The organism is Pseudomonas juntendi (genome assembly GCF_009932375.1).
Classification (GTDB): Bacteria; Pseudomonadota; Gammaproteobacteria; order Pseudomonadales; family Pseudomonadaceae; genus Aquipseudomonas; species Aquipseudomonas juntendi.
In genome coordinates this window covers 1-55,202 of the sequence record NZ_BLJG01000006.1, presented here as the reverse complement: position 1 = coordinate 55,202, position 55,202 = coordinate 1, and the positions used below count along the sequence as shown (strand labels likewise).

General features: G+C 64.3%; 53 protein-coding genes. 25 read left to right on the top strand and 28 right to left on the bottom strand.

Translation table 11 applies throughout. The features are described 5' to 3' along the window. Positions 1–85: 85 nt before the first annotated feature. Positions 86–1,732: a Na+/H+ antiporter gene (locus GYA94_RS01350; RefSeq protein WP_054890073.1), complete on the bottom strand. Its 1,647-nt coding sequence runs from the start codon at positions 1,730–1,732 to the stop codon at positions 86–88. A 248-nt stretch (positions 1,733–1,980) separates the two neighbouring features. On the opposite strand from GYA94_RS01350, the gene GYA94_RS01345 reads away from it, so the two are divergent. From GYA94_RS01345 to GYA94_RS01320, 6 genes are all read left to right on the top strand, one after another. After that, on the top strand, positions 1,981–2,259 hold the full coding sequence (locus tag GYA94_RS01345) for a type II toxin-antitoxin system RelE/ParE family toxin (RefSeq protein ID WP_029885077.1): 279 nt from the start codon (positions 1,981–1,983) through the stop codon (positions 2,257–2,259). Between the two features lie 8 nt (positions 2,260–2,267). Continuing rightward, positions 2,268–2,567, top strand: coding sequence for a type II toxin-antitoxin system antitoxin GraA (gene graA / locus GYA94_RS01340; RefSeq protein WP_029885078.1), 300 nt, complete (start codon positions 2,268–2,270; stop codon positions 2,565–2,567). Positions 2,568–2,692: 125 nt separating this feature from the next. Further along, positions 2,693–3,040, top strand: a complete 348-nt coding sequence (locus GYA94_RS01335) for an ArsC family reductase (RefSeq protein WP_054881204.1) — start codon at positions 2,693–2,695, stop codon at positions 3,038–3,040. A 31-nt stretch (positions 3,041–3,071) separates the two neighbouring features. Further along, positions 3,072–4,106 (top strand): 2,3,4,5-tetrahydropyridine-2,6-dicarboxylate N-succinyltransferase, encoded by a 1,035-nt coding sequence (gene dapD / locus GYA94_RS01330; RefSeq protein WP_009686960.1) that lies wholly within the window; start codon positions 3,072–3,074, stop codon positions 4,104–4,106. Between the two features lie 81 nt (positions 4,107–4,187). Then, complete coding sequence (locus GYA94_RS01325) at positions 4,188–5,393, top strand: cysteine desulfurase (protein WP_161891669.1); 1,206 nt, start codon at positions 4,188–4,190, stop codon at positions 5,391–5,393. Then, positions 5,390–5,800: a SufE family protein gene (locus tag GYA94_RS01320; protein ID WP_161891668.1), complete on the top strand. Its 411-nt coding sequence runs from the start codon at positions 5,390–5,392 to the stop codon at positions 5,798–5,800. Before GYA94_RS01325 ends, GYA94_RS01320 begins: the two co-directional genes overlap by 4 nt. 71 nt (positions 5,801–5,871) lie before the next feature. Here the strand turns inward: GYA94_RS01320 and tcdA are convergent, their stop codons facing one another. Beyond that, entirely contained in the window at positions 5,872–6,681 is an 810-nt protein-coding gene (gene tcdA / locus GYA94_RS01315; RefSeq protein WP_161891667.1) for a tRNA cyclic N6-threonylcarbamoyladenosine(37) synthase TcdA, read from the bottom strand. Positions 6,682–6,800: 119 nt separating this feature from the next. Between tcdA and GYA94_RS01310 the strand changes: the two genes are divergently transcribed. The 4 genes from GYA94_RS01310 (at position 6,801) to GYA94_RS01295 (ending at position 11,845) form a co-directional block, all read left to right on the top strand. Then, positions 6,801–9,392 (top strand): glycosyltransferase, encoded by a 2,592-nt coding sequence (locus tag GYA94_RS01310; protein WP_110678251.1) that lies wholly within the window; start codon positions 6,801–6,803, stop codon positions 9,390–9,392. A gap of 94 nt (positions 9,393–9,486) precedes the next feature. Next, positions 9,487–10,638 carry a succinyl-diaminopimelate desuccinylase gene (gene dapE, locus GYA94_RS01305; protein WP_161891666.1) on the top strand — a complete coding sequence of 384 codons (1,152 nt, stop codon included), beginning with the start codon at positions 9,487–9,489 and terminating at the stop codon, positions 10,636–10,638. After that, positions 10,638–11,450 (top strand): putative RNA methyltransferase, encoded by an 813-nt coding sequence (locus tag GYA94_RS01300; RefSeq protein ID WP_054890077.1) that lies wholly within the window; start codon positions 10,638–10,640, stop codon positions 11,448–11,450. The genes dapE and GYA94_RS01300 overlap by 1 nt, the downstream gene beginning before the upstream one ends. A 17-nt stretch (positions 11,451–11,467) precedes the next feature. Next, entirely contained in the window at positions 11,468–11,845 is a 378-nt protein-coding gene (locus GYA94_RS01295) for a hypothetical protein (protein WP_009686969.1), read from the top strand. Positions 11,846–11,935: 90 nt separating this feature from the next. On the opposite strand, the gene GYA94_RS01290 is transcribed toward GYA94_RS01295, so the two are convergent. Then, entirely contained in the window at positions 11,936–12,145 is a 210-nt protein-coding gene (locus GYA94_RS01290) for a cold-shock protein (RefSeq protein WP_003252255.1), read from the bottom strand. 233 nt (positions 12,146–12,378) lie between these two features. On the opposite strand from GYA94_RS01290, the gene plsB reads away from it, so the two are divergent. From plsB to GYA94_RS01265, 5 genes are all read left to right on the top strand, one after another. Continuing rightward, positions 12,379–14,865, top strand: a complete 2,487-nt coding sequence (gene plsB, locus GYA94_RS01285) for a glycerol-3-phosphate 1-O-acyltransferase PlsB (RefSeq protein ID WP_161891665.1) — start codon at positions 12,379–12,381, stop codon at positions 14,863–14,865. 72 nt (positions 14,866–14,937) lie between these two features. Next, positions 14,938–15,297, top strand: a complete 360-nt coding sequence (locus tag GYA94_RS01280; protein WP_161891664.1) for a YbaY family lipoprotein — start codon at positions 14,938–14,940, stop codon at positions 15,295–15,297. Between the two features lie 66 nt (positions 15,298–15,363). Continuing rightward, on the top strand, positions 15,364–15,762 hold the full coding sequence (locus GYA94_RS01275) for a YbaY family lipoprotein (RefSeq protein WP_110678243.1): 399 nt from the start codon (positions 15,364–15,366) through the stop codon (positions 15,760–15,762). A gap of 33 nt (positions 15,763–15,795) precedes the next feature. Then, on the top strand, positions 15,796–16,482 hold the full coding sequence (locus GYA94_RS01270) for a DUF4197 domain-containing protein (protein ID WP_110678241.1): 687 nt from the start codon (positions 15,796–15,798) through the stop codon (positions 16,480–16,482). A gap of 143 nt (positions 16,483–16,625) precedes the next feature. Further along, positions 16,626–17,027: a hypothetical protein gene (locus GYA94_RS01265; protein ID WP_144187659.1), complete on the top strand. Its 402-nt coding sequence runs from the start codon at positions 16,626–16,628 to the stop codon at positions 17,025–17,027. Between the two features lie 57 nt (positions 17,028–17,084). Here the strand turns inward: GYA94_RS01265 and GYA94_RS01260 are convergent, their stop codons facing one another. Next, entirely contained in the window at positions 17,085–20,141 is a 3,057-nt protein-coding gene (locus GYA94_RS01260; RefSeq protein WP_161891663.1) for an efflux RND transporter permease subunit, read from the bottom strand. A gap of 6 nt (positions 20,142–20,147) precedes the next feature. Next, on the bottom strand, positions 20,148–21,248 hold the full coding sequence (locus GYA94_RS01255) for an efflux RND transporter periplasmic adaptor subunit (protein ID WP_161891662.1): 1,101 nt from the start codon (positions 21,246–21,248) through the stop codon (positions 20,148–20,150). A gap of 164 nt (positions 21,249–21,412) precedes the next feature. On the opposite strand from GYA94_RS01255, the gene GYA94_RS01250 reads away from it, so the two are divergent. Beyond that, the gene (locus GYA94_RS01250; RefSeq protein ID WP_110678288.1) at positions 21,413–22,054 is read left to right on the top strand and encodes a TetR/AcrR family transcriptional regulator; all 642 of its coding nucleotides are present in this window, start codon (positions 21,413–21,415) and stop codon (positions 22,052–22,054) included. A 174-nt stretch (positions 22,055–22,228) separates the two neighbouring features. Here GYA94_RS01250 and GYA94_RS01245 read toward each other — a convergent pair whose 3' ends face one another. Further along, entirely contained in the window at positions 22,229–23,005 is a 777-nt protein-coding gene (locus GYA94_RS01245; protein WP_161891661.1) for a class I SAM-dependent methyltransferase, read from the bottom strand. Positions 23,006–23,108: 103 nt separating this feature from the next. On the opposite strand from GYA94_RS01245, the gene GYA94_RS01240 reads away from it, so the two are divergent. Next, the gene (locus GYA94_RS01240; RefSeq protein ID WP_161891660.1) at positions 23,109–23,729 is read left to right on the top strand and encodes an energy transducer TonB; all 621 of its coding nucleotides are present in this window, start codon (positions 23,109–23,111) and stop codon (positions 23,727–23,729) included. A gap of 2 nt (positions 23,730–23,731) precedes the next feature. Here the strand turns inward: GYA94_RS01240 and GYA94_RS01235 are convergent, their stop codons facing one another. The 7 genes from GYA94_RS01235 to ppc form a co-directional block, all read right to left on the bottom strand. Then, positions 23,732–24,418: an extensin-like domain-containing protein gene (locus tag GYA94_RS01235; protein ID WP_161891659.1), complete on the bottom strand. Its 687-nt coding sequence runs from the start codon at positions 24,416–24,418 to the stop codon at positions 23,732–23,734. Then, positions 24,418–25,248 carry an isocitrate lyase/PEP mutase family protein gene (locus GYA94_RS01230; RefSeq protein ID WP_009686984.1) on the bottom strand — a complete coding sequence of 277 codons (831 nt, stop codon included), beginning with the start codon at positions 25,246–25,248 and terminating at the stop codon, positions 24,418–24,420. The genes GYA94_RS01235 and GYA94_RS01230 overlap by 1 nt, the downstream gene beginning before the upstream one ends. Positions 25,249–25,276: 28 nt before the next feature. After that, positions 25,277–26,146, bottom strand: coding sequence for a DUF72 domain-containing protein (locus GYA94_RS01225; RefSeq protein ID WP_161891658.1), 870 nt, complete (start codon positions 26,144–26,146; stop codon positions 25,277–25,279). A 3-nt stretch (positions 26,147–26,149) separates the two neighbouring features. Next, a complete protein-coding gene (locus GYA94_RS01220) occupies positions 26,150–26,437 on the bottom strand; it encodes a hypothetical protein (protein WP_054912872.1) in 288 nt (95 codons plus the stop codon). Positions 26,438–26,568: 131 nt separating this feature from the next. After that, positions 26,569–27,243, bottom strand: a complete 675-nt coding sequence (gene tsaB / locus GYA94_RS01215) for a tRNA (adenosine(37)-N6)-threonylcarbamoyltransferase complex dimerization subunit type 1 TsaB (RefSeq protein ID WP_161891657.1) — start codon at positions 27,241–27,243, stop codon at positions 26,569–26,571. A gap of 230 nt (positions 27,244–27,473) precedes the next feature. Continuing rightward, positions 27,474–28,124 (bottom strand): adenylate kinase, encoded by a 651-nt coding sequence (adk, locus tag GYA94_RS01210; RefSeq protein WP_110678221.1) that lies wholly within the window; start codon positions 28,122–28,124, stop codon positions 27,474–27,476. A 257-nt stretch (positions 28,125–28,381) separates the two neighbouring features. Then, positions 28,382–31,009 carry a phosphoenolpyruvate carboxylase gene (gene ppc / locus GYA94_RS01205; RefSeq protein WP_054890345.1) on the bottom strand — a complete coding sequence of 876 codons (2,628 nt, stop codon included), beginning with the start codon at positions 31,007–31,009 and terminating at the stop codon, positions 28,382–28,384. Positions 31,010–31,273: 264 nt separating this feature from the next. Here ppc and GYA94_RS01200 point away from each other — a divergent pair, with 264 nt between their 5' ends. From GYA94_RS01200 to lptF, 3 genes are all read left to right on the top strand, one after another. Continuing rightward, on the top strand, positions 31,274–31,621 hold the full coding sequence (locus tag GYA94_RS01200; RefSeq protein ID WP_009686990.1) for a hypothetical protein: 348 nt from the start codon (positions 31,274–31,276) through the stop codon (positions 31,619–31,621). 305 nt (positions 31,622–31,926) lie between these two features. After that, positions 31,927–32,340, top strand: a complete 414-nt coding sequence (locus GYA94_RS01195) for a DUF4398 domain-containing protein (protein WP_009686991.1) — start codon at positions 31,927–31,929, stop codon at positions 32,338–32,340. A gap of 50 nt (positions 32,341–32,390) precedes the next feature. Then, positions 32,391–33,182 (top strand): lipotoxin F family OmpA-related lipoprotein LptF, encoded by a 792-nt coding sequence (gene lptF / locus GYA94_RS01190; protein ID WP_161891656.1) that lies wholly within the window; start codon positions 32,391–32,393, stop codon positions 33,180–33,182. Positions 33,183–33,246: 64 nt separating this feature from the next. On the opposite strand, the gene GYA94_RS01185 is transcribed toward lptF, so the two are convergent. From GYA94_RS01185 to GYA94_RS01115, 15 genes are all read right to left on the bottom strand, one after another. Further along, positions 33,247–33,573, bottom strand: a complete 327-nt coding sequence (locus GYA94_RS01185; RefSeq protein WP_009686993.1) for a PA3694 family proteiin — start codon at positions 33,571–33,573, stop codon at positions 33,247–33,249. Then, positions 33,570–34,493: an alpha/beta hydrolase gene (locus GYA94_RS01180; protein ID WP_161891655.1), complete on the bottom strand. Its 924-nt coding sequence runs from the start codon at positions 34,491–34,493 to the stop codon at positions 33,570–33,572. The genes GYA94_RS01185 and GYA94_RS01180 overlap by 4 nt, the downstream gene beginning before the upstream one ends. After that, the gene (locus GYA94_RS01175) at positions 34,465–35,784 is read right to left on the bottom strand and encodes a flavohemoglobin expression-modulating QEGLA motif protein (protein ID WP_154211460.1); all 1,320 of its coding nucleotides are present in this window, start codon (positions 35,782–35,784) and stop codon (positions 34,465–34,467) included. Before GYA94_RS01175 ends, GYA94_RS01180 begins: the two co-directional genes overlap by 29 nt. Positions 35,785–35,877: 93 nt before the next feature. Next, positions 35,878–36,426: a hypothetical protein gene (locus GYA94_RS01170; protein WP_029888050.1), complete on the bottom strand. Its 549-nt coding sequence runs from the start codon at positions 36,424–36,426 to the stop codon at positions 35,878–35,880. A gap of 28 nt (positions 36,427–36,454) precedes the next feature. After that, complete coding sequence (locus tag GYA94_RS01165) at positions 36,455–37,171, bottom strand: TetR/AcrR family transcriptional regulator (protein WP_009686997.1); 717 nt, start codon at positions 37,169–37,171, stop codon at positions 36,455–36,457. A gap of 150 nt (positions 37,172–37,321) precedes the next feature. Beyond that, complete coding sequence (gene lysS, locus GYA94_RS01160) at positions 37,322–38,824, bottom strand: lysine--tRNA ligase (protein ID WP_009686998.1); 1,503 nt, start codon at positions 38,822–38,824, stop codon at positions 37,322–37,324. A gap of 92 nt (positions 38,825–38,916) precedes the next feature. Further along, a protein-coding gene (prfB, locus tag GYA94_RS01155; protein ID WP_110678858.1) for a peptide chain release factor 2 occupies positions 38,917–40,012 on the bottom strand; the annotation gives its coding sequence in 2 pieces (ribosomal slippage) (positions 38,917–39,939 and positions 39,941–40,012; 1,095 coding nt in all). 128 nt (positions 40,013–40,140) lie between these two features. Continuing rightward, positions 40,141–41,145, bottom strand: a complete 1,005-nt coding sequence (gene wspR / locus GYA94_RS01150; protein ID WP_054890349.1) for a Wsp signal transduction system regulator diguanylate cyclase WspR — start codon at positions 41,143–41,145, stop codon at positions 40,141–40,143. Positions 41,146–41,196: 51 nt separating this feature from the next. Beyond that, a complete protein-coding gene (locus GYA94_RS01145; RefSeq protein ID WP_110678860.1) occupies positions 41,197–42,210 on the bottom strand; it encodes a chemotaxis response regulator protein-glutamate methylesterase in 1,014 nt (337 codons plus the stop codon). Continuing rightward, positions 42,207–44,525, bottom strand: coding sequence for a hybrid sensor histidine kinase/response regulator (locus GYA94_RS01140; protein ID WP_161891654.1), 2,319 nt, complete (start codon positions 44,523–44,525; stop codon positions 42,207–42,209). The genes GYA94_RS01145 and GYA94_RS01140 overlap by 4 nt, the downstream gene beginning before the upstream one ends. Next, positions 44,522–45,187: a chemotaxis protein CheW gene (locus GYA94_RS01135; RefSeq protein WP_054890352.1), complete on the bottom strand. Its 666-nt coding sequence runs from the start codon at positions 45,185–45,187 to the stop codon at positions 44,522–44,524. Before GYA94_RS01135 ends, GYA94_RS01140 begins: the two co-directional genes overlap by 4 nt. Further along, the gene (locus GYA94_RS01130; protein WP_110678864.1) at positions 45,184–46,458 is read right to left on the bottom strand and encodes a CheR family methyltransferase; all 1,275 of its coding nucleotides are present in this window, start codon (positions 46,456–46,458) and stop codon (positions 45,184–45,186) included. The genes GYA94_RS01135 and GYA94_RS01130 overlap by 4 nt, the downstream gene beginning before the upstream one ends. After that, entirely contained in the window at positions 46,455–46,961 is a 507-nt protein-coding gene (locus tag GYA94_RS01125; RefSeq protein ID WP_161891653.1) for a chemotaxis protein CheW, read from the bottom strand. Before GYA94_RS01125 ends, GYA94_RS01130 begins: the two co-directional genes overlap by 4 nt. A 5-nt stretch (positions 46,962–46,966) precedes the next feature. Then, positions 46,967–48,589, bottom strand: a complete 1,623-nt coding sequence (locus tag GYA94_RS01120; protein ID WP_161891652.1) for a methyl-accepting chemotaxis protein — start codon at positions 48,587–48,589, stop codon at positions 46,967–46,969. A 272-nt stretch (positions 48,590–48,861) separates the two neighbouring features. Further along, positions 48,862–49,545: a tellurite resistance TerB family protein gene (locus GYA94_RS01115; RefSeq protein WP_054890355.1), complete on the bottom strand. Its 684-nt coding sequence runs from the start codon at positions 49,543–49,545 to the stop codon at positions 48,862–48,864. Positions 49,546–49,702: 157 nt separating this feature from the next. Here GYA94_RS01115 and ydcS point away from each other — a divergent pair, with 157 nt between their 5' ends. From ydcS to GYA94_RS01090, 5 genes are all read left to right on the top strand, one after another. Beyond that, positions 49,703–50,854, top strand: a complete 1,152-nt coding sequence (ydcS, locus tag GYA94_RS01110) for a putative ABC transporter substrate-binding protein YdcS (RefSeq protein ID WP_161891651.1) — start codon at positions 49,703–49,705, stop codon at positions 50,852–50,854. 102 nt (positions 50,855–50,956) lie between these two features. Further along, positions 50,957–51,994, top strand: a complete 1,038-nt coding sequence (locus GYA94_RS01105) for an ABC transporter ATP-binding protein (protein WP_161891650.1) — start codon at positions 50,957–50,959, stop codon at positions 51,992–51,994. Beyond that, positions 51,991–52,902, top strand: a complete 912-nt coding sequence (locus tag GYA94_RS01100; protein WP_054913505.1) for an ABC transporter permease — start codon at positions 51,991–51,993, stop codon at positions 52,900–52,902. Before GYA94_RS01105 ends, GYA94_RS01100 begins: the two co-directional genes overlap by 4 nt. Then, positions 52,892–53,698 (top strand): ABC transporter permease, encoded by an 807-nt coding sequence (locus GYA94_RS01095; RefSeq protein WP_161891649.1) that lies wholly within the window; start codon positions 52,892–52,894, stop codon positions 53,696–53,698. The genes GYA94_RS01100 and GYA94_RS01095 overlap by 11 nt, the downstream gene beginning before the upstream one ends. A gap of 17 nt (positions 53,699–53,715) precedes the next feature. After that, positions 53,716–55,140, top strand: a complete 1,425-nt coding sequence (locus GYA94_RS01090; protein WP_161891648.1) for a gamma-aminobutyraldehyde dehydrogenase — start codon at positions 53,716–53,718, stop codon at positions 55,138–55,140. Positions 55,141–55,202: the final 62 nt, after the last annotated feature.

The window sequence follows — 55,202 nt, the reverse complement described above, 5'->3', positions numbered from 1 at the left end:
GCGCAGGCTTTTCAAATTTGCAGTACGACCGTTGCTCCTACCGGGGTAGGTGAGAGACCTGTTGCTGCAAGGCAGCGCCAGCGCTTTATTTGACCTGCCCCAGGTTCGCCTCACTCATGTCCAGCTCGCCCAGCACCTGCCGCACCACCTCATCGCCCACCTCGTGCTGACGATGCAGGTTGTACAGCTCCAGCCGCTGCGCCCTTAGCGCCCGCAGGCGCAAGCGGCGCTCCAGCAAATCCATCTGCTCGGCCAGTGCCTTGGCTTCGGCCGTGTCGTTATAACTGTCCAGCTCATCCCGGTACTCCGCCATCAGGCGCGCCTTCAGTTCCGTGGCCATGGTTGCCTGGTCTGCATCCTGCGGCGCATTGCTGTCGATCACTTCCTCCGCCTCCAAGGCATGGATCGCCGCTTCTGCCGTGCGCCGCCAGGCTTCCTGCACCTCCTGTTGCAAGCGCTCGTCGGCGCTTTTGGTCACCCCGCGCAGCAACAGCGGCAAGGCGATACAGGCGCTGACCAGCGATAGCAGGATCACCCCTGCCGCGATGAAAATCAGCAGGTCCCGTTCCGGGAACGCCTTGCCTGCCCCCATCAGCAATGGCACCGACATCACACCCGCCAGGGTCACTGCACCCCGCACGCCGCCGAAGGTCAGCAGCCAGCAGGAGCGCGCCGTAGGCACCAGCACCAGCGCCGGCTTACCGCGCCAGCGGCGCAGCACGCCGATCGCGCGCCAGATACTCTGCACCCAGATGAAACGCAGCAGGATCAGCGCGGCAAAAATCGCCAGCACATCCAGGCAGCGGTAGGCCAGGGTCGGCCACACGGTGGTTTCGTGGCTGACCACAGCCTTGATGATGTCCGGTAACTGCAGGCCCAGTAGCAGGAAAATCAGGCCATTGAAGGCGAACTCCAGCAGCGACCAGACGCTGCGGTTGAGCAGGCGGGTGCTGGTCTGGCGTGGCAGCAGGTCGAGCCAGCTCTGCATCATGCCAGCGGCCACTGCCGACAAAATGCCCGACACGCCCAGCCGCTCGGCCAGTACATAAGCCGCGAACGGCAACAGCAGCATGAACACGACATGGGTCGCAGGGTCGTCCCAGCCCCGGGTGATCATCCACATGCGCAGGCGGCCGATCAGCCAGCTCAGGGCCACGCCCACTGCCAGGCCCCCCAGTGCTACCAGCACGAAGCTGAAGCTGGCGTCGGCCAGCGAGAAGGCCCCGGTGATTGCCGCCGCCAGGGCGAACTTGAAGGTCACCAAGCCAGAGGCGTCGTTCATCAGCGCCTCGCCCTGCAGCATATGCATCAGCGGGGTGGGCAGGCGGTCCTGGGTAATGGCCGATACGGCAACGGCGTCGGTCGGCGACAACACGGCGGCCAAGGCGAAGGCAACCGGCAGCGGGATGCTGGGCATCAGCCAGTGAATGAAGTAACCGGCCCCGACCACAGTGAACAGCACCAGCCCTACCGCCAGCGCCACCACCGGCCCTCGAAGGCGCCACAGTTCGCGCTTGGGAATCCGCCAGCCATCGGCGAACAGCAGTGGCGGCAGGAACAGAAACAGGAACAGCTCGGGGTCCAGCGCCACATGCAGGCCCAGGGTCGGCCACGCCAGCAAGGCGCCAGCGGCGATCTGCACCAGCGGCAAGGGCAGCGGAATCAGGCGACCGACCAGTTTCGACAGGCTGACCAAGGTCAACAGGATGAGGACGGTGTAGGCGGACTGCATCCGGTAAGGCTTCCTTTGTGAACCAGAAACGACAACAGGGCGAAACATCGCCATTGAAACAATATGTTAGCGGCGATCGGCGAACCAGGGCCGCTGCACGATAGTCGCAGGTGGCGGATGAATATGTAACATGATGATACCCAGCAATCATGGCCGGCGTTACCCGAGCAACGTGCAGCGAAGCCCTTGAACTACCGCGATGAGATCGTATAATCAAGCGTAACGAATAACGTTATGCATTCAATCTCATGATTCAAAGCTTTAGCTGTGCCGACACGGAAGCACTATTTGTTACTGGAAAAACGCGACGTTGGTCAGATATCAAATCAGTCGCGGAGCGCAAACTGGCCATGCTCGATGCCGCAACAGAGCTGCGAGACCTGCGATCGCCACCTGGCAACCGCCTTGAGGCGTTGAGCGGCAACCGTGCCGGTCAGCACAGCATTCGCGTCAATGACCAATGGCGCTTGTGCTTCACCTGGACCGACAACGGGCCGGCCAACGTTGAAATTATCGATTACCACTGAGGTGCATCATGCTCAAGAACGGTATGCGTCCAATCCATCCCGGTGAAGTCCTGCGTGAGGACTTCCAGAAAGAAATGGGCTTCAGTGCTGCGGCATTGGCCAGGGCGCTGGGCGTCGCCACTCCAACCGTCAACAATATCCTGCGCGAACGGGGCGGTGTTTCCGCCGATATGGCGCTGCGTCTGTCCATTTGCCTGGATACTACCCCCGAGTTCTGGCTCAACCTGCAGACCGCCTTCGATCTGCGCACCGCCGAACAGCGACACGGTGAAGAGATCATCGGGGCGGTACAGCGCCTGGTCGCCTGAACACGCCTTGATCAATAGACATGGACGTCTCAGGCGTGGCGCCGCGAGGTTGCTTCCCGCATAATCCCGCGACTGAAATCGAAAAACGGAGAGGTTGGGGCAACCTGTGATCCCCAATGCACACAATGACCTACACGCTCTACGGCATCAAAGCCTGCGACACCATGAAAAAAGCGCGTACCTGGCTAGAAGACCAGTCCATCGCCTACGAATTCCACGACTACAAGACCCAAGGCATCGACCGTGACAGCCTGAACCGCTGGTGCGACGAACACGGTTGGGAAGTCATCCTCAACCGTGCCGGCACCACGTTCCGCAAGCTGGACGACGCCAGCAAGGCAGACCTCGACCAGGCCAAGGCCGTCGAGCTGATGCTGGCCCAGCCGTCGATGATCAAGCGCCCGGTGCTCGACCTTGGCGCGCGCACGTTGGTCGGCTTCAAGCCTGACCTGTACGCCGCAGCCTTCGCCTGAGCCCCTACCCTATTTCGCACGAGGTAATCACATGTCCAATACCCTGTTCAGCCTGGCCTTCGGTGTCGGCTCCCAGAACCGCCAGGGCGCCTGGCTGGAAGTGTTCTACGCACAACCCCTGCTCAACCCAAGCGCCGAACTGGTCGCCGCAGTCGCGCCTGTTCTTGGTTACCAGGGTGGCAACCAGGCCATCGCCTTCAGCAACGCCCAGGCCGCCCAACTGGCCGAAGCGGTGAAAGGCGTGGATGCCGCCCAGGCCGCGCTGCTGACCCGCCTGGCCGAAAGCCACAAGCCGCTGGTCGCCACCCTGCTGGCCGAAGACGCTGCGCTGGCTTCGACCCCAGAGGCGTACCTCAAGCTGCACCTGCTGTCGCACCGCCTGGTCAAGCCACACGGCGTAAGCCTGGCCGGCATCTTCCCGCTGCTGCCGAACGTGGCCTGGACCAACCAGGGCGCGGTCGACCTGAGCGAACTGGCCGAACTGCAACTCGAGGCACGCCTCAAAGGCGAGTTGCTGGAAGTGTTCTCGGTGGACAAGTTCCCGAAAATGACCGACTACGTGGTCCCGGCCGGCGTGCGTATCGCCGACACCGCCCGTGTGCGCCTGGGCGCCTACATTGGCGAAGGCACCACCATCATGCACGAAGGCTTCGTCAACTTTAACGCTGGCACCGAAGGCCCGGGCATGATCGAAGGCCGGGTTTCCGCTGGCGTATTCGTCGGCAAGGGCTCGGACCTGGGCGGCGGATGCTCGACCATGGGCACCCTGTCCGGTGGCGGCAACATCGTCATCAAGGTCGGCGAAGGCTGCCTGATCGGCGCCAACGCCGGTATCGGTATCCCGCTGGGTGACCGCAACACCGTCGAAGCGGGCCTGTACATCACTGCCGGCACCAAGGTGAACCTGCTGGACGAGAACAACGAACTGGTCAAGGTGGTCAAGGCGCGTGACCTGGCAGGCCAGACCGACCTGCTGTTCCGCCGCAACTCGCTGAACGGCGCAGTGGAATGCAAGACCCACAAGTCGGCCATCGAGCTGAACGAAGCATTGCACGCCCACAACTGAGAACCTTGCACGGTTTGAGGTGTTAACATCGGGTCTGGCGCCAACACGCCAGACCCGTTTTTCATTCCAGGCCCCGCGATCATGTTCCAGCCCTCCCCCTGGCGTGCCGATTTCCCCGCCATCGACGCCCTGCAACGGCAGCACCAGACCTACCTGGACAGCGCCGCCACCACCCAGAAGCCGCAAGCCTTGCTGGATGCCCTGGGCCATTACTACGCCCATGGCGCGGCCAACGTGCACCGCGCCCAGCACTTGCCCGGTGCACTGGCGACCCAGGCCTTTGAAACCAGCCGCAACAAGGTGGCCGCCTGGCTCAACGCCGCCGATCCCCGGCAAATCGTGTTTACCCATGGCGCCACTTCGGCGTTGAACCTGCTGGCCTATGGCCTGGAGCACCGCTTCGAGGCGGGCGACGAAATTGCCGTCAGCGCGCTGGAGCACCATGCCAACCTGCTGCCCTGGCAGCAACTGGCGCAGCGGCACGACCTGCGCCTGGTGGTACTGCCGCTGGACATTCACGGCCACATCGACCTGGACCAGGCCCTGCAGTTGGTAGGCCCACGCACCCGGGTACTGGCCGTCAGCCAGTTGTCCAACGTGCTGGGCACCTGGCAGCCCTTGCCTGCCCTGCTGGCCCATGCCCGTGCGCAAGGTGCGGTGACCGTGGTCGACGGCGCCCAAGGCGTGGTCCATGGGCGTCATGATGTGCAGCAGCTGGGCTGCGACTTCTATGTGTTTTCCAGCCACAAGCTGTATGGCCCGGACGGTGTCGGCGTGCTCTACGGCCGCAGCCAGGCCTTCGAGCTGCTGCGCCATTGGCAGTTTGGCGGTGAGATGGTGCAGCTCGCCGACTACCATAGCGCCAGCTTCCGCCCGGCGCCGTTGGGTTTCGAGGCGGGCACCCCGCCCATTGCCGGGGTGATCGGCCTGGGCGCGACCCTTGCCTACCTGGCCAGCCTCGATAGCCACGCGGTCGCCGCCCACGAAACCAGCCTGCATCAGCAACTGCTGCGCGGCCTGGCCGACCGCGAGGGTATCCGGGTGCTGGGCACGCCACAGGCGGCGCTGGCCAGCTTCGTCATCGAGGGCGTGCACAATGCCGATATCGCCCACCTGCTCACCGAGCAGGGCATTGCCGTGCGTGCCGGGCACCACTGCGCCATGCCGCTGCTGAAGGGGCTGGGCCTGGAGGGTGCGATCCGTGTGTCGTTGGGCTTGTACAACGACAGCAGCGACCTGCAGCGCTTCTTCGACGCGCTGGACCAAGGCCTGGAGTTGTTGCGATGAGCCTGCCGGAACAGGCGCTACAGGCGCTGGCCGCGTTCGAACAGGGCAAGGGCTGGGAACAGCGTGCTCGCTTGCTGATGCAATGGGGCGACCGGCTGGAGCCGCTGGCTGCCAGCGAAAAAACCGAGGCCAACCGGGTGCACGGTTGCGAAAGCCTGGTGTGGCTGGTGGCCGAGCAGGCCGATGGCGCATGGCGGTTCAAGGCCGCTAGCGATGCCCGTTTGTTGCGCGGGCTGCTGGCATTGTTGCTGGTGCGGGTGCAGGGTTTGACCAGCGGTGAACTGCTGGCGCTCGACCTGCGGGGGTGGTTCAGCCAGCTGGGGCTGGAGCGCCAACTGTCGCCGTCGCGCAGCAACGGGCTGCATGCGGTGTTGCAGCGCATGGCAGAGCTGGTGGTCAAACGTTAACTGGGGTGGGGGCCAACATCGTTGGGGGCGCTGCGCGCCCCATCGCGACACGAGGCCGCTCCTACAGGGATTTACACGGGCTTGACCCGCTCCGATGGCCGTCGCGCACCGGCCACCAGTTTCTCTATCGCCTTGCTCGCTGCCACCATGCCAAAGGTGGCGGTCACCATCATCACCGCGCCAAAGCCGCCGGCACAATCCAGCCGCACGCCTTCGCCAACGAAGCTTTTCTGCAGGCACACGCTGCCATCGCCTTTGGGGTAACGCAGCTGCTCACTGGAAAACACACATGGCACGCCATAGTTGCGGCTGACATTGCGCGAAAAGTTGTAGTCACGCCGCAACGTGGAGCGGACCCGCGAGGCCAGCGGATCGTTGAAGGTCTTGTTGAGGTCGGCGATCTGGATCTGCGTGGGGTCGATCTGCCCGCCGGCCCCCCCGGTGGTGACGATGGCGATCTTGCGCCGGCGGCACCAGGCGATCAGCGCGGCCTTGGCCATGACGCTGTCGATGCAGTCGATCACGCAGTCCAGGTGTTCGGTGATGTACTCGACCATGGTGTCGCGGGTGACGAAATCGGCGACTGCATGCACCGTGCAGGCCGGGTTGATCGCCCGCAGGCGCTCGGCCATGACCTCGACCTTGGGGCGCCCCACCTGCCCTTCCAGGGCGTGGGCCTGGCGGTTGGTGTTGCTGACGCAGACATCGTCCAGGTCGAACAGGGTGATTTCGCCCACGCCACTGCGCGCCAGCGCTTCGGCCACCCACGAACCCACCCCGCCAGTCCCGACTATCGCCACATGGGCCTGGCCCAGGCGTTGCAGGCCTTGGTCGCCGTACAGCCGGGCAACGCCGGCGAAGCGTGGATCTTCTGTACTCATGTTCATACCCCAAAAAACCGGCGCGCATTATATGCCAGCGAGCCCAAGGCCTGCACCGTTAGGAAATGGACTACTAACCCTGCTTTAATGTCCTATCACTTCGACAGAAATGGACGACAATGTCTTCACGTAAATTCGGCCTGAACCTGGTTGTGGTGCTGGCCATCGCTGCGTTGTTCACCGGCTTCTGGGCGCTGATCAATCGCCCGGTTTCCGCGCCCGCCTGGCCAGAACAAATCTCTGGCTTCTCGTATTCGCCGTTCCGCCTGGGTGAAAGCCCGCAAAAGGGCCAGTACCCCAGTGACGAAGAAATGCGTCAGGACCTGGAGCAACTGAGCAAACTGACCGACAGCATCCGCATCTACACCGTGGAAGGCACCCAGGCAGACATCCCACGGCTGGCCGAGGAGTTCGGCCTGCGGGTGACACTGGGCATCTGGATCAGCCCCGACCTCGAACGCAACGAGCGGGAAATTGCCACCGCCATCGAGTTGGCCAATACCTCGCGCAGCGTGGTGCGCGTAGTGGTGGGTAACGAGGCGCTGTTCCGCGAAGAAGTGACACCGGAAAACCTCATCAAGTACCTGGACAGGGTACGTGCCGCGGTCAAGGTCCCGGTAACCACCAGTGAGCAATGGCATATCTGGAAGGAACACCCGGAGCTGGCCAGGCACGTCGACCTGATTGCCGCGCACATCCTGCCCTATTGGGAATTCGTGCCGATGAAAGACTCGGTGGAGTTCGTGCTCGACCGTGCCCGCGAGCTGAAGCAGCAGTTCCCGCGCAAGCCGCTGCTGCTGTCGGAGGTCGGCTGGCCGAGCAATGGCCGCATGCGCGGGGGTGCCGATGCCACCCAGGCCGATCAGGCCATCTACCTGCGCACCTTGGTCAACACGCTCAACCGCCGTGGCTACAACTACTTTGTCATCGAAGCCTATGACCAGCCCTGGAAGGCCAGTGACGAAGGCTCGGTAGGCGCTTACTGGGGCGTTTACAACGCCGAGCGCCAGCAGAAGTTCAATTTCGAGGGGCCCGTGGTGGCGATTCCGCAGTGGCGCGCCCTGGCGGTCGCGTCGGTGGTGCTGGCCATGATCGCGCTGATGGTGCTGTTCATCGACGGCTCGGCCTTGCGCCAACGCGGCCGGACCTTCCTGACGTTCATCACCTTCCTGTGCGGGTCGGTGCTGGTGTGGATCGCCTACGACTACAGCCAGCAATACAGCACCTGGTTCAGCCTGACCGTCGGCGTGTTGCTGGCGCTCGGCGCATTGGGGGTGTTCATCGTGCTGCTCACCGAGGCGCATGAACTGGCCGAGGCGGTGTGGATCCACAAGCGCCGCCGCGAGTTTCTGCCAGTACAGGCCGACAGCGCCTACCGGCCCAAGGTGTCGGTGCATGTACCGTGCTACAACGAGCCGCCAGAAATGGTCAAGCAGACCCTCGACGCCCTGGCCGCGCTGGACTACCCCGATTATGAAGTGCTGGTGATCGACAACAACACCAAGGACCCGGCCGTGTGGGAACCGCTCAAGGCCCATTGCGAGAAACTGGGCGAACGGTTCAAGTTCTTCCACGTCGCACCCTTGGCTGGCTTCAAGGGCGGCGCGCTGAACTACCTGATCCCGCACACCGCGCCAGACGCCGAAGTGATCGCGGTGATCGACTCGGACTACTGCGTCGACCGCAACTGGCTCAAGCACATGGTGCCGCACTTCGCCGACCCGAAAATTGCCGTGGTGCAGTCGCCGCAGGACTACCGCGACCAACACGAAAGTGCATTCAAGAAGCTGTGTTACAGCGAATACAAGGGCTTCTTCCACATCGGCATGGTCACCCGCAACGACCGTGACGCGATCATCCAGCATGGCACCATGACCATGACCCGGCGCAGCGTGCTGCAAGAACTGGGCTGGGCCGAGTGGTGTATCTGCGAGGACGCCGAACTGGGCCTGCGCGTGTTCGAGAGAGGCCTGTCGGCGGCTTACGCCCACAACAGTTATGGCCAGGGCTTGATGCCCGACACGTTCATCGATTTCAAGAAACAGCGCTTCCGCTGGGCATACGGTGCCATCCAGATCATCAAGCACCACGCCGGCGCCCTGCTGCGCGGCACGGGTAGCCAGCTGACGCGCGGCCAGCGCTACCACTTTCTGGCCGGCTGGCTGCCCTGGATCGCCGATGGCATGAACATTTTCTTCACCATCGGCGCGCTGCTGTGGTCGGCCGCGATGATCATCGTGCCGCACCGGGTCGACCCGCCACTGATGATTTTCGCCATCCCGCCGCTGGCGCTGTTCTTCTTCAAGGTCGGCAAGATCCTGTTCCTCTACCGGCGTGCGGTGGGGGTGAACATGAAGGATGCCTTCGCGGCGGCGCTGGCAGGGCTGGCGCTGTCGCATACCATCGCCAAAGCGGTGCTGTACGGGTTCTTCACCAGCAGCATGCCGTTCATCCGCACGCCAAAGCATGCCGACAGCCATGGCTTGCTGGTGGCGATTGCCGAGGCGCGCGAGGAACTGTTCATCATGCTGCTGTTGTGGGGCGCAGCGCTGGGTATCTACCTGGTGCAGGGGCTGCCGAGTTCGGACATGCGCTTCTGGATGGCCATGCTGCTGGTGCAGTCGTTGCCGTACGTGGCGGCACTGGTGATGGCGCTGCTGTCGTCGCTGCCCAAGCCTGCGCACAAGGCTGCCGAGGCGCAGCAGGCTTGAGATGTTGGGGGCGCTTGGCGCCCCTTTCGCGACTGGTTTGCTATAAGATAACGCCCCTCAGATTTCCCCGCCTTGCCTTGCCCCGGAGTTCCCCATGACGGCCCCTGCCGAGCTCTCGCCTACCCTTCAACTGGCCTGCGACCTGATCCGTCGCCCCTCCGTCACCCCCGTCGACGCCGATTGCCAGGCGCAAATGATGAACCGCCTCGGCGCCGTGGGCTTCCAGCTCGAGCCGATGCGCATCGAAGACGTCGACAATTTCTGGGCGACCCATGGCCAGCAGGAAGGCCCGGTACTGTGCTTCGCCGGCCACACCGACGTGGTGCCCACCGGCCCCGTGCAGCAATGGCAACATGAACCGTTCGATGCGCTGATCGACGCCGACGGCATGCTCTGCGGCCGCGGCGCAGCCGACATGAAAGGCAGCCTGGCCTGCATGGTGGTTGCCAGCGAACGCTTCGTGCAGGATTACCCCGACCACCGCGGCAAGGTCGCCTTCCTGATCACCAGCGACGAGGAAGGCCCGGCCCACCACGGCACCAAGGCTGTGGTCGAACGCCTCAAAGCACGTAACCAGCGCCTGGACTGGTGCATCGTCGGCGAACCGTCCAGCACCACCCTGCTGGGTGACGTGGTCAAGAACGGCCGCCGTGGCTCGCTGGGCGCCAAGCTGACCGTGCGCGGCAAACAGGGCCATGTGGCCTACCCGCACCTGGCGCGCAACCCCATTCACCTGGCCGCACCGGCCCTGGCGGAGCTGGCAGCCGAGCACTGGGACGAAGGCAATGCATTCTTCCCGCCGACCAGCTTCCAGATCTCCAACCTCAACTCCGGCACCGGTGCCACCAACGTGGTTCCGGGCGAGCTGACTGCGCTGTTCAATTTCCGGTTCTCCACCGAGTCCACCGTCGAAGGCCTGCAGGCGCGGGTGTCGGCGATCCTCGACAAGCACGAACTGGACTGGTCGATCGACTGGGCGCTGTCAGGCCTGCCGTTCCTCACCGAGCCGGGCGAGCTGCTGGGTGCCGTTTCGGCCAGCATCAAAAGTGTCACCGGCCGCGACACCCAACCATCGACCAGCGGCGGCACGTCCGATGGCCGCTTCATCGCCACCCTGGGCACCCAGGTGGTCGAGCTGGGCCCGGTCAACGCCACCATCCACCAGGTGGATGAGCGGATTCTGGCCAGCGACCTCGACCTGCTGACCGAAATCTACTACCAGACCCTGGTCCGGTTGCTCGCCTGATGCTTGCCTGCCCCCTTTGCCAGGCGCCGCTGGCGCAAGTCGACAACGGCGTGGCCTGCCCGGCAGGCCACCGCTTCGACCGGGCCCGCCAGGGCTACCTGAACCTGCTGCCGGTGCAGCACAAGAACAGCCGTGACCCGGGTGACAACCAGGCCATGGTCGAGGCACGTCGCGACTTTCTCGACGGCGGCCACTACGCGCCGGTGGCCCAGCGCCTGGCCGAACTGGCCGCCGAGCGCCAGCCCGGTGCGTGGCTGGACATTGGCTGCGGCGAGGGCTACTACACCGCGCAGTTGGCCCAGGCCCTGCCCGCTGCCGACGGTTACGCCCTGGATATCTCCCGCGAGGCGGTCAAGCGTGCCTGCCGCCGCGCACCGGCTGTCACCTGGATGGTCGCCAGCATGGCCCGCGTGCCGCTGGCCGATGCCAGCTGCCAGTTCATCGCCAGCGTATTCAGCCCGCTGGACTGGGCCGAAGCCAAACGCCTGCTCAGCCCCGGCGGTGGCCTGATGCGGGTAGGCCCGACCAGCGGCCACCTGATGGAACTGCGCGAAGTGCTCTACGATGAAGTACGCCCTTACGCCGACGACAAGCACCTGGCCCTGGTCCCCGAGGGCATGGCCCATGCCCACAGCGAAACCCTGGCGTTGCGCCTGAGCCTGGCCGCCCCCAAGGCCCGCGCCGACCTGCTGGCCATGACCCCACACGGCTGGCGCGCCAGCGCCGAAAAACGTGCACGGGTAATCGACCAGCCCGAGCCGTTCGAGGTAACGGTTTCCATGCGTTATGACTATTTTGTGCGCCAAGACTGAGCACACCCGGAGCCCTTATGCGCCAACCTGATATCGAGATCTACCTGAAGGACGCCGACGTCGACCACAAACAGATTGCCGGGTGGCTTGCCCAGGCGATCGGCCCGTGCAGCGAATGGAAGCAGAAAGGCCAGACCTTCAAATGCCAGGCCGGTAACATTCCGGTCACTTGGTTACCGAAGGCTGTAGGGAAATGGAACAGCCTGTACCTGGAAAGCGACCAGACCCCCTGGGCCGACGATATTGCCTGCGCCCGCGCTGCATTCGCCGCACTGGGCGTGGAAGTACGCTGCGCACCGGGTGGCTGGGTCGAGGAAGACGGCGAGGAGGATGCCGACCGCTGGGTCCGCATCAGCGCCGACGGTGAAGAGGAAATCACCTGGCGTACGTCTTGAGCTTGAAGCTTCAAGCTGCAAGTTTCAAGAAGGCTCGCATCAGGCTGCAAGTACACGGTCACTTGCAGCTTGAAGCTTATAGCTTAAGGCTCAGAGGCCTACCACGTCTTCGGCTTGCAGGCCTTTCTGGCCCTGCACGCAAGCGTATTCAACCCGCTGCCCTTCGACCAGGGTACGATGCCCCTCACCGCGAATCGCCCGATAGTGGACGAATACATCCGCACCACCTTCGCGCTGAATGAAGCCATAACCCTTGGCATCGTTGAACCACTTTACATTCCCAGTCTCACGAGACGACATCTGAACTACTCCGGTTTTTTATTGTGAAGATCGCCGTGCAGGCATGGGCTTACCTGCCCCGTGCCAACGCCGCTTGCCGAAATAACCTGCAAGTGGCAGGCCGAGTATATGCCACAGCACAAAAAAAATTGATGACGGTCCCGCTGTTGGCCGATTTTTGCTGAACTTACGCACATACGGCAGACTAATTAACTGGATACTCACCTGAACATCACACCCAGGGCACACACCCCATGACCCGTTCCCCCCTGCGCCGCCTGATTTTCGGCGCCCTGCGTCGCCTGTTGTACCTGTGGGTGCGCTCCGAAACCATCAACCAGTCGGCCATGTCGTTGAACCTGGACCGCAGCCGGCCAGTGATCTATGCCTTGCCTACGCCGGCGCTCACCGACCTGGTCGTACTCGACCACGAGTGCACCAAGGCAGGGCTGCCGCGCCCGGTGCTGCCGGTAACGGTCGGTCCGCTGCAGGAACCCGCTGCGTTCTTCTACCTGACCCCCGACCCCGACTGGCTGGGCCGCCAGGACAAGCGTGGCGCCCCGCCCACCCTCGAGCGCTTGGTAGCTGCCGTTACCCAGCATGCCGAGGAAGATGCGCAGATCATTCCGGTCAGCGTGTTCTGGGGCCAGACCCCGGCCAGCGAGTCCAGCCCGTGGAAACTGCTGTTTGCCGACAGTTGGGCAGTGACCGGGCGTTTGCGGCGGCTGCTGACCGTACTGATACTCGGGCGCAAAACCCGCGTGCAGTTCTCTGCCCCCATCCACCTGCGCGAACTGGTGCAGCACAACAAAGGCCACGAACGCACCGTGCGCATGGCCCAGCGCCTGATGCGCGTGCATTTTCGCAACCTCAAGACCGCGGTCATCGGCCCCGACCTTTCGCACCGGCGCAACCTGGTCAAGGGGCTGGTTCATGCACCGCTGGTGCGCCAGGCCATCGCCGAAGAGGCGCAGCGCGAAAACCTGCCGCTGGCCAAGGCCGAAGCCCAGGCTTTGCGCTACGGCAACGAGATTGCCTCTGACTACACCTACACTGCCATCCGCTTCCTGGAGGTGGTGCTCAGCTGGTTCTGGAACAAGATCTACGACGGCATCAAGGTCAACCACATCGAGCAGGTGCAGGGCATCGCGCCCGGCCACGAAGTGATCTACGTGCCCTGCCACCGCAGCCATATCGACTACCTGCTGCTGTCGTACCTGCTGTTCCGCAACGGCCTCACGCCACCGCACGTGGCCGCGGGCATCAACCTCAACATGCCGGTGGTCGGCAACCTGCTGCGCCGTGGCGGGGCGTTCTTCATGCGCCGCACCTTCAAGGGCAACCCACTCTATACCGCGGTGTTCAACGAATACCTGCACACCCTGTTCACCAAGGGGTTCCCGGTGGAGTACTTCGTCGAAGGCGGCCGTTCCCGTACCGGGCGCATGCTGCAACCGCGCACCGGGATGCTGGCGATTACCCTGCGCAGCTTCCTGCGTTCGTCGCGCACGCCCATCGTGTTCGTGCCGGTCTACATCGGCTATGAGCGCGTGCTCGAAGGCCGCACCTACCTGGGCGAGCTGCGCGGTGCCAGCAAGAAGAAAGAGTCGATATTCGATATCTTCACGGTGTTCGGCGCGCTGAGGCAGCGCTTTGGCCAGGTGTCGGTCAACTTTGGCGAGCCGATCCGCCTGGCCGGCTTCCTCGACGAGCAACAACCCGGCTGGCGTGAGCAGGAGCATGGCCCGCAATACCGCCCGGATTGGCTCAACGCCACTACCCATCGCCTGGGTGAGACCGTGGCCCGCCACCTCAACGAGGCGGCGGCCATCAACCCGGTCAACCTGGTGGCCATGGCATTGCTGTCCACCAGCCGCCTGGCCCTGGATGAACGCGCCCTGGTCCGCGTGCTCGACCTGTACCTGGCCCTGCTGCGCCAGGTGCCCTACTCGCCGCACATCACCCTGCCCGAGGGTGACGGCCAGGCCTTGATCGAACACGTGCGCGGCATGAACCTGGTCGCCGAGCAGAAGGACGCCCTGGGCCGCATCCTGTACCTGGACGAAGGCAATGCGGTGCTGATGACCTACTACCGCAACAACGTGCTGCACATCTTCGCCCTGCCGGCGCTGCTGGCCAGCTTCTTCCTCAGCAGCTCGCGCATGAGCCGCGAACTGTTGGGGCAATATGTGCACGCGCTGTACCCGTATTTGCAGGCCGAACTGTTCCTGCGCTGGGCGCCGCAGCAATTGGACGACGTCATCGACCAGTGGCTGGCGGCGCTGGTCGAGCAAGGCCTGCTGCGCCAGGACAACGATATCTATGTGCGCCCGCCGCCCAGCTCGCGGCAGTTCGTGCTGCTGACCCTGCTCGCCCGCACCATCACCCAGACGCTGCAGCGTTTCTACATGGCCACGTCCCTGCTGCTCAACAGCGGGCAGAACAGCCTCAGCGCCGAAGCGCTGGAAGACCTGTGTGTGATGATGGCCCAGCGCCTGTCGATCCTGCATGGCCTGAATGCCCCGGAGTTCTTCGACAAGACGCTGTTCCGCCACTTCATCCAGACCTTGCTCCAGCAAGGCGTGCTGCATGCCGATGCCCAAGGCAAGCTGGGTTACCACGACAAGCTCGGCGAACTGGCCGAGGGCGTGGCCAAGCGCGTGCTGTCGGCCGAGCTGCGCCTGTCCATCCGCCAGGTGGCGCTGCATCGCGACGAGCCTTCAGACGTGGTGCAAGGGTAGCTTTTCTGTCTGCCGCCAGGCCTTGAGAGGGGACAGCATCGCCGTGCTTTCCCCCTCTCAAGGAGCACTACCATGAACCAGATCAAATCGATCGACGTCGAAATCTTTTCTTCCAGCGACAACTACCTGCCAGCCTCCGCCCAGGTGCTACTGAGCCTGCTCGACGTGTCCCGTGCCGACGCGCCGGCCGTCAGCCAGGCCGAGCTGCGCCTTCAGTGCGCCGGTGTACTGCCGATCAAGCTGCAACTGGCCTGCGACCTCAGCCAGCTCGACCCGCGCGGCAGCTACGTGCTGGCCGTGCGCATCGAGCAGAACGGGCAACTGCAGTTCATCAACACCACCCACCACGCCGTAAACCCTCACACCTTGTCTGGCACCGAACGCGTGGTGGTCGATAACGTGGCGACGCCCCTGGTCGTGCTCCATGATTGATTAGGGAAAATCCGCTAAAGTCCCTGGGGTTGGCCACAAGCCGGCTCCAAGGACAACGGAGATTCCATGAAAAAGCTCTTTATGCTGTGTTGCGCATCCCTGCTCGCAGCCTGCTCCAGCCAAACCCCGCCCGCCCAGGCCAGCCTGGATGGCGAAGTCTTCTACCTGCAGCGCATTGCCCTGCCCCCGGCCGCCACCCTGAGCGTCGAACTGCAGGACGTGTCGTTGCTGGACGCCCCGGCCGTGACCCTGGCCCGCCAGGCCGGCCCGGTCAAAGGCAACGTGCCGCTGCCGTTCCACCTCAGCTACGATCCGCGCCAGGTCAAACCCGGCCACCGCTATGCGCTGAGCGCGCGCATCGAGCTGGGCGGCAAACTGCTGTTCATCAATACCGAACACCATGGCGTGCTGCTCGACGGCTCCGACCCGCAACCCGTGCGCGTCAAGCTCGACCAGGTTCGCTGATACCCGTATTCATCTGTTTACAAGGAACGCTTCATGATCCGCACTTCCCTGCGCTTCACCACCCTGTGCGCCGGCCTGCTGCTGTCGGCCAGCGCGCTGGCCCTGTCGCTGGGCGACCTGAGCCAGAAGGACGCCACCGGCGGCCTGAAAGATGCCCTCACCCAAGGCGCGCAGCTGGCGGTCAAGCAGCTCAGCACCCCAGGCGGCTTCAACAACAACCCGGACGTGCGTATCGAACTGCCGGGCAACCTGGGCAAGGCCGCCAAAGCGATGAAGATGTTCGGCAAGGGCGAACAGGTCGAAGCCCTGGAAGCTAGCATGAACAAGGCCGCCGAAAAGGCCGTGCCGCAGGCTCAGGCGATTCTGGTAGACGCCGTGAAGAACATGAGCGTGACCGACGCCAAGGGCATTCTCAGCGGCGGTGACGACTCCGCCACCCAGTACCTGAACAAGAGCAGCCGCGAGCAGATTCGGGCCAAGTTCCTGCCGGTCGTCAAGCAGGCCACCGACCAGGTTGGCGTGGCTCAGCAGTACAACGCCTTCGCCGCGCAGGCCAAAGGCCTGGGGCTGGTCAAGGATGACGCCAACATCGAGAACTACGTGACCGAGAAGGCGCTGGACGGTCTGTTCGAGATGATCGGCAAGCAAGAGCAGAACATTCGCCAGAACCCGGCCGCCGCAGCTACCAGCCTGGCCAAGAAGGTCTTCGGCACGCTCTGATAACGCGTGGTGCCACAGCAGCGGTCTGCCTGAACCCGCGCGGCCGCTGCCTCTGCGTCGTTTTGCCTGTACCGCCTTTCCCCGCTCCCTCGGCCAACAGCAGGGTGCAGGATGGCGGCTCTTTTCGACGAGGAGTTTCCGCTATGCCCTCCACCCCACATTTCCAGATATTCATCGACTGCGAAAGCCAAGACCGGATAACACCGGACGCTTCGGCGAGTTACGTATTGGTCCTGAGTGAAAAACTGGAGGGCTTCGGCGCTGCCAAAGGCAGTTCCGTCCTGCAGCCCGTGCTGACCATCGAGCAGCAAGGCGAACTGGCGCTGCCCCAGACCTTCAGCTTCATGATCGATGGGGCAACGCTCAAGGAAGGCCATGCTTACCAGGTAAGCCTGCGCTACCAGGCCACCAACGGTAACCCGCACGGCAAGCGCCTGGCCTGGAAAGAGACTTTCGTCGCTCAGGACCAGGCCCGCATAGCACCTGCCGCCGTCAGCGGCCACGGCCCGTGCAAAGGCCGCACCAACAGCTGCCTGAGCTGGTAAGGGCCGGCGCCTTCAACACCCAGGGCGCAAGCTGCCTGCACGCTCGCGCCTGGGTCTTCAACGCTGCTTTACCCTGAACCAGGCCGCGTACAACGCCGGCAGGAACAACAACGTCAGCACCGTGGCCACGATCAGGCCACCCATGATCGCGACCGCCATCGGCCCGTAGAACACGCTACGCGACAGCGGGATCATGGCCAGCACCGCGGCCAGCGCGGTCAGCACGATCGGCCGGAAGCGCCGCACCGTGGCCTCGATGATCGCTTGCCAGCGGTCCATCCCTGCCGCAATGTCCTGCTCGATCTGGTCAACCAGAATCACCGAATTGCGCATGATCATCCCCGCCAGGGCAATGGTGCCGAGCATGGCGACAAAGCCGAACGGCTGGCGGAACACCAGCAGGAACAGGGTCACGCCGATCAACCCCAGTGGCGCGGTCAGGAACACCATCAGCGTGCGCGAGAAGCTGCGCAGCTGGATCATCAGCAAGCTCAACACCACCACGATGAACAGCGGCATGCCGGCGTTCACCGATTTCTGCCCGCGCTCGGCATCTTCCACCGTGCCGCCCACTTCCAACAGGTAACCGTCGGGCAGCTTGGCGCGAATGCCCTGCAAAGAAGGCAGAATCTGCTTCACCAGTGTCGCAGGTTGCGCCTTGTCGTAGATGTCTGCCCGCACGGTCACCGTCGGCAGGCGGTTACGGTGCCAGATGATGCCCTCCTCGAAGCCATACTCGAGGGTCGCGACCTGCGACAGCGCCACGCTCTGGCCGTTGTCGGTCGGCAACGCCAGGCTGCCCAGGTTGCCCAGCTCGCTGCGCTCCTGCAGCGTACCGCGCAGCAGTATCTCGATCAGCTCGTTGTCTTCGCGGTACTGGCTGGCGGTGGTGCCGGTCAGCGAACTTTGCAGGAAACTCGCCAGGTGCGCGGTGCTCACGCCCAACGCACGGGCACGGTCCTGGTCGATGCTCAGAAACACCGCCTTGCTCGGTTCTTCCCAGTCCAGGTGCACATTTACCACATGCGGGTTCTCGCGCACCTTGGCGGCCACCTCACGGGCCAGCGCACGGGCCTTCTCGATGTGCTCGCCCGTGACCCGGAACTGCACCGGGTAACCCACGGGCGGGCCGTTTTCCAGGCGGGTGACCCGGGCGCGCAACTCGGGGAACTGCTGGTCCACCGTGGCGATCAGCCAGCTGCGCAGGCGCTCGCGGTCGTCCATCGACTTGGCCAGCACCACGAACTGGGCGAAGCTGGCGGCCGGCAGTTGCTGGTCCAGTGGCAGGTAGAAGCGCGGCGAACCGGTGCCCACGTAGGCCACATAGTTGTCGATGCCATCCTGCTGCGCGAGCAGCGCCTCCAATTGCTTGACGCGCTCGGCGGTATTGGCCAGCGATGCACCTTCGGCCAGCTTCAGGTCGACCATCAGTTCCGGGCGCCCGGACGCCGGGAAGAACTGCTGGGGCACGAAGCGGAACAGCAGGATGCTGCCGATGAAGGCCGCGATGGTCAGCAGGATCACCGTCTTGCGCCGCCGTACACACCACGCCACAACCCGCCGCACACGCTGGTAGAACGGCGTGGCATAAGGGTCTGGCGCCTGGCCATGACGGGCGGCGTGCAGCCGGGCCAGGTCGGGCAGCAGGCGCTCGCCCAGGTAAGGCACGAACACCACGGCGACCAGCCACGATGCCAGCAAGGCAATGGTCACCACCTGGAAGATCGAGCGGGTGTATTCGCCGGTGCTGGAGGCCGCCGTAGCGATGGGCAAGAAGCCCGCTGCGGTGATCAGGGTGCCGGTGAGCATCGGGAAGGCCGTGCTTCTCCAGGCGTAACTGGCCGCCTTGAGGCGGTCGTAGCCCTGCTCCATCTTGATCGCCATCATTTCCACGGCAATGATCGCATCGTCTACCAGCAAGCCCAGGGCCAGTACCAGCGCCCCCAGCGAAATCTTGTGCAGGCCGATGCCAAAGTAATGCATGGCTGCGAAGGTCATGGCCAGGACCAGGGGGATGGCCAGCGCCACCACCAGGCCGGTCCGCAGGCCCAGGGAGAAGAAGCTGACCAGCAGCACGATGACCAGCGCCTCGGCCAGCACCTGCACGAACTCGCCGACACCCGCCTTGACCGCCGCGGGCTGGTCCGAGACCTTGCGCAACTCCATGCCGGCCGGCAGGTTGTGCGCCAGGCGTTCGAACTCGCTTTCCAGCGCCTTGCCCAGCACCAGGATGTCGCCGCCATCCTTCATCGACACCGCCAGGCCAATGGCCTCTTCGCCCATGAAGCGCATGCGCGGTGCGGGTGGGTCATTGAAGCCACGGTACACTTCGGCGACATCGCCAATGCGGAAGGTGCGGTCGCCCACCCGAATCGGGAACTGGCGAATCTGCTCGACGCTGTCGAAGCGACCGCTTACCCGCAGTTGCAGGCGCTCGCTGGGGGTTTCGAAGAAGCCGGCGGTGCTGACTGCATTCTGTTCGCGCAGGGCGTTCTGCACCGCTTGCAGCGGCACCCCCAGGGTAGCCAGCTTGAGGTTGGACAGTTCGATCCAGACTTTCTCGTCCTGCAAGCCGATCAGCTCGACCTTGCCCACGTCCTTGACCCGCTGCAGCTGGATCTGGATCCGGTCGGCATAGTCCTTGAGCACGGCGTAATCGAAGCCCTTGCCGGTCAGTGCATAGATATTGCCGAAGGTAGTGCCGAATTCGTCGTTGAAGAAGGGGCCCTGGATTTCTGGCGGCAAGGTATGGCGAATGTCCGCGACCTTCTTGCGGATCTGATACCACAGCTCGGGAATGTCCTTGGAGTGCAGCGAGTCGCGGGCCATGAACGTGACCTGCGATTCGCCAGGCCGGGAAAACGAGACAATCCGCTCGTACTCACCGGTTTCCATCAGCTTTTTCTCGATGCGCTCGGTTACCTGGCGCGACACTTCCTCGGCCGTGGCACCGGGCCACAGGGTACGAATGACCATGGCCTTGAAGGTGAACGGCGGGTCTTCGCTCTGGCCCAGCTTGGTGTAGGACATGGCGCCAATGGCCCCCAGCAGGATCATCAGGAACAGGACGATCTGGCGGTTGCGCAGCGCCCAGGCAGAAAGGTTGAAACCCATCGGGACTTACTCCTTGGCCGTCAGGTTCACTACGCGGTTGCTGCGGTCGACGGGGCGTACCCGCTGCCCCTCACGCAATACATGACCACCGGCGGCCACCACCCAGTCATCGGCGGCCAGCCCTTCGAGCACGGGCACGCTATCGTTGCCGTACGCACCCAGGCGCACCACGGCCCGCTCCAGGCGGCTGTCCTTGTTCACCCGCCAGACATAGGCCTGGCCGTCCTCGGCGGTGACCGCCGACAGCGGTACAGACAATGGGATCAGGCCTTCGGTAGCAATGAATACCCGGGCGCTCTGGCCCAGTTCGGCCGGGGCAGCCGACGTGGTGAAGGCGATGCGGGCGGCGAAGGTGCGCGAGCGCGGATCGGCCGCGGGTGACAGCTCGCGGATGCGCCCCTGGAAGCGCGCCTGCGGGTGCGACCACAGCTCCACACTCACCGGTTGGCCGATGGCGACCCGGGCGAACTGCTGCTCTGGCAGGGCGATGGCCACCTCGCGCTCACCATCGGCGGCGAGGGTGAAGGCGGTTTGCCCAGGGGCCACCACCTGGCCCACTTCCACCTGGCGCTTGGCAATCACCCCGGCCTGGGGCGCACGCAATACGGCATAGGCTGCCTGGTTCCCGGCCACGTCGAACTGCGCCTTGGCCTGCTTCAGGCGGGCCAGGCCGGCACGGTAGAGGTTTTCGGCATTGTCATATTGAGAATGGCTGACCATCTGCCGGTCCAGCAGCTTCTGGTAGCGATCACGCTCGGTGCGCACCAGTGCCAGGTTGGCTTCGGCGGCGGCCAGTTGTGCGCGGTTAGCTTCCAGTTGCAGGCGTACGTCCTGCGGGTCCAGCTCGGCCAGCGGTTGCTCGGCCTTGACCCGCTGCCCTTCTTCGACCAGCCGCTTGCTGACCTTGCCGGCAATACGGAACGCCAGTTCCGGCTCGAAGCGCGCACGCACCTCACCGGGGTAACTGGCGGCCCCCGCTTCGGCTGGCTGCGGCTGCACCACCAACGCCGGGCGCGGGGCGGCGGGGGCGGCGGCTTCCTGTTCGCACGCCGCCAGAAGCACGGCGACGGCGGCGGGCAACGCGATGGACAAGGCCTGGCGCAACATGATGAATCCTTTCGCAGAGGGTACTTCGAATATTTGTACTGGCGGGTATATTAAGTCAGGGAACTGCTGCCGAGAAGCCAGCGTCGATAAGAAATCGCCTGACGATGGCTACGATCACTGCTGGAAACCGCTCCAGCCGGTAATATGGGAGCTTGATCAACCACATGCAGACCACAATGCCCAACGACGCACCCATCGGCCCAGGCCGGCCCAAGGACCTGGCCAAGCGCGAGGCGATTCTCGAAGCTGCCAAGTCGCTGTTCTTAAGCCTTGGCTACGCCAACACCAGCATGGATGCGGTCGCTGCGGCGGCAGGTGTTTCTAAGCTCACCGTGTACAGCCACTTCACCGACAAGCAGACGCTGTTCTGTGCAGCGGTCATGGCCACCTGCCAGACTCAGCTGCCGGACCTGTTGTTCGAGTACCCCGCGGGTGCGCAGGTCGAAGACGTGCTGCTGAACATCGCCCGTGGTTTCCAGGCGCTGATCAGCAGTGACGAAGCGGTCAAGCTCAGCCGCCTGATCATGGCCCAGGGCAGCCTGGATGCAAGCTTTGGCGAGTACTTCTACGAGGCCGGGCCCAAGCGTGTGCTGGCCGGGATGGAAGCGCTGCTGCGCGAGGCGGATGAGCGTGGGCTGCTGCGTATCGACAACCCGCTGCGGGCAGCGGAGCACTTCTTCTGCCTGGTCAAGGGGGCCCCGGATTACCGGCTATTGCTCGGCTGTGCGGGGCCGCTGGAAGGTGATGAGGCAGAAGCGCATGTGCGCGAGGTGGTTGGGGTGTTCTTGCGGGCGTTTCAGCCGTGAAGCAGACGCGGGCATTTGGCGGCAACCCTGTTGTCTCGAATGCTGAATCTCGCTCAATGCCTGTGGGAGCGGGCAGGCCCGCGAACACGGGCGCAGCCCGTGCCAACCACTGCGGTGCCTGCTTCGCGGGCTCGCCCGCTCCCACATCGGCCGCAATAGCCGGTCAGATAAAGGTCAGGCTTTAAGCGCTTTCTTCGGGTAGATGTCGTACCGGCTCGACTTGCCCTCAAGGCTATGGCTCGGTTTCGGCCCGTCAATGATCGGCGCCTTGCGTGGGCGCTTCACCACCACCCGGTGGCTGGCCAGCGCCAGGGCGGCTTCGAGCAGGGCCGGGGCATCCAGGTCGTCACCGACCAAGGGCCGGAACACACGCATCTCCTTCTTCACCAAAGCACTCTTGTCGCGATGCGGGAACATCGGGTCGAGGTAGATCACCTGCGGCGCCTCGCCTTTCCAGGCGCGCATGCGCTCGATGGCATTGCCGGTCAGCAGGCGCATGCGCCCGACAATCGGCCCCACTTCTTCATCCAGCCGGGCGCGCGCCAGGCCATCTTCCAGCAGCGCGGCTATCAGCGGCTGGCGTTCGATCAAGGTCATCTGGCAGCCCAGGCTGGCCAGCACGAACGCGTCCTTGCCCAGCCCCGCCGTGGCATCCAGCACCTGCGGTCGCACGCCTTGGGCGATGCCCACGGCCTTGGCGATCATCTGCCCGTTGCCACCGCCAAACTGGCGCCGGTGCGCGGCCTGGCCTTCGACAAAGTCCACCCGCACCGGCCCCGGTGCCTGCGGGCCCAATTGCTGGATCTGCAAGCCATCAACGCCCACCTGCACGGCAAACCCGGCCTCATCGCCCTGCAACGGCAGCGCCAGGCGCTCGGCCCATGCAGCGGCCTGTGCTGCGAATTCGGCCGTTAGCGCCTCGACCCGGATACCTGCGCCCTGCTCTTCCATCTTCAACACCTAGAAATTGAACCCAGCCGTTAAGGTATCGGCCGCCACGGCCGATACAGGCAATATCCCGCTATTCTGCCAGAGCACAACGCGCGCGACTGCCATGTCAGATACTCTTCCCATCGGCTTGACCTATTTGTCGCCTGTCGGCAACTACAGTCAGCACAACACCCAGGCACTCGGGGGCGTCAGCCACCTGTGGCAGGATTTTTTCGCCCGGGCCATGGCCGCGCGCCAGGAAGAGCCAGTAGACAGCATCAGCCAGTCGTTCGTGCAGTACGACCAGGACAGCGGCGAACCGATCGGCGGCGCCCGCGCGCTGGCCATGATCGACGCGCAGCGCGCCTGCCCGGTGCAGGATACCCGCGTAGTCCCACCCGAGCCGCTGTTTCTACCCAAGGCCGAGCTGGAAGCCAGCCTCTTGCCGCCGGCCCCCGAGCCTTTCAGCGCCATGGAACTGATCGAACAGCAGCGCCAGCTCGACATCAACAACAGCTGGCTGCGCCCGGTGGTGATGAGCCAGGGTCAGCCGCTGCCCGAGCCCGGACCGGGCCCTAGCCCACGCCCGCTGTTCCTGCCCATCGCCGAACTGGAAAGCGACTTGTTGCCACCCGCCGCCGAACCGTTCGACGATGCCACGCTGAGCAAGCAGCAGACCGACCTGGCATTCGACCTCCACTGGACGCGCCCGGTGGTGCTGAACAACGTGCGCGCCTACGCCTGACCTTAGCGGCAGACCTGCCAGCGGCCCATGTCCAGGTGGAAGTGATTGTGGTGCGCGGCGTTGTAGTCGGGCCCCAACACAGTGCTGAAGCTTTGGCAGGCAGCCTGCTGCACCTCGCGCAGGAATTGCGCCTTGGCCCCACCCGCCTGCCAGTCACGCGCCAGAACGATGCGCTGACCGTCCTGCAGGCGAAAGCCGCTGATGTCCAGGGCGTTGGCCGTCGCGTGCTGGCTCAGGCGGCCCTGCTTGCGGTGGTAGACGTTGCGGCAGGCAAAGCTGCCCAAATGGTCGACCTGGGTCACCGGCTGGCCCAACACCCGCTGCGCGACAGGCTGCAAGGCGTGGTGTTCGAACAGTGCATACGCCACCGCCAGCGGGCAACTGGCCAGAAAGCTGCTGCTCAGGCGCGCCTTGCCGGCTTCGATACGCCACACATTTTCCAGCGGGCAGTTGGCCGAGGCCGGGCTGTCGGCCTGTGCCCGGTAGCGCAGTTGGCTGGTGGCCAGTGCCTGGCGGCACAGCGCGGGGTCATCCCGCAGCCGCGCCAGCTTGTAGGGGGTCAGCCAATTGGGTGGTTGGCGCACATCCAACGGCGCCCAGGGGTTCCACGGCGCGGGCAGGCGCCAGCCCTGTTGCCAGGCAAGCACGGCCAAAAACAGCAGGCCGGCCAGCAGCGTCACGGCCCGCATCAACGGCGGAACAGGTCGTTGAGCTGAGCGAACGGCAAAGCCTGGTCTGCGTAGCCGAAGGTGCCCTGGTCATGGACTTCCAGTGCGGCCCGCTGCAACGCACCCAGGGCCGCGCGGGCCAGCGACGAGCCAAGGCTGATGCGGCGCACGCCAAGGTCCTGCAACTGGTTGACGCTCAACGCCACGCCGGCCATGCCCATCAGCACGTTCACCGGCCGCGGGGCCACGGCCTGCACCACCGCGCGCACTTCTTCCACCGTTCGCAGGCCAGGCGCATACAGCACATCGGCCCCCGCTTCGGCGTAGGCCTGAAGGCGCAGGATGGTGTCGTCCAGGTCCATGCGCCCGTGCAGCAGGTTTTCTGCACGGGCGCACAGGGTGAACGGGAACGGCAGGCTCCGGGCAGCCTGCACTGCGGCGCGTACACGCTCCACCGCCAGGCCGATATCATAGATGGGCGCATCATGGCGGCCGCTGGCGTCTTCGATAGACCCACCCACCAGGCCAACCTCGGCGGCGCGCAGAATGGTCTGCGCGCAGTCCTCGGGCAGGTCGCCGAAGCCGTTTTCCAGATCGGCGGCCACCGGCAACGCGGTAGCGTCGACGATTTCACCGGCGTTGTCCAATGTGTCGTCCAGGCTCAGGGCCCCTTCGGCATCCGGGCGGCCCAGGCTGAAGGCCAGGCCGGCGCTGGTAGTGGCCAGCGCTTCGAAGCCCAGGCTCGCCAACAGCCTGGCCGACCCGGCATCCCACGGGTTGGGGATGACGAATGCACCGTCACGCTGGTGCAAGGCCTTGAAGGCTTCGGCTCGCAGGGTTTGCACATCCATGGTGGAACCTCCGGCAGTCAGGGAAGGGTCACAGTAGCCCCAGTTGTTCGACCTCGGGGGCGCGCGGCAATTCCGGCAGCGCGGCAAGGCCCGGCAAACGCAGCATCAGGCGCTGGTGAAAATGCCGGGCAAGTGCCGCCGCCAGGCGGTTGTCCGAGGTATGCAGGAAGATATAGGGGCTGCGGCCTTCTTCGATCCAGCTGGCCACCTTGTCTACCCACGGGGTGAGAAACACGTCGTTGGCTTGCAGTTCCGGGTGGCCGATGAAGCGGACCTGCGGGTGCTGGGTAAAGGCGGCCGGGCGCGGAGGCACCTTGGGCTTTTTTGACTGCGCATGCAGCACGGAAGGGTCACGCGAAGTGCAGCTGAACAGCGCGCGCGGGTCGAGGCAAATACGCTCGACGCCCCGTTCGTGCAGCACCCGGTTGAGCATGCGCTCCTCTTCACCCTTGGCAAAAAACGCCTGGTTACGCACTTCAACTGCCACGGGCACCGCCAGCTCATCCAGAAAATGGCACAGCTCGCCCAGGCGCGCAGGGCCGAACTGGGCCGGCAATTGCAACCAGTAGGGATACACACGCCCGCCCAACGGTGCCATCAACCGGGTGAAATCGAAGGCAGGCTCCAGCTGGTCGCGCAGGTCACCAGCGTGGCTGATGTCGCGGGGGAACTTGGCGGTGAACCGGAAATGTGCGGGCATTACCTGTGCCCAGCGGGCAAGGGTGCCAGGGGCAGGCCGGGCGTAGAAGGTGGTGTTGCCCTCTACCGCGTTGAACACCTGGCTGTAGAAGCCCAGCATCTGGCCGCTGCTGGCGTCGGCGGGGTACAGGTAGTCGCGCCAGGCGTTTTCACTCCATGACGGGCAACCGAGAAAGTAAGGCAGGGGTGATGGACTCATCCATCAAATGTACAGGTCGAGCCCTAGTACTTCCATGTCCCAGTCGGTAAAACCGGCGGTGCTCAGGTAACTGGCCAAGGCATTGGCGGTACGCCGGTCACGGGCGCGAGGGAAAACCATGTCCTGCTGGCGGGCTGGCAGACCAGCGCCAAGGCGGCGAGCGGCGGGCTCAGGTTGCGCGGCTTCAAGGTCATCGACGACCTCTGCATCATCGACCGCATCCTCGCGCACCGCGGCCTTGCGCGGCGTGCGCTTGATCGGGTACTGCGATGAGAAACCGTCGATACGCATGGCATGAGCACTCGGGATCAATGATGGCAATTTAGCAGCATCAGAGCTCCGTCGCTAATGCTTCATTGATAACTGGACCACAGATTGCGCAAAAGGTTTTAGTGTGATCGGCAATAACCGACGGACAGCAGTCATTGCTGCTTCGGGGTAGCTACATTGTCGCGCAGATACACCGGCTGCGCCTGTTCGGCGGTAACTGCCTCGCCACGCGCCCAGGCAAAACCGGCCAGGGCCAGTACGTCCACAGCGCTGGGCAGGGCCTGGGCATCGCTGGCCGCGACTTTCACTGCCAGGCGTTTGGCATAACCCCAACCCGTGCCGGCACCGAACCAGGCACCGGTGCTCTCTAACGGCAGCGCCACCTGCTCGGGCGGCAACACGGCCTCATTGCCGACCAGGCGCATTTCCCCCGCCGTGGCCTGGTAGCACCCCCAGTACACCTCGTCCATACGCGCATCGATGGCCGCGGCGACCTGCTGCACGCCCTGTTCGCGCAACGCGCCCTGGGCCAGCGCGGCAAGGTTGGAGACCGGCAGCACCGGGCGCTCGAGGGCGAACGCCAGCCCCTGTACCACACCGATTGCGATACGCACACCGGTGAACGCACCCGGGCCCCGGCCAAAGGCGATGGCATCGAGCGCATTCAGTGCCACGCCGGAATCGGCCAGCAACTGCTTGATCATCGGCAGCAGCTTCTGGGCATGCATGCGCGGGATTACCTCGTAATGGCTGGTTACCTTGCCGTCATGCAGCAGCGCGACGGAACAGGCTTCGGTGGCGGTATCCAGGGCCAACAGGGTGGTCATCGAACGGGTATCCAGGTGCGAAGAAAAAGAGCGGCATTATAGAGCAGCTGCGCCGTTGTGTCCCAAGGGGCCGCTGTGTGGGCCCTGTGGGAGCGGCCTTGTGTCGCGAAAGGGCCGCAAAGCGGCCCCAGGGTGTCAGCGACGTGGCAAAAATTGATGGGGCTGCTGTGCAGCCCTTTCGCGACACAAGGCCGCTCCCACAAAAAGCGGACCGTGCGCCAGGTGCTGGATCAGCTCAGGGCTGCCAGGACCTTGGCAGTGATGGCTTCAACCGAGCCTACGCCTTCGATGTGGCTGTACTTCGGCTTGCCAGCATTGGCCGCCGACAGCTTCTGGTAGAAGTCCACCAGCGGCTTGGTCTGGCTGTGGTAGACCGACAGGCGATGGCGAACGGTTTCTTCCTTGTCGTCGTCGCGCTGGATCAGGTCTTCGCCAGTGACGTCGTCCTTGCCTTCCACTTTCGGCGGGTTGTACTGAATGTGGTAGGTACGGCCAGAGGCCAGGTGCACACGGCGACCTGCCATGCGACCCACGATTTCTTCATCGTCGACGGCAATTTCAACCACGGCGTCGATATCGACACCGGCCGCAACCATGGCTTCGGCCTGTGGAATGGTCCGTGGGAAGCCGTCGAACAGGCAGCCGTTGGCGCAATCCGGCTGGGCGATGCGCTCCTTGACCAGGCTGATGATCAGCTCGTCGGACACCAGTTGGCCGGCATCCATGACTTGCTTCAGTTCCAGGCCCAGCGGGGTGCCGGCCTTGACGGCAGCACGCAGCATGTCACCGGTGGAAATTTGGGGGATACCGAACTTTTCGGTGATGAACTTTGCCTGAGTACCTTTACCGGCCCCGGGAGCTCCCAGCAGAATAACGCGCATCTTGTGCTCCTCAAATTTTTTTATGAACTTCAATGGATTCGGCGACCAGGGCCAAGTCCGGAAAATCGGGTATGACCATAATTCGGTCAGAGGGCTGCTCAAGATACACAGCGCCCGGCAGCCAGACAAGCGTCCCAAAGTTGCAGGAATGCGCCACTTGCGACCAAGCAGGCAGGTGGTTGCGCCCGGCGCAACCACCCTTTCGCTGCTGCCGTACAGCCGTTATGGCATACCGACTGCCGCACCCGGCCCTGCGCTCAACCGGTGTTGCGCAAGCCGGCGGCGATGCCCGCCACCGTTACCAGCAAGGCCTGCTCCAATGGGCTGTCCAGAGCGGCTTCGCGGCTGCGCGAGCGCGCCAGCAATTCGGCCTGCAGGCGGTGCAGCGGGTCCAGGTAGGTGTTACGCAAGCTGATGAATTCCAGTGTCTCGGGGCTGTGCGCGAGTAGCACCGGCTGCCCGGTCAGGCCAAGCACTATCTGGCAAGACTGCGACAATAGGTCGCGCAGGTGCGCCCCCAAAGGCAGCAGCTGCGGTTGCACCAGACGTTCGTCGTAGGCCTCGGCAATTTGCGCATCCGCCTTGGCCAGTACCATTTCCAGCATGTCGATGCGGGTGCGGAAGAACGGCCAGTGTTCGCGCATCTGCGCCAGCAGTTCGCCTTGGCCACGCGCCAGGGCATTGCTCAGCGCGGTTTCCCAGCCCAACCAGGCCGGCAGCATCAGCCGCGTCTGGGTCCAGCCGAAGATCCATGGGATGGCCCGCAGGCTTTCGATGCCACCGGCGCGGCGTTTCGCCGGGCGGCTGCCCAGTGGCAGGCGCCCCAGTTCCTGTTCCGGCGTCGACTGGCGGAAATACTCGACGAAGTCCGGGTTGTCCCGCACCACACTGCGGTACGCCTTGACGCCATCGGCGGCCAGCTGGTCCATGACTTCGCGCCAGGCCGGCTGCGGCGGCGGCGGTGGCAACAGCGTGGCTTCGAGTACGGCAGCCAGGTACAGGTTGAGGTTTTGCTCGGCAATGCCCGGTAAACCGAACTTGAAGCGGATCATCTCGCCCTGCTCGGTGGTACGGAAACGCCCAGCCACCGAGCCCGGTGGCTGTGACAGGATCGCCGCATGGGCAGGCCCACCGCCACGGCCCACAGTGCCGCCGCGGCCATGGAACAGCAGCAGTTCGACCTGATGCTCGGCACAGATACGCACCAGGTTTTCCTGGGCACGGTACTGCGCCCAGGCCGCTGCCGTGGTCCCGGCGTCCTTGGCGGAGTCGGAGTAGCCGATCATGACCTCCTGCGGGCCGCGCAGCCCTGCACGGTAACCTGGCAGGCCCAGCAGGCGCTGCATCACCGGCCCGGCGTTGTCCAGGTCGGCGAGGGTTTCGAACAATGGCACCACGCGCATCGGCCGGGTCAGGCCAGCTTCCTTGAGCAGCAGTTGTACCGCCAACACATCCGAGGCAGCCCCGGCCATGGAGATGACGTAAGAGCCCAACGAGGCAGCGGGTGCACCCGCCACTACGCGGCAGGTGGCCAGCACCTCGGCCGTATCCGCCTGCGGCTTGAAGTGTGCCGGCAGCAGCGGCCGGCGGTTTTTCAGCTCGGCCTGGAGGAATTCGATGCGCTGCTCTTCATCCCAGTCGGCGTAGCGGCCCAGGCCCAGGTAATCGGTGATTTCGGTCAGGGCGTCACGGTGCCGGGCCGCGTCCTGGCGCACGTCGAGCCGACCAAGGAACAGGCCGAATGTGACCGCGCGGCGCAAGCAGTCCAGCAGCGGCCCCTCGGCGATAACGCCCATGCCGCACTCATGCAGGGACTGGTAGCACAGTTCCAGTGGGGCAATCAGGTCACGATTGTCGACCAGCACCTCGGCGCTGGGCGGCTGGCTGCTGTTCAACGCCGAGTGCGCCCAGGCACGCGTTGCGCGCAAGCGGTCGCGCAACTGCTTGAGCACCGCCCGGTAGGGTTCAGCGCTGTCGCCGGCCTGCTGGCGCAGGGCGGCGTTGGCCTGCTGCATGGACAACTCGGCGGCCAACGCATCGATGTCGCGTAGGAACAGGTCGGCAGCCATCCAGCGGGCCAGCAGCAGCACCTCGCGGGTCACCACGGCGGTCACGTTGGGGTTGCCGTCGCGGTCCCCGCCCATCCACGAGGCAAAGCGGATAGGGGCGGCCTCCAGCGGCAGGCGCAGCCCGGTAGCGTCCAACAAGGCCTTGTCGACCTTGCGCAGGTGGCTGGGGATGGCGTGCCATAACGAATGCTCGATCACGGCGAAGCCCCACTTGGCCTCGTCGACCGGGGTTGGCCGGGTGCGCCGGATTTCCTCGGTGTGCCAGGCCTCGGCGATCAACCGGCGCAGGCGTTCGCGCACGTGCTCGCGCTCTGCCGGGGTCAGGTCGCGGTGGTCCTGTGCAGCCAGCTGGCCGGCAATGGCATCGTACTTTTGGATCAGCGTGCGCCGCGCCACTTCGGTGGGGTGTGCCGTGAGCACCAGCTGGATGTCCAGCTTGGCCAGCTGCCGGGCCAGGGCATCGTTGCTGTGCCCGGCCTGCTTCAGCCGCGCCAGCAACTCGGGCAAAACCCGCGCTTCGAACGGCTCGGGCTGGTCGGCATCGCGGCGGCGGATCAACTGGTACTGCTCGGCCATGTTGGCCAGGTTGAGGAACTGGTTGAAGGCCCTGGCCACGGGTAGCAGGTCTTCTTCGGCAAGGTCTGCCAGGGTCGAACTCAGTTGCTCCCCGGGGCCGCGACGGTCGGCCTTGGCGCTGTGGCGAATGGCTTCGATCTTCTGCAGGAATGCATCGCCATGCTGTTGGCGGATGGTCTCGCCCAGCAGTTCACCCAACACATGCACATCTTCACGCAAGCGCACATCGATATCGGTCATTGGCCCCTCTCTCCGTTGCATCCCTTCCAGGCTCCACGCCCTTCCTGTGGGGGCGGGCATGCCCGCGAAAGATCCAACGCGGTGGCTGGCACCGGCTTCGCCGGTGTTCGCGGGCATGCCCGCTCCCACATTGGGGCGGTGACATTCACCCAAGAGTGCCCCCAGCCAAGCAGCGATGGCAAGCAGGGATCGGCCAAAGCAAACTAAAGTGAAGGTTGAGCACTCCCATGCCATGCAGCCTTCGAGGCGTAACCAGAGGTCATCATGAAAATCCGTGAACTCGCCCAGCACTGGGAACAGAATGCCGCCGGCACCTTGAGCCGTACCGGCCATGTCCTGCATCTGGACCTGGAGTCCGAAGCGCGCCTGGCCGCGCTGATCGACATGTACCCCAAACGTACCGCCGAGGAACTGCTCGGCGAACTGGTCGCGGCCGCGCTTGAAGAAGTGGAAGCCAGTTTTCCCTATGTGCCCGGTCGCCAGGTCATCGCCACCGATGAAGAAGGTGACCCGATGTATGAGGATGTGGGGCCGACACCGCGGTTTTTGTCGCTGTCGAAGCAGCATCTGCACAGCCTTACCACCGAGGGCAGTGAAGAGCCAGGGGCGTAGGCCTTGCGCAGCCTTGAGTGATCAGGCGCCGCCCGCGCGGCGCCTGATCTCGGGCAGCACATGCGCCGAGACGAACATTGGCCGCGCCGTCCGCCACCCGCTTCAATTGCCTCGGGCACTCTGCAAAAACCCTCCACCGGGTCAGAAATTTTTCGGAACTATCCAAAAAAACTCTGAGTCACAGCTAATAGCCATCACGCTAAAACCCTGCACACCTGCCGTTGTGCACCGTTGATTCCAAGCGCGCGGACTTGTCAGGGAATGAGCGATGGACTGCTACGGACATCGTTATCAGGAGTGATCCAATGGAGCTGACCACCATGAAAACCCGCACTAGCAAACCGTCATCCACTCATGTGCGCGGGTTCAAGCTGGCCGCGCTGGCCCTGGGCAGTAGCCTGGTCCTGGCCGGCTGTGCGGGCAACCCGCCTACCGAGCAATATGCGGTTACCCAGTCCGCCGTGAATTCCGCTGTCAGCGCTGGCGGCACCGAGTTCGCCGCCGTGGAAATGAAAGCCGCGCAAGACAAGTTCAAGCAGGCTGAAATCGCCATGCACGACAAGAAGTACGACGAAGCCAAGCGCCTGGCCGAACAGGCCGAATGGGACGCACGCCTGGCCGAACGCAAGGCCCAGGCGGCCAAGGCTCAGAAGGCCGTGCAGGATGCCCGCCAGGGCGTTCAGGACGTACGTGAGGAAGGCCTGCGCAGCGCTCAGTGAGCCCTGCCCCGCCAACCTTAGCCTTCGCACACGATCAAAGGATGAACACTATGCGCAATTACGTCATGATTCCCGCCCTGCTGGCCCTGAGCGTCGGTCTTGCTGCGTGCTCGCACGACCCTAACGCCAACCTGGAAGCCGCCCGCACCAACTTCTCGGCCCTGCAGAGCGATCCACAGGCGAGCAAAGTCGCCGCGCTGGAAACCAAGGATGCCCAGGATTGGCTGAACAAGGCCGACAAGGCCTACATGGACCGTGAAGACGAGAAGAAAGTCGACCAGCTGGCCTACCTGACCAACCAGCGCGTCGAAGTGGCCAAGCAGACCATTGCCCTGCGTACTGCCGAGGGTGAGCTGAAGAACGCAGCCGCCCAGCGTGCCCAGGCCAAGCTGGATGCCCGCGATGCCCAGATCGCCAAGCTGCAGAACAGCCTGAACGCCAAGCAGACCGACCGCGGTACGCTGGTGACCTTCGGTGACGTGCTGTTCGACTTCAACAAGGCCGAGCTGAAAGGCAACGCGTACCCGAACATCACCAAACTGGCCCAGTTCCTTCAGGAAAACCCTGAGCGCAAGGTGATCGTAGAGGGCTACACCGACAGCGTCGGCTCGGCCAGCTACAACCAGAGCCTGTCCGAGCGCCGCGCCAACAGCGTACGCATGGCCCTGGTGCGCGCCGGCGTAGACCCAGCGCGCATCGTGGCCCAAGGCTACGGCAAGGAGTACCCAGTTGCGGACAACTCCAGCAACTCCGGGCGTGCACAGAACCGTCGTGTGGAGGTGACCATCTCCAACGACAACCAGCCGGTGCAGCCGCGCTCCATGAGCCAGGCCAAGCAGTAATACTGGCCAGCTGACAGAGAAAGCCCCGCGATCGACGCGGGGCTTTTTTTTGTTTCGCTGCCGCTCACTGTACCTGCTGCGGCGTTTCCTCACCCATGCAGCGCACTGCACGCTTGCGGTTGTCCACCAGCACGCCCGTCAGGCCTTTCTGCTGGGTATCGAACAGCACCAATACACCGTCCACGCACTGCGCCACTTGCGGTGCCGGGTCCAGCGAAACCTTGTAATCCTCGCCGGGGACGGTCTTGAGCATGGTGTAATCCTGCAACAACAGGGCATCCTCGGGTTTGGCGAAATGCAGGTAGCCGTAGTACCACAAGGCGCCCACCGTCACGATGATGCTGCCCACACCCGTCAGGATCAGCGGGATGGCGTTGCGTTCTTCACTCATTGGGTGTTCTTCTCGTCAGGGTAATCAGGCACTTCGGCGAGCCGCCGCAGGCCGTTGAAATGGCTAGGGTCATCGAGGAAGCGCAACATCACCTGGCGCCATGTAGGGTCGGCGAAGGTCTGCACATGGCCACCTCGGGTCAGTTGCAGCACCCGCGGCGGTGGCGCGTGCTGATACAGGCGGATACCGTTTTCCAGCGGCACCAGGTCGTCATCAATGCTCTGGAAGAACAGCTTGGGTGGACTGCGCAGTTGCTCGATCGAGCGGATCGCGCTGTCGCCGTCGGGCACCAGCCACGACAGTGGCACCTGCAATGGCCAGGTCATCCACGAGGTACTGAGGGCATAGCGCCCCACCGCCCGGTAGCTGGCCGGCACCCCGTCGAATACCAGGGCAGCGAAGCGCTGGCGCTGCTCCGGGTGGCCTGCCAGGTAATGAATCGCCATGGCGCCGCCCAGGCTCTGCCCCAGCAACACCAGCGGCTTGCCCTTGGCCTCGGGCGCCTGGTCCAGCCAGGTCATGGCCGCGGCGATGTCGTGGTATACCTCTGGCAGGCTCGGTTTGCCCTCAGACAGGCCATAGCCGCGGTAGTCGACCATCAGCACCTGGTAACCCTGCTCCGGCAGCCAATAGCTACCACCCAGGTGCCCGGGCAGGTTGCCGCCGTTGCCGTGCAGGTGCAGCACCGTACCCTTGACATCGACACCCGGCTTGGCCGGCAGCCACCAGCCGTGCAGGCGAACGCCATCGGCAGTGGTCAGGGTGACATCACGGTACGCCAGCTTGGCGCGTTCAGGGGTGAACGCCTGCCCGCGCTCGGGGTAGAACAGCAGGCTGCTGCAGCCGCCCAGGGCCAGCAGCACCAGCCCCAGCAGCAGCGGGCGGCAGTACTCAGAGAATATTCGCGTAGTCGGCTTCAATGCGATCCAGGCTCAGGTGGTTGAGGAAGTTGGAGAAGCACATCCAGGCCGACAGCGCGTTGAGGTCACGGAACTGTTCGGGCAAGTACTTGGGCGGTTCGACCAGCCCCTCCTCGACCAGTTGACGCAAAGTGCGCATGTCTTCCAGGGTGGTCTTGCCGCAGAACAGCAGCGGTATCTGTTCGAGCTTGCCCTTCTTCACAGCCAACTGAATGTAGTTGTAAACCATGATGAAGCCCTTGAGGTAGGACAAGTCCTTGGTAAATGGCAGGCCGTTGGGCACCGAGCCGCGGAATACCCGGCTGGCGTTGCTGTAGCTTTGCCCCATCTCGAAGCCCTGCTCGCGGAAGAAGCCGTACACCTGCATGAAGTCGGCGCCCTCCTCGACCATGTGGATGGCACGGGTGCGGTTGGTGAGCTTGCGCAGGCGGCTGGGGTAGGAGGCAAAGGCAATCACCTCCATGAGGATGGCCAGGCCTTCCTGGGTCACCGTCGACGAGGGCGGGCCCTTGGCCAGGAAGGTGCAGATCGGCTGGTTCAGGCCATTGAGCGTGGTGCCGACGTGCACCAGCCCTTCGTGCACTTCCAGCGCCCGCACGTCACGGGCATTGAACATGGCATCGGCGCGCACCTTGATATAGTCGGCGCCAGCGGCGGCGTCAGCGACAATGCCGTCGGACTCGAACACACGGATGGTGCCTTCGGCTTCACCGAACACCGTGTTCAAGCGCCGCTGTAGGGTATCGACAGCCTCTTTGGCGGTCAGGTTCTTCGGTTCGTCCTTCAGGTCGCCGCGGCCATCGATGTTGTTCAGGTAGTCCGACAGCATCAGGCCGAGGTCGGCCAAGGTCGGATCACCGGCATGAAAGGCGTCGGAAGCGGCGCCATACAACTCCTGGGAGATCAGGCCGAACTCCTCGGTGCCACGGGCTTCGAGCATGCGCACTACCATGCGGTACTCGCGGCACATGCGCTTCATGATCTGCCCAACGGGGTTGAACTGGCCTAGCTGGCGAATGATGTCGCGCTCGATCCCCTGAAACTCGGCCTTGACGGCGCTGGAGTCGAACGACAGGGGCCGCGACTGGTAATAGGCGCGGTCGACCGCTGGCGGCTCCTTGCCCTTGCCCTGCAGGAAGCCCTGCCGAATGCTGTCGTCCCACTTCACCGCATCCAGCACCCGAATCGGTGTTTGCGCCGCGACGATGCGGTCGGACAGGGCGCGGATGGTCTGCTGGTATTCGTCCACCGGGGACTCCTTTCTAGTACAGAAAACCTGTACCGGCCTCATCGCCGGCAAGCCAGCTCCCACAGGTTCATCACTGCCTTGGGGCCCTGTGCTGTACCTGTGGGAGCTGGCTTGCCGGCGATGAAGCCAGCACGGTCATTTGCCGGACCGCTGGAACCGGGCCACTTCAACGAACAGGTCCGAATTGGCCGGGTCGTCCAGGTACGCCAGCACCCGCGCCGACGGGCTATCGATCAACACACCATCGCCGTTGCCTTCCGGCACCTCGGTACTGCGCCCGGTCAGTTCCTGTTTGTCCACTGCCTGCTGCACTTGCTCGACATCCAGGTTGTACAGCACCAGTTCCTTGCCATCGACGATATCGAAGCCGCCAATCAGGAAATTGCCGCCCAGGCGCTTGGGCACACCGGCCGACAGGTACCAGCGGTTACCGTGGCGCGACACCGTGAACATGTAGGCTTCCGGTGCCTTGCCTTTGGCCGTGGCGACCGCCTTGTAGGCATTGCCACTGCTACGGGTGATGGTGAGCTTCAATGGCTCACCCCAGGCGTCCTTGCTGCTCCACTTGCCGAGCAAGGCCTTGGGCGCGGCCTGATTGCTGGGCAATGGCTCATGGAAGGTCACCAGACAACCGCCCAGCAGCAGGAATGACAAAGTCAACAACACCACACGCCAGGCTTTCATCAGGTTCTCCTTGAAAAGTCGGTCTCGCTCAGGCCGATGCCAGCACCAGTTGCAGGTATCGGGTAAGCATAGCGAGCATCTGCCCATCGGCTTGCGCGCTGGCATCCTTGAGCAGGCCCTGATATTCCATCTGCTCGATAATCGCCGTCAACATTTGGGCGTCCTGTTCCGGCTGCCGCGAACCGACCACCTGCAGCAATTGGCGGGTGCCGTGCAGCAGGATCTGCTCGTGCGCACAGACCAGTTCGGCCAGGCGCGGGCACAGCAGCGCCTCTTGGCGGAACGCCTGTTCGGCCATCAGGAAGTCGCGGCGGTTCAGCAGTTGGCGCTGCACGTAGTCGGCGGTCATGCGTGCCACTTCGTCAGCCAGCCGTGCCCGCGCCTGCGGGCTGCCATCCCCTTGGGCCAGCAGCTGGCGCAGCACAACTTCGGTGTTGGCCCACAGTTTGGCCATGTAGGCGGCGCTGCGTTCGACGTACTGGGCGAAGGTATCGGTGAGCAGGTCCTCGATGTCCTTGAAATAGTAGGTGGTGGCCGACAAAGGCACACCGGCCTCGGCAGCCACCGCCCGGTGACGCACACCGCGAACGCCATCGCGCACGACGATGCGCATGGCGGCATCGAGAATCTGCTGGCGACGCTGTTCGCTGCCCTGGCGGGCAGCTTTGCGGCCTTGGTATTGCACGCTTTCGGCGACGGCGGTGGCGATGCCGGCGGCGCCCTGGTGAGGGGTGGCGGGTGTCATAGGGGACCTCACGGAAGAAGCGGCAAGCTACAAGCGGCAAGCCACCAGAAAAAGCGGAATGCACGCGGACTGCCGTTTCTTGTAGCTTGCCGCTTATGGCTTGCCGCTCGCAAAGAAAAGCCGCCTGAAAAGGCGGCTCGTTCAGCTCACTCAGGCCTGCGGGCGCATGTGCGGGAACAGGATCACATCGCGGATCGACGGCGAGTTGGTCAGCAGCATCACCAGGCGGTCGATACCAATGCCTTCACCCGCGGTCGGCGGCATGCCGTACTCCAGCGCGCGAACGAAGTCGGCGTCGTAGTGCATGGCTTCGTCGTCACCGGCGTCTTTCTCGGCTACCTGGGCCAGGAAGCGCTCGGCCTGGTCTTCGGCATCGTTGAGCTCGGAGTAGGCGTTGGCGATTTCGCGGCCACCGATGAACAGCTCGAAACGGTCGGTCACGGCCGGGTTGTCGTCGTTGCGACGGGCCAGCGGCGACACCTCGAACGGGTACTCGGTGATGAAGTGGGGCTGCTCCAGCTTGTGCTCGACCAGCTCCTCGAAAATCATCACCTGCAGCTTGCCCAGGCCTTCGTGGCCCAGCACCTTGGCACCGGCCTTCTTGGCGATGTCACGGGCGCGGTCGACGTCCTGCAGGTCGGCAGCGGTCAGCTCCGGGTTGTACTTGAGGATCGAGTCGAACACCGACAGGCGGGCGAACGGCTCGCCGAAGTGGAACACCTTGTCGCCGTACGGTACGTCGGTGCTGCCCAGAACCAGCTGCGCCAGCTCGCGGAACAGTTCCTCGGTGAGGTCCATGTTGTCGCGGTAGTCGGCGTAGGCCTGGTAGAACTCGAGCATGGTGAATTCCGGGTTGTGCCGGGTCGAAACACCTTCGTTACGGAAGTTGCGGTTGATCTCGAACACCTTCTCGAACCCACCCACGACAAGCCGCTTGAGGTACAGCTCCGGCGCAATGCGCAGGAACATGGCCATGTCCAGGGCGTTGTGGTGGGTTTCGAACGGCTTGGCCGCAGCACCACCCGGGATGGTTTGCAGCATGGGCGTTTCGACTTCGAGGAAGTCACGCTCGATGAGGAACTTGCGAATGTGCGAGATCACCTGCGAGCGCACACGGAAGGTGTGGCGGGTTTCTTCGTTGACCATCAGGTCGACGTAGCGCTGGCGGTAGCGCTGCTCGGTATCGGTCAGGCCGTGGTGCTTGTCGGGCAGCGGGCGCAGCGACTTGGTCAGCAGGCGCACGTTGGTCATTTCGACGTACAGGTCGCCTTTGCCAGAGCGGGCCAGGGTGCCTTCGGCGCTGATGATGTCGCCCAGGTCCCAGGTTTTGACTGCGGCCAGGGTTTCTTCCGGCAGGGTCTTGCGGTTGACGTAGACCTGAATGCGGCCGGTCATGTCCTGGATCACCATGAACGAGCCACGGTTGAGCATGATGCGGCCCGCCACCTTGACCGGAATCGCGGCTGCTTCCAGCTCTTCCTTGGTCTTGTCCGCGTACTGCTTCTGCAGGTCGTTGCAGTAGCTGTCGCGACGGAAGTCATTGGGGAAGGCATTGCCCTTGGCACGCTCGGCGGCAAGTTTTTCCTTGCGCAGGGCGATCAGGGCATTCTCTTCCTGTTGCAGGTCTTGCGATTCGGTCTTGAGGTCGCTCATCTGGTCATTTTTTCCATCAGGTATTCGTTGCCCTTTTCGGGCAGGGCACGCGCCAGCGGCGGTTGGCCGATGGCGCGGCGGTGGAGTACGGCTTACAGGCCCTGCTTCAGGCTTGCTTCCAGGTACTGATCGAGGTCGCCGTCCAGCACCTTCTGGCAGTCGCTGCGTTCCACGCCGGTACGCAGGTCCTTGATACGCGAGTCATCCAGCACGTAGGAGCGGATCTGGTGGCCCCAGCCGATGTCCGACTTGCTGTCTTCCAACGCCTGCGAAGCGGCGTTGCGCTTTTGCATTTCCAGCTCGTACAACTTGGCCCGCAGCATTTTCATGGCGGTGTCCTTGTTGGCGTGCTGCGAACGTTCGTTCTGGCACGCCACCACGGTGTTGGTCGGTACGTGGGTGATACGTACGGCCGAGTCGGTGGTGTTGACGTGCTGGCCACCGGCACCGGAGGAACGGTAGGTATCGATGCGCAGGTCGGACGGGTTGATCTCGATTTCGACCTTGTCGTCGATTTCTGGCGAAACGAACACCGCCGAGAACGAGGTGTGGCGACGGGCGCCGGAGTCGAACGGGCTCTTGCGCACCAGGCGGTGCACGCCGATTTCGGTGCGCAGCCAGCCAAAGGCGTACTCGCCCTTGATGTGCACGGTGGCGCCCTTGATACCGGCTACTTCACCTTCGGACAGTTCGATGATGGTGGCGTCGAAACCACGCTTGTCGGCCCAGCGCAGGTACATGCGCAGCAGGATGTTGGCCCAGTCCTGCGCCTCGGTACCGCCAGAGCCGGCCTGGATATCCAGGTAGGCGTTGTTCATGTCCATTTCGCCGCTGAACATGCGACGGAACTCAAGCTGAGCCAGGTTTTCTTCCAGGCCTTCCAGCTCGGTCACGACGTCGCCGACGGCGCCTTCGTCATTTTCCTCGACAGCCATGTCGAGCAAGTCCTGGCAGTCGCCCAGGCCGTTGGACAGCTTGTCCAGGGTCTCGACCACCTGTGCCAGCATGGCACGCTCGCGGCCCAGGGCCTGCGCGTACTCGGGCTTGTTCCAGACGTTGGGGTCTTCCAGCTCGCGGTTGACTTCGATCAGGCGGTCATGCTTGTGATCGTAGTCAAAGATACCCCCGAATTGACTGGGAACGCTCGGTGAGGTCCTTGATGGTGTTCAGGATCGGTTGGATTTCCATGGGCTGGCTACTCGCACGAATTCGGTGAAAAGCCTGCGAGTATAACCGAGTCCGCCGCAGGGCGGCAGACCCGCCGGGCGGTAGCCTGTACATGAGCTACCACGAGGGCCGGTGCTGCTATCGGCGCGTCAGGCAATGCCGACCTGGTTGCGCCCGCCATTCTTGGCCAGGTACAGGCCCTTGTCGGCCGCCGAGATCAGTTGCCGGCAATGGCTGCCGATACTCGGGGTCTGGGTGGCCAGGCCGATGCTCACGGTCAGGAACGCATCAGCCGCCGGTGCAGTGTGCGGGATCCCCAGGCCATGCACGGTCTGGCGCAGCTTTTCGGCCACCAGACGTGCCCCGCCAGGCGAGGTGTTGGGCAGCACCAGGGCGAATTCCTCGCCGCCGTAACGCGCGGGCAGGTCACTGGGCCGCGAGCACGAGCCGCGGATCGACTCGGCCACCTGGCGCAGCGCCTCGTCACCGGCCAGGTGGCCGAAGCTGTCGTTGAAGGCCTTGAAGTAGTCCACGTCGATCATCAGCAGCGACAGTTGTTGCTGCTCGCGCATGGCCCGGCGCCACTCCAGTTCCAGGTATTCGTCGAAGTGCCGGCGGTTGGACAGCCCGGTCAGGCCATCGGAGTTCATCAGCCGCTGCAGCATCAGGTTGGAATCCAGCAACTGCTGCTGGCTGACGCGCAGGGCGCGGTAGGCCTCGTCGCGCTGCAGCAGGGTCAGGTAGGAGCGCGAGTGGTAGCGAATACGCGCCACCAGTTCGATGGTGTCCGGCAGCTTGACCAGGTAATCATTGGCCCCGGCCGCGAACGCCGCGCTCTTGACCAGAGGGTCTTCCTTGGTGGAGAGCACGATGATCGGAATGTCCTGGGTCACCGGGTTGTTGCGGTACTCACGCACCAGGGTCAAGCCGTCCAGGCCCGGCATGATCAGGTCCTGAAGGATGACCGTGGGCTTGATGCGCATGGCCTGGGCCACCGCCTGGTGGGGGTCGGCACAGAAGTGGAAGTCGATGTTGTCCTGGTTGGCCAACCCTCGCCTCACGGCCTCGCCGATCATGGCCTGATCGTCGACCAGCAGTACCATCGCCGAGTTTTCGTTGGTGGTCGCGAAACCTTCGATCGGTAAATCATCCATACATGGTCACCCGATCACTACCGGCGTGGCGGCGTGATTCAATACGTGTCGTCATTTTCCAAAAATTTCCGTCAAGCGCCCGGCGATGCGGTCCAGCGGGCGAATTTCCACGGCAGCATCAATGGCTGCGGCGGCCTTGGGCATGCCGTACACCGCGCTGCTGGCCTGGTCCTGGGCAATGGTCAGGAAACCCTGCTGACGCATCAGCTTCAGGCCTTGGGCACCGTCGCGGCCCATGCCGGTGAGCAATACCCCCACCGCATCGCCGTGCCAGTATTGGGCCACGCTCTCGAAAAACACATTGATCGAGGGCCGGTAGATTTCGTTCACAGGCTCGGGAGTGTAGGCCAGTTGGCCGTTCTTTAGCAGGCGGATATGGTGATTGGTGCCGGCCAGCAGCACCACGCCCGGCTGCGGCGGCTCGCCTTCACGGGCCAGCCGCACCTGCCGGTTGGCGGCATTGCCGAGCCACTCGGCCATGCCTGCGGCAAATACCTGGTCCACATGCTGGACCAGCACGATGGCCGCCGGAAACGCCGGCGGCAAGCCTTTGAGCAACACTTCCAGGGCTGCCGGGCCACCGGCCGACGAACCAATCGCCACCAGGCCGCGACGCTGTGAAGCTTCGCGCAGCGGCAGCTCAACCGGGCGCGCAACCGGTGCACGCTGCTGGCCAATCAGCCAGCCGATATTGAGGATCTTGCGCAGCAGCGGGGCCGCCGCTTCGCGGGGATCACCCGCGCCCAGCGCTGGGGTGTCCACCACATCGAGCGCGCCATGGCCCATGGCCTCGAACACCCGGTGCACGTTCTGCTTGCGGTCGACCGTGACGACGACGATGGCACATGGGGTTTCGGCCATGATCCGCCGGGTCGCCTCCACGCCATCCATCACCGGCATGATCAGGTCCATGAGGATCAGGTCCGGAAGCTGCTCGGTACAACGCTGCACTGCCTCGGCGCCATTGCTGGCCACCCACACCAGCTCGTGCGCGGGCTCAAGGGCGACTGCGCGGCGTAGGGCCTCGACCGCCATGGGCATGTCATTGACGATGGCGATCTTCATCCCTGAGCCCCCCCGATCAGTTCCACCACAGCATCCAGCAACGCGTCGTCGTGGAAACTGGCCTTTGCCAAATAGTAGTCGGCGCCGGCGTCCAGGCCACGCCGCCGGTCTTCCTCACGGTCTTTGTAGGACACCACCATCACTGGCAAGCCTTGCAGGCGCTGGTCGCGCCGCACCAGGGTGACCAGTTCGATACCGTCCATGCGTGGCATGTCGATATCGGTGATCAGCAAATCGAAGTCTTCACTGCGCAAGGCGTTCCAGCCGTCCATGCCGTCTACCGCTACCGCCACGTCGTAGCCACGGTGGCTGAGCAGCTTGCGCTGCAGCTCGCGCACGGTCAGTGAGTCGTCGACCACCAGGATGCGTTTGTGCGCCACCCCACGGGTGCCGCCGCTGCCGCGTTCGATACGCTCCAGGCTGCCGGTGCTCAGCAGTTTATCCACCGAGCGCAGCAGGTCTTCGACATCGACGATCAGCACCACTGAACCATCATCGAGCAAGGCCCCCGAAGAAATGTCCTGCACCTTGCCCAGCCGTGGGTCGAGCGGCATCACCACCAGCACGCGTTCGCCTACCAGGCGCTCCACGGCCACACCGTACAGTTGCTCGCGCTCACGGATCACCACGACCCGCAGGCTGCTGCCGTCGCTTTGCCCCAGCGGGCGGTTGAGCAACTGGCTGGCCGCCACCAGGCCGATGTGCCGGCCCTCGTGCCAGAAGTGCTGGCGGCCTTCGATCTGCACGATCTGCTCGGCGGTGACGTCCAGGGTGCGCTCGATATGCGCCAGCGGAAAAGCGTAAGCCTCGCCACCGACCTCGACGACCAGGCTACGCACCACGGACAGGGTCAACGGCACCTGCAGATGGAAGCGGCAGCCCTGCCCTGGCTGCTGGCTCAGCTCGATCGAGCCGCGCAGTTCGCGAATCATGTGTTGCACCGCATCCAGCCCCACGCCGCGCCCGGACACTTCGGTCACCTTGTCGCGCAGGCTGAAGCCGGGCAGGAACAGGAATGTCAGCAGTTCCGCTTCGCTCATGCGCGCCACGGTGTCGGCCGGCGACAGGGCGCGCTCGACGATACTGCCGCGCAGGCGCTCCAGGTCGATACCGGCGCCATCGTCGATCAGCTCCAGGCTGAGCATGCCAGCCTGGTGCGAGGCACGCAGGCGCACCAGCCCTTCCGCTGGCTTGCCCGCCAGCAGGCGCCGTTCCGGAAGTTCGATGCCGTGGTCCACGGCATTGCGCAACAGGTGGGTCAATGGCGCTTCAAGCTTTTCCAGCACATCACGGTCGACCTGGGTTTTTTCGCCCTCCACCACCAGCCGTACCGGCTTGCCCAGCGAGCGGCCGAGGTCTCGGACCATGCGACTCTGCCCGGCCAGCACATCGGCGAATGGCCGCATGCGGCAGGCCAGGGCCGTGTCGTACAGCAACTGCGCACGCTGACTGGCCTGCCAGCCGAACTCATCGAGGTCGGCGGCCTGCTGTTGCAGGATCTGCTGGGTCTCGACCAGCAGGCGCTGGGTTTGCGCCAAGGCTTCGAGCACTTCACTGTTGTGGCCGCTGTCTTCCAGCTGCATGCGCACGCCGTCGAGCGCCTGCATCCCTTGGCCGTGCATGCGTTTGAGGCGCTGCAGGGTGGCCAGGTAAGGCTTCAGGCGCTGGGTCTCCACCAGCGACTTGCTGGACAGGTCGAGCAGGCTGTTCAGGCGGTCGGCAGTGACCCGTAACACCCGTTCGCCTGCATCGCCGACGCGCTTGCCCACCTTGCGCCGCAGCGCTGGCTCGGGCTCGGGCTCAGGCTCGGCGTCGGGCTCTGACAGCTCACTGGGCAGCACCAACGGTGCCGGCGGCGGGCTGACCGACGGCGACGACGGCGATACGGCCCCTGCCGCCACGGGCAGCGGCGGCACGCCGGCGCCGCCCGGGTCGAGCAGGCTGGCCATCTGCGCAAGAAACACCGGCAGGGTCGCCTGCGCCGCACTGTCGCCCGGTGTGGCAATGCGCATCAGCAAGTCGGTCCCCTGCAACAGCGCATCGATATGCTCGGCATTCAACCGCAGGCGCCCCTCCTGGGCGGCTACCAGGCAATCCTCCATGACATGCGCGACGCTGACGCCCGCGTCCACGCCAACGATACGGGCGGCGCCCTTGAGCGAGTGGGCCGCGCGCATGCACGCCTCGAGCTGGTCAGCCTGGGTAGGGTTGCGCTCGAGTGCCATCAGGCCGGCGCTGAGCACCTGGGTCTGCGCTTCGGCCTCCAGGCTGAACAGCTCGAGCAACGAGGCGTCGCGCATTTGCTCTGGGGTCATGACAAGCTCCGCTGCACGGCAGCCAGTAAGTGTTGATCGTCCAGTACCCGCACGCTGCGCCCGCGCCATTGCAGCACCGCCGCGGTATAGCGGGTGGCGTCCTGGCCACTGCCCAGCAACAGCGGGTCGAGCCGGTGGATGCCGTCGATTTCCTCGACCGCCACCACCACCGGGCCGCCCTCGCTGGCCAGGATCAGCATGCGTGGCATCGCCCGGCCGCTGCGCTGCTCGGCAGCACCCGCCTGAACCCCCAGCAAGTCGGCCAATGACAGGCATGGCACCAGCGCCCCACGCACATTGGCGACCCCCTGCAACACCCGCGAGCGCTGGTGCGGCAACGAATGCACGGCCTGCAACGGGGCGATTTCGGCCAGGCAGGCGGTCGCCAGCGCCAGCCATTCTTCACCCAGACGGAACAGCAACATGGAGCGACCGGTGTGCTCTTGCAGCGGCTCACGCTCGGCCGCCGAGTGCTCCTGCGCCAATGCATAGCGGTCAAGCAGGCGGGTAGCCGCAGCGGCGTAGACTTCGCAGTTGCGGCAATGCACGTGCCGCTCCAGTAGCGGGCATTGCTTGTTGCCATGTACACCAATGCGGTTCCAGCAGTCGTCGATGAGCGCATCGTCATCGGCCAGCAGTTGCATCGCGGATTCACCGTTCACCGTTCAGACTCCCGCCCAGCCCGCGCCGCCCGCTCCTGCAGGCGCCTGGCCCCGGCCAGGTCACCCTGGGCCGCAAGCAGGGCCGCCAGGTGCAGCAACGCCTCGGGGTGTTGTGGCTCCAGATACAGCGCTTTGCGGTAGTGGGTCAGCGCTTGCTGTGCGTCGCCCTCTGTATCGCTGAGCAGCCCCAGCCAGTAATACACCTGCGCCGACGGCGGGTATTGGCCCAGGTAGCGCTGGCATTCGTGGCGAGCCTGTGCGCTGGCGCCGGCATTGGCCAGCCGGGCGATGCCGGCCAGCAGTTCGCTGGGGCCCTCACCCGCAGCCTCGCGGGCCGGCGCTGGCCGGGCCACCACCGGCAGCGCACGCTGCGGCCGCGGCACCGGCAAGGCCGGCTGCGAATACCCGGCAGGCCCGGGCCCCGGCCAACTGCGCCTGGCAGGTGCTGCCGCTGCCGCCGGCGCAGGCGTGCTGCTGCCTGGGTCTCGTACGTAGGCAAACGACTGGGCGATCCCCAGCGGGCGCATGCCCAGACGCGCCAACAGGCTGCCCTCGGCCGGACCGATGAACAGCACCCCCTGTGGGTGCAGCAGGCGCTTGAGCACTTCGAAGACGCGTTGCTGGGTCGGCACGTCGAAGTAGATCAGCAGGTTGCGACAGAACACGAAGTCATACAGGCCATCGCGGCTGGCCAGCAGCGGGTCGAGCACATTGCCTACCTGCAGGCTGACTTGCTGGCGTACCCGCTCGTGCAGGCGGTGGCCTTCGTCGACCACATCGAAGTAACGCTCGCGAAAACCCAGCTCGCTGCCGCGAAAGGCATTGCGGCCATACACGGCCTGCCCGGCCTTGGCCACCGAGCTGGGGCTGATGTCCATGCCATCGACCAGAAACGCCCCCGGCGCCATACCGGCATCAAACAACGCCATGGCCAGCGAATAGGGCTCCTCGCCCGTCGAGCACGGCAGGCTGAGCAACCGCAGCGGCCGCGCGCCGTCCAGTTCGGCACGGCGCTTGTGCGCCAGGGCCGCCAGCGCGGTGAAGGACTCGGGGTACCGGAAGAACCAGGTCTCTGGCACGATCACCGCTTCGATCAGTGCCTGTTGCTCTTCACCGGACTGCTGCAGGCGCAGCCAGTAGTCGTCCAGATCGGCAGCGCCCACCGCTACGCTGCGCTGGCGCAGTGCACGCTCGACCATCGGCGTGCCGACAGACTCCACATCCAGGCCAATACGCTCACGCAAGAAACGGAAAAAACGCTGTTCGGTCATGTCGGCCCCCCGGTCGGGCCCTGCGTGTACAGCAATGCGTGCACGGCGTCGGGCAGCAGGTCATTGACTTCGATGCGCTGCAGCATGCCAAGGGCATCCTGACGCACCGGCCCCAGGTAAGGGGCTTCGCCCATGTCTACACCATAGGGCTGGAACTCATCGGGCTGGCAGCGCAGGGTCTCGGTTGCCTGCTCCAGCACCAGCCCCAGCTGCAGCCCAGCCCGGTAGTGCACCAGTACCAGCCGGGTGCTGGTGCGCTGCGCCGCCGGCTGGCCGAAGCTGAGCGCGGCCAGGTCGATGACGGGTATGAGCAGGCCACGGTGGGCCAGAATACCCGCCACCCAGGCTGGCGCCCGGGCAATCGGCTTGAGTGGCCGAAGTGGCAGCACTTCGATCACCTCGTGCACGCTCAGGGCAAAGCGTTGTTCCCTGATACGGAACTGCAGGTACAGCGCCCCCTTGGCGTTGCCCGGCTGTGCGGCCGGCGCTTGCGTGTCGGTCATCGCGGTCAGACTTTGAAACGCGACACGCCGCCACGCAAGCCTGCGGCCACCTGGCTAAGCTCATCGATGGCAAAGCTGGCCTGGCGCAGCGACTCGACGGTCTGGGTGCTGGCATCACTGAGCTGGGCCAACGCCTGGTTGATCTGCTCGGCACCGGTGGCCTGGGCCTGCATGCCTTCGTTGACCATCAGCACGCGCGGTGCCAAGGCCTGTACCTGGTGAATGATCTGGCTCAGTTGCTCGCCGACCTGCTGCACTTCGAACATGCCCCGGCGCACTTCTTCGGAAAACTTGTCCATGCCCATGACCCCGGCCGACACCGCCGACTGGATCTCGCGCACCATCTGCTCGATATCGTAAGTGGCCACGGCGGTCTGGTCGGCCAGGCGCCGCACCTCGGTGGCCACCACGGCAAAGCCACGGCCATACTCACCAGCCTTTTCCGCCTCGATGGCGGCGTTGAGCGACAACAGGTTGGTCTGGTCGGCCACCTTGACGATCGTCACCACCATCTGGGTAATGTTGCTGGCTTTCTCGTTGAGGATGCCCAGCTTGGCGTTGACCAGGTCGGCGGCGCCCATCACCTGGTGCATGGTCTCTTCCATGCGGGCCAGGCCCTGCTGGCCGGAGCCGGCCAGGCTGGAGGCCTGGTCGGCGGCCGAAGTGACTTCAGTCATGGTGCGCACCAGGTCACGCGAAGTGGCGGCAATTTCCCGCGAGGTGGCGCCGATTTCCGTGGTGGTGGCTGCGGTTTCGGTGGCAGTGGCCTGCTGCTGCTTGGAGGTGGCGGCGATCTCGGTAACCGACGTGGTGACCTGCACCGACGAGCGCTGGGCCTGGGCCACCAGGTTCGCCAGCGCTTCGGCCATTTCGTTGAAGCCGCTCTCGATGGCGCCGAACTCATCCTTGCGTTCCAGGCTCAGGCGCACGCTCAGGTCACCCGAACGCAGCTTGTCGAGGGCTTGGACGATACGCTGCATGGGCGCGGTGATGGCGCGCATCAGCAACAGCCCGCACACCCCGGCTGCGACAATGGCCAGCAACAGCGAGACGATCATGCTGCCCTTGGCGGTGGTCACGGCACTGACGATATCGCGGGTGGCGGCATCAGCGGAGGCGCGGTTGTTCTCGATGACATCGTTCAGGTGCTTGCGACCGTCGACCCAGGCGGGCGTGAGTACGTCGTTGATCAGGCGCTGGGCTTCGGCGTAGTTGCGCTGACGGTAGGCATCGAGCACCTGGCCGACAATCTTCATGTAGTTTTCTTCAAGCTGCACGAAGCTGTCGAAGCGGGCCTGGTCGTCATGGCCCTGAATGGTGCTCTGGTAACTGGCCATGAATTGCTTCAGCCGGTCTTCGAAACTCTTGAACAGTTCCATGTCGCCCGGTGTGATTTCCCGGTGGTTGGACAGCCCGACCAACTGTTGGCTGGTGACGTAGCTGTCGACCCAGGCGCTGCGGATCATCGAGCTGTAGTAGACCCCGGGAATGCTGTCTGTACCTACGGCGGCTTCGGCGGTTTCGATGGCGGCCAACCGCGAGTAGGCGGCCACGATCATCAGCAGCATGATGGCGATTATCACGGCGAAACTTGCCAGGATCCGTTGGCGCAACGTCCAGTTCTTCACATTCAGCCCTCAGGAATTCACAACGAGCGGGGAAAATCGCCGAAGTATAGCCTAGAGGCCTTACGCTTTTGCGGGTGAAATGTGGGGTAACCTGGCATCCCCGCTAATGGACGGAGCCCATCATGGAAAAGTCGCTTCGTTTGTGGGAGCGGCCTTGTGTCGCGAAAGGGCCGCGCAGCGGCCCCGGCATTTCATGCGGCGAAGCTAAAATCTTTGGGGCTGCTGCGCAGCCCTTTCGCGACACAAGGCCGCTCCCACAAGGACCGCGTCGCTTACTGGCCTGCGGCTAACCGCACCTGGCTCTCCAACTCCTGGCGCAAACCCGGGTCCAGACGCAACTGGCGGGCCAGCTCATCGAGGTAGGCGCGCTCCATGAAGTTTTCCTGGTCGACCATCATCATGCTGGCCAGGTACATCTCGGCAGCCATCTCGGGCGTCTGTGCGGCGCGGGCGACTTCAGCCGGGTCCAGCGGCTTGTTCAGTTCGGCGTGCAGCCAATGCTGCAACTCGCGGTCGCTGTCCAGGCGGGTGAACTCACCTTCGATCAGCGCCCGTTCGCGTTCGTCGATATGGCCGTCGGACTTGGCCGCAGCCACCAGCGCCCGCAACACCGCCTGGCTGTGCTGCTCGACCTGGGCCGGCGGCAAGCGGTCGACCGTCTGCGGCTCGCTGGCAGCCACCTGCTGGCGCGCCTGCCAGTTGCCGTAGGCCTTGTAGGCCAGCACCCCGAGTGCCGCGAGGCCACCATAGGTCAGGGCCTTGCCCCCATATTTGCGCGCCTTCTTGTTGCCCAGCAGCACGCCCAGTGCGCCACCGCCCAGCAAGCCACCACCGGCCCCGGACAACAGGCCGCCTAGCCCGCTGGCGCCAGCGCCGGGTTTGCCGGAAGCAGAGGATTTGTTCAGCAACTCCTGGCCAGATTTGAGCAGTTGGTCCAGCAAGCCACGGGTGTTCATGTGCAAGTCTCCAGGCATGGGAAGTCATCCGCCAGAGTAAGGCCTGCCCGGTAAAGGACCATGCGCGGATTTGCTTCTGGATGTTGCATTGACTGGCAAAAAGCCAACTAGACTCGACCACTGCCGCGACCACAATCTCCAACAAGAGGGAACACCCATGCCCGTGCACAAGACCGCATTGCTCGGCGCCACCACCTGTGCCGTGCTGGCCAGTACCGGCCTGCTGGCCGCCGAACCGCCCAAGGCCCTGGGGCCTGGCGAAGGGCGCCTGGACATCGTCGCCTGGCCCGGCTACATCGAGCGCGGTGAAAGCGACAAGGCGTATGACTGGGTGACCGGCTTCGAACAGCAAACCGGCTGCAAGGTCAGCGTGAAAACCGCTGCCACCTCGGACGAAATGGTCAGCCTGATGGCCAAGGGGGGCTACGACCTGGTTACCGCCTCGGGCGATGCCTCGTTACGGCTGATCGCCGGCAAACGGGTGCAACCGATCAACACCGCCTTGATCCCCAACTGGAAAAACATCGACCCGCGCCTGCAGAACGGTGGCTGGTATGTGGTCGACAAACAGGTCTATGGCACCCCGTACCAGTGGGGACCGAACGTGCTGCTGTACAACACCAACACGTTCAAGCAGGCACCGACCAGCTGGGGCGTGGTGTTCGTGCCGCAGGACCTGCCCGATGGCAAGCCGAACAAAGGCCGCGTACAGGCGTATGACGGGCCGATCTACATCGCGGACGCGGCGCTGTACCTGAAGTCGGCCAAACCGGAACTGGGCATCCAGGACCCGTATGAACTGACCGAGACGCAATACCAGGCGGTGCTCGAACTGCTGCGCCAGCAGCAACCGCTGATCCACCGCTACTGGCACGACGCCACAGTGCAGATGAGCGACGTGAAGAACGAAGGCGTGGTCGCCTCCAGTTCGTGGGGCTACATGGTCAATGGCCTGAAGGCCGAGCACCAGCCCGTGGCGTCGACCATCCCCAAGGAGGGCGCTACCGGCTGGGCCGATACCACCATGCTGCACACCGACGCCAAGCACCCCAACTGCGCCTATCAATGGATGGACTGGTCGCTGCAACCGAAGGTGCAGGGTGACGTGGCCGCCTGGTTCGGCTCTTTGCCGGCGGTGCCGGCAGCCTGCAGTGGCAACGAGTTGCTCGGCGCCGAGGGTTGCAAGACCAACGGCTTCGACAACTTCGACAAGATCGCCTTCTGGAAAACCCCGCAGGCCCAGGGTGGCAAGTTCGTGCCGTATAGCCGCTGGACTCAAGATTACATTGCCATCATGGGTGGGCGCTGAGGGTTTCTTCGCCTGTTGCGGCCCTGTCGTGTGACCCCAGTGCGGGCCGGCTGCCGGCGACAGGGCCGATACAGGCAATACGAGAACAACAGAGAACCGCGTATGCCCCTAGCCGTCCAGTTCACTCAGGTTTCCCGTAGCTTCGGCGAGGTCAAGGCCGTAGACCAGGTCAGCATCGACATCAGCGATGGGGAGTTCTTCTCCATGCTCGGCCCGTCCGGCTCCGGCAAGACCACCTGCCTGCGCCTGATCGCCGGCTTCGAGCAGCCAAGCAGCGGCTCGATCCGTATCCACGGCCTGGAAGCTGCCGGCGTGCCGCCCTACCAGCGTGACGTCAATACCGTGTTCCAGGACTACGCGTTGTTCCCGCACATGAACGTGCTCGACAACATCGCCTATGGCTTGAAAGTGAAAGGCGTGGCCAAGGCCGAGCGCCATAGCCGTGCCGAGCAAGCCCTGGCCATGGTGGCCCTGGCCGGCTACGGCGCGCGCAAGCCGGCGCAGCTTTCGGGTGGCCAGCGCCAGCGTGTGGCCCTGGCGCGGGCACTGGTCAACCGGCCCCGTGTGCTGCTGCTGGACGAGCCGCTGGGCGCGTTGGACCTCAAGCTGCGCGAACAGATGCAGGGCGAGCTGAAGAAGCTGCAACGCCAGCTAGGCATCACCTTCATCTTCGTCACCCATGACCAGACCGAGGCGCTGTCGATGTCAGACCGGGTCGCGGTGTTCAACCGCGGCCGCATCGAACAGGTCGACACCCCGCGCAATCTTTACATGAAACCCGCCACCACCTTCGTCGCTGAATTCGTCGGCACGTCCAACGTGATGCGTGGCGAATTGGCGAGGGCGCTCAACGGCCACCCGGCGCCGTTTTCCATCCGCCCTGAGCATATCCGCCTGGGCGACTTGGTGGTCACCAGCCACGAAGTACAGGTCAGCGGCCTGCTGCGCGATGTGCAGTACCAGGGCAGCGCCACCCGTTACGAGTTGCAACTGGACAATGGCCAACTGTTGACAGTAACCCAGGCCAACGACCGCTGGCAGGCACAGCCCCAGGCCTGGCAACCCGGGCAGCGGGTGCAGGCGCACTGGCCGCGCGAGGCGATGACCGTGCTGCAGGAAAGCGCAGGGCCATTGCCATGAGCGCGCTCCGAGGCCTGGCCGATGTGCTGTACCGGCGCCCCAACCTGTACCTGGCCCTGCTGCTGATCCCGCCACTGACCTGGTTCGGCGCCATCTACCTGGGCTCGTTGCTGAACCTGTTGTGGCAGGGTTTCTACACCTTCGACGACTTCACCATGGCGGTCACCCCGGACCTGACCCTGGGCAACTTCGCCGCGCTGTTCAACCCGTCGAACTTCGACATCATCCTGCGTACCCTGTGCATGGCGGTGGCGGTGTCACTGGCCAGCGCGGTACTGGCGTTTCCCATCGCCTACTACATGGCGCGCTACACCCGCGGCAAGACCAAGGCATTTTTCTATATCGCCGTGATGATGCCGATGTGGGCCAGCTACATCGTCAAGACCTACGCCTGGACCCTGCTGCTGGCCAAGGGAGGGGTGGCCCAGTGGTTCGTCCACCAGCTGCACCTGGACGCCCTGCTGCAAGCCGTGCTGACGGTGCCGGGCGTGGGCGGCAGCACGCTGTCGACCTCGCACCTGGGGCGCTTCATGGTGTTCGTGTACATCTGGCTACCGTTCATGATCCTGCCGATCCAGGCCTCGCTGGAGCGCTTGCCGCCGTCGCTGTTACAGGCCTCGGCAGACCTTGGCGCACGCCCCGGGCAAACCTTCATGCAGGTGATACTGCCGCTGTCGATTCCCGGTATCGCCGCCGGCTCGATCTTCACCTTCTCGCTTACCCTTGGCGACTTCATCGTGCCGCAGTTGGTTGGCCCACCCGGCTACTTCATCGGCAGCATGGTCTATGCCCAGCAAGGAGCGATTGGCAACATGCCGATGGCGGCGGCATTTACCTTGGTGCCGATCGTGCTGATTGCGCTGTACCTGTCGATCGTCAAGCGCCTGGGGGCCTTCGATGCACTCTGAACAAGCCTCTGTAGGGTTGCGCCTGGCGGCCTGGGGCGGGCTGTTGTTCCTGCATTTCCCGATCCTGATCATCTTCCTGTACGCCTTCAACACCGAAGACGCAGCATTCAGCTTCCCGCCCACGGGGTTTACCCTGAAGTGGTTTGCCGTGGCCTTCGCCCGCACCGATGTGCTGGACGCGATCAAGCTGTCGTTGCAGGTCGCCTGCCTGGCGACCCTGATCGCCCTGGTGCTCGGCACACTGGCATCGGCCGCACTGTACCGGCGCAGCTTTTTCGGCAAAGAGGCCATATCGCTGATGCTGATCCTGCCCATCGCCCTGCCCGGCATCATCACCGGCATCGCCCTGCTCTCGGCGTTCAAGACCTTGGGCATGGAGCCCGGGGTGTTCACCATCGTGGTCGGCCATGCCACATTCTGCGTGGTGATCGTCTACAACAATGTGATCGCCCGCCTGCGGCGCACCTCACACAGCCTGATCGAGGCCTCCATGGACCTGGGTGCCGATGGCTGGCAGACCTTTCGCTACATCATCCTGCCGAACCTCGGCTCGGCACTGCTGGCCGGCGGTATGCTGGCCTTTGCCCTGTCGTTCGATGAGATCATTGTCACGACCTTCACCGCCGGCCACGAACGCACCCTGCCGATCTGGCTGCTCAACCAGCTCAGCCGGCCGCGCGACGTGCCGGTGACCAATGTGGTAGCCATGCTGGTGATGTTGGTGACCATGCTGCCGATCCTTGGCGCCTATTACCTGACCCGTGGCGGCGACAGCGTTGCGGGCAGTGGCAAATGACCCTGGAGGAGTACCCGATGCAAACGCAGATGCTGATCAATGGCCAACTGGTCGCCGGCCAAGGCCCGACCTGGACCGTGCTCGACCCGGCGCTGGGCACCGCCCTGGCGCAGATCAACGAATCCAGCGAAGCCCAGGTGGACAGCGCCGTGCGTGCCGCTGACCATGCGTTCGACAGTTGGTCGCAAACCAGCCCCAAGGACCGCGCCCAGGCGTTGTTGAACCTGGCAGACACCATTGAGGCACATGGCGATGAACTGGCTCGGCTGGAATCGCAGAACTGCGGCAAACCCTTGAGTGCCGCGCGCAACGACGAAATTCCGGCGATTGCCGACGTGTTTCGTTTTTTCGCCGGTGCCGCGCGTTGCCTGGGCGGCTCGGCGGCAGGTGAATACCTGCCGGGCCACACGTCGATGATCCGTCGCGACCCCTTGGGCGTGGTGGCCTCGATTGCACCGTGGAACTACCCGCTGATGATGCTGGCCTGGAAGATCGCCCCGGCCCTGGCGGCCGGCAACACGGTGGTGATCAAACCCTCCGAGCTGACCCCGTTGACCGCCTTGCGCCTGGGGGAACTGGCCAAGGACCTGCTGCCGGCCGGGGTGCTCAACATTCTGTTTGGCCGTGGCCAGACGGTCGGCAACCCACTGGTTACGCACCCCAAGGTCCGCATGGTGTCGCTGACAGGCTCGATCCCCACCGGCGCCCATATCATCAGCGCCACCGCCGACAGCGTGAAGCGCATGCACATGGAGCTGGGCGGCAAGGCGCCAGTCCTGGTGTTCGATGATGCCGACATCGATGCCGCGATCGAGGGTATTCGCACCTTCGGTTTCTACAACGCCGGCCAGGACTGCACGGCGGCTTGCCGCCTGTATGTGCAGGCCGGTATCTATGAGCGCTTCGTCGAGCGCCTGGGGGAAGCGGTCGCCAGCATCAAGCCCGGCCTGCAGGAGGCCGAGGGCACCGAGCTGGGGCCGCTGATCAGCGCCCAGCACCGCGACAAGGTCGCCGGCCTGGTACAGCGCGCCATCGCCCAGCCGCACATTCGCCTGGTGACCGGTGGCAAGGCAATCGAGGGCGATGGGTACTTTTTCCAGCCGACGGTGCTGGCCGACGCCCTGCAGGATGATGAGATCGTGCGCAACGAAGTGTTCGGCCCGGTGGTGTCGGTAACCCGTTTCAGCGACGAAGCGCAGGCGCTGGAATGGGCCAACGACTCCAACTACGGCCTGGCCTCCTCGGTCTGGACCCGCGACACCGGCCGCGCCCACCGCCTGGCCGCACGCCTGCAATATGGCTGCACCTGGGTGAACACCCATTTCATGCTGGTCAGTGAAATGCCCCACGGCGGGCAGAAACACTCGGGGTACGGCAAGGACATGTCGATGTATGGGCTGGAGGACTACACCTGTGTGCGGCATGTGATGATCAAGCATTGATTATCTTGCTCGGTCACGCCGGGTCCGCTCAACCGCGTTCAAGGTAGGAGCAACTGTCTTTC

Bases quoted from the DNA above. Each gene is read 5' to 3' on its own strand.
- GYA94_RS01350 (WP_054890073.1), bottom strand. From the start codon at position 1,732: ATGCAGTCCGCCTACACCGTCCTCATCCTGTTGACCTTGGTCAGCCTG.
- GYA94_RS01345 (WP_029885077.1), top strand. From the start codon at position 1,981: ATGATTCAAAGCTTTAGCTGTGCCGACACGGAAGCACTATTTGTTACT.
- graA (WP_029885078.1), top strand. From the start codon at position 2,268: ATGCTCAAGAACGGTATGCGTCCAATCCATCCCGGTGAAGTCCTGCGT.
- GYA94_RS01335 (WP_054881204.1), top strand. From the start codon at position 2,693: ATGACCTACACGCTCTACGGCATCAAAGCCTGCGACACCATGAAAAAA.
- dapD (WP_009686960.1), top strand. From the start codon at position 3,072: ATGTCCAATACCCTGTTCAGCCTGGCCTTCGGTGTCGGCTCCCAGAAC.
- GYA94_RS01325 (WP_161891669.1), top strand. From the start codon at position 4,188: ATGTTCCAGCCCTCCCCCTGGCGTGCCGATTTCCCCGCCATCGACGCC.
- GYA94_RS01320 (WP_161891668.1), top strand. From the start codon at position 5,390: ATGAGCCTGCCGGAACAGGCGCTACAGGCGCTGGCCGCGTTCGAACAG.
- tcdA (WP_161891667.1), bottom strand. From the start codon at position 6,681: ATGAGTACAGAAGATCCACGCTTCGCCGGCGTTGCCCGGCTGTACGGC.
- GYA94_RS01310 (WP_110678251.1), top strand. From the start codon at position 6,801: ATGTCTTCACGTAAATTCGGCCTGAACCTGGTTGTGGTGCTGGCCATC.
- dapE (WP_161891666.1), top strand. From the start codon at position 9,487: ATGACGGCCCCTGCCGAGCTCTCGCCTACCCTTCAACTGGCCTGCGAC.
- GYA94_RS01300 (WP_054890077.1), top strand. From the start codon at position 10,638: ATGCTTGCCTGCCCCCTTTGCCAGGCGCCGCTGGCGCAAGTCGACAAC.
- GYA94_RS01295 (WP_009686969.1), top strand. From the start codon at position 11,468: ATGCGCCAACCTGATATCGAGATCTACCTGAAGGACGCCGACGTCGAC.
- GYA94_RS01290 (WP_003252255.1), bottom strand. From the start codon at position 12,145: ATGTCGTCTCGTGAGACTGGGAATGTAAAGTGGTTCAACGATGCCAAG.
- plsB (WP_161891665.1), top strand. From the start codon at position 12,379: ATGACCCGTTCCCCCCTGCGCCGCCTGATTTTCGGCGCCCTGCGTCGC.
- GYA94_RS01280 (WP_161891664.1), top strand. From the start codon at position 14,938: ATGAACCAGATCAAATCGATCGACGTCGAAATCTTTTCTTCCAGCGAC.
- GYA94_RS01275 (WP_110678243.1), top strand. From the start codon at position 15,364: ATGAAAAAGCTCTTTATGCTGTGTTGCGCATCCCTGCTCGCAGCCTGC.
- GYA94_RS01270 (WP_110678241.1), top strand. From the start codon at position 15,796: ATGATCCGCACTTCCCTGCGCTTCACCACCCTGTGCGCCGGCCTGCTG.
- GYA94_RS01265 (WP_144187659.1), top strand. From the start codon at position 16,626: ATGCCCTCCACCCCACATTTCCAGATATTCATCGACTGCGAAAGCCAA.
- GYA94_RS01260 (WP_161891663.1), bottom strand. From the start codon at position 20,141: ATGGGTTTCAACCTTTCTGCCTGGGCGCTGCGCAACCGCCAGATCGTC.
- GYA94_RS01255 (WP_161891662.1), bottom strand. From the start codon at position 21,248: ATGTTGCGCCAGGCCTTGTCCATCGCGTTGCCCGCCGCCGTCGCCGTG.
- GYA94_RS01250 (WP_110678288.1), top strand. From the start codon at position 21,413: ATGCAGACCACAATGCCCAACGACGCACCCATCGGCCCAGGCCGGCCC.
- GYA94_RS01245 (WP_161891661.1), bottom strand. From the start codon at position 23,005: ATGGAAGAGCAGGGCGCAGGTATCCGGGTCGAGGCGCTAACGGCCGAA.
- GYA94_RS01240 (WP_161891660.1), top strand. From the start codon at position 23,109: ATGTCAGATACTCTTCCCATCGGCTTGACCTATTTGTCGCCTGTCGGC.
- GYA94_RS01235 (WP_161891659.1), bottom strand. From the start codon at position 24,418: ATGCGGGCCGTGACGCTGCTGGCCGGCCTGCTGTTTTTGGCCGTGCTT.
- GYA94_RS01230 (WP_009686984.1), bottom strand. From the start codon at position 25,248: ATGGATGTGCAAACCCTGCGAGCCGAAGCCTTCAAGGCCTTGCACCAG.
- GYA94_RS01225 (WP_161891658.1), bottom strand. From the start codon at position 26,146: ATGAGTCCATCACCCCTGCCTTACTTTCTCGGTTGCCCGTCATGGAGT.
- GYA94_RS01220 (WP_054912872.1), bottom strand. From the start codon at position 26,437: ATGCGTATCGACGGTTTCTCATCGCAGTACCCGATCAAGCGCACGCCG.
- tsaB (WP_161891657.1), bottom strand. From the start codon at position 27,243: ATGACCACCCTGTTGGCCCTGGATACCGCCACCGAAGCCTGTTCCGTC.
- adk (WP_110678221.1), bottom strand. From the start codon at position 28,124: ATGCGCGTTATTCTGCTGGGAGCTCCCGGGGCCGGTAAAGGTACTCAG.
- ppc (WP_054890345.1), bottom strand. From the start codon at position 31,009: ATGACCGATATCGATGTGCGCTTGCGTGAAGATGTGCATGTGTTGGGT.
- GYA94_RS01200 (WP_009686990.1), top strand. From the start codon at position 31,274: ATGAAAATCCGTGAACTCGCCCAGCACTGGGAACAGAATGCCGCCGGC.
- GYA94_RS01195 (WP_009686991.1), top strand. From the start codon at position 31,927: ATGGAGCTGACCACCATGAAAACCCGCACTAGCAAACCGTCATCCACT.
- lptF (WP_161891656.1), top strand. From the start codon at position 32,391: ATGCGCAATTACGTCATGATTCCCGCCCTGCTGGCCCTGAGCGTCGGT.
- GYA94_RS01185 (WP_009686993.1), bottom strand. From the start codon at position 33,573: ATGAGTGAAGAACGCAACGCCATCCCGCTGATCCTGACGGGTGTGGGC.
- GYA94_RS01175 (WP_154211460.1), bottom strand. From the start codon at position 35,784: ATGAGGCCGGTACAGGTTTTCTGTACTAGAAAGGAGTCCCCGGTGGAC.
- GYA94_RS01170 (WP_029888050.1), bottom strand. From the start codon at position 36,426: ATGAAAGCCTGGCGTGTGGTGTTGTTGACTTTGTCATTCCTGCTGCTG.
- GYA94_RS01165 (WP_009686997.1), bottom strand. From the start codon at position 37,171: ATGACACCCGCCACCCCTCACCAGGGCGCCGCCGGCATCGCCACCGCC.
- lysS (WP_009686998.1), bottom strand. From the start codon at position 38,824: ATGAGCGACCTCAAGACCGAATCGCAAGACCTGCAACAGGAAGAGAAT.
- wspR (WP_054890349.1), bottom strand. From the start codon at position 41,145: ATGGATGATTTACCGATCGAAGGTTTCGCGACCACCAACGAAAACTCG.
- GYA94_RS01145 (WP_110678860.1), bottom strand. From the start codon at position 42,210: ATGAAGATCGCCATCGTCAATGACATGCCCATGGCGGTCGAGGCCCTA.
- GYA94_RS01140 (WP_161891654.1), bottom strand. From the start codon at position 44,525: ATGACCCCAGAGCAAATGCGCGACGCCTCGTTGCTCGAGCTGTTCAGC.
- GYA94_RS01130 (WP_110678864.1), bottom strand. From the start codon at position 46,458: ATGACCGAACAGCGTTTTTTCCGTTTCTTGCGTGAGCGTATTGGCCTG.
- GYA94_RS01125 (WP_161891653.1), bottom strand. From the start codon at position 46,961: ATGACCGACACGCAAGCGCCGGCCGCACAGCCGGGCAACGCCAAGGGG.
- GYA94_RS01115 (WP_054890355.1), bottom strand. From the start codon at position 49,545: ATGAACACCCGTGGCTTGCTGGACCAACTGCTCAAATCTGGCCAGGAG.
- ydcS (WP_161891651.1), top strand. From the start codon at position 49,703: ATGCCCGTGCACAAGACCGCATTGCTCGGCGCCACCACCTGTGCCGTG.
- GYA94_RS01105 (WP_161891650.1), top strand. From the start codon at position 50,957: ATGCCCCTAGCCGTCCAGTTCACTCAGGTTTCCCGTAGCTTCGGCGAG.
- GYA94_RS01100 (WP_054913505.1), top strand. From the start codon at position 51,991: ATGAGCGCGCTCCGAGGCCTGGCCGATGTGCTGTACCGGCGCCCCAAC.
- GYA94_RS01095 (WP_161891649.1), top strand. From the start codon at position 52,892: ATGCACTCTGAACAAGCCTCTGTAGGGTTGCGCCTGGCGGCCTGGGGC.
- GYA94_RS01090 (WP_161891648.1), top strand. From the start codon at position 53,716: ATGCAAACGCAGATGCTGATCAATGGCCAACTGGTCGCCGGCCAAGGC.